The organism is Pseudomonas sp. NPDC089554, from assembly GCF_050280645.1.
Lineage (GTDB): Bacteria > Pseudomonadota > Gammaproteobacteria > Pseudomonadales > Pseudomonadaceae > Aquipseudomonas.
In genome coordinates, this window is the sequence record NZ_JBNNVR010000036.1 from 1 (window position 1) to 46,659 (window position 46,659).

General features: G+C 62.5%; 45 protein-coding genes, 8 tRNA genes and 2 pseudogenes. 11 read left to right on the top strand and 44 right to left on the bottom strand.

Annotated elements, in window-relative coordinates:
- Positions 1-89: 89 nt before the first annotated feature.
- From ACQKPE_RS12935 to uvrB, 4 genes are all read right to left on the bottom strand, one after another.
- Positions 90-165: transfer RNA gene (locus ACQKPE_RS12935), tRNA-Glu, on the bottom strand.
- 72 nt (positions 166-237) lie between these two features.
- Positions 238-313, bottom strand: a tRNA-Ala gene (locus ACQKPE_RS12940).
- A gap of 234 nt (positions 314-547) precedes the next feature.
- On the bottom strand, positions 548-2,029 hold the full coding sequence (gene gltX, locus ACQKPE_RS12945) for a glutamate--tRNA ligase (protein ID WP_427666355.1): 1,482 nt from the start codon (positions 2,027-2,029) through the stop codon (positions 548-550).
- Between the two features lie 97 nt (positions 2,030-2,126).
- Positions 2,127-4,142: an excinuclease ABC subunit UvrB gene (uvrB, locus tag ACQKPE_RS12950; RefSeq protein ID WP_427666356.1), complete on the bottom strand. Its 2,016-nt coding sequence runs from the start codon at positions 4,140-4,142 to the stop codon at positions 2,127-2,129.
- Between the two features lie 286 nt (positions 4,143-4,428).
- Between uvrB and ACQKPE_RS12955 the strand changes: the two genes are divergently transcribed.
- Together ACQKPE_RS12955 and ACQKPE_RS12960 are read left to right on the top strand one after the other, a co-directional pair.
- Positions 4,429-5,625, top strand: a complete 1,197-nt coding sequence (locus ACQKPE_RS12955) for an amino acid aminotransferase (RefSeq protein ID WP_427666358.1) — start codon at positions 4,429-4,431, stop codon at positions 5,623-5,625.
- Positions 5,626-5,686: 61 nt separating this feature from the next.
- Positions 5,687-5,762 (top strand) — tRNA-Asn (locus ACQKPE_RS12960).
- 54 nt (positions 5,763-5,816) lie between these two features.
- Here the strand turns inward: ACQKPE_RS12960 and ACQKPE_RS12965 are convergent.
- The 5 genes from ACQKPE_RS12965 to ACQKPE_RS12985 form a co-directional block, all read right to left on the bottom strand.
- On the bottom strand, positions 5,817-6,236 hold the full coding sequence (locus ACQKPE_RS12965; RefSeq protein WP_427666360.1) for a cupin domain-containing protein: 420 nt from the start codon (positions 6,234-6,236) through the stop codon (positions 5,817-5,819).
- Between the two features lie 92 nt (positions 6,237-6,328).
- On the bottom strand, positions 6,329-6,889 hold the full coding sequence (locus ACQKPE_RS12970; protein WP_427666362.1) for a DUF1285 domain-containing protein: 561 nt from the start codon (positions 6,887-6,889) through the stop codon (positions 6,329-6,331).
- A 10-nt stretch (positions 6,890-6,899) separates the two neighbouring features.
- On the bottom strand, positions 6,900-7,505 hold the full coding sequence (locus ACQKPE_RS12975) for a DUF4823 domain-containing protein (protein ID WP_427666363.1): 606 nt from the start codon (positions 7,503-7,505) through the stop codon (positions 6,900-6,902).
- Positions 7,506-7,570: 65 nt separating this feature from the next.
- A complete protein-coding gene (locus ACQKPE_RS12980) occupies positions 7,571-8,539 on the bottom strand; it encodes a GTP 3',8-cyclase MoaA (RefSeq protein WP_427666365.1) in 969 nt (322 codons plus the stop codon).
- 130 nt (positions 8,540-8,669) lie between these two features.
- The gene (locus ACQKPE_RS12985) at positions 8,670-9,305 is read right to left on the bottom strand and encodes a TetR/AcrR family transcriptional regulator (protein WP_427666367.1); all 636 of its coding nucleotides are present in this window, start codon (positions 9,303-9,305) and stop codon (positions 8,670-8,672) included.
- 72 nt (positions 9,306-9,377) lie between these two features.
- On the opposite strand from ACQKPE_RS12985, the gene ACQKPE_RS12990 reads away from it, so the two are divergent.
- Positions 9,378-10,511: an aminotransferase class V-fold PLP-dependent enzyme gene (locus ACQKPE_RS12990; RefSeq protein ID WP_427666368.1), complete on the top strand. Its 1,134-nt coding sequence runs from the start codon at positions 9,378-9,380 to the stop codon at positions 10,509-10,511.
- 225 nt (positions 10,512-10,736) lie between these two features.
- Here ACQKPE_RS12990 and ACQKPE_RS12995 read toward each other — a convergent pair whose 3' ends face one another.
- From ACQKPE_RS12995 to ACQKPE_RS13050, 12 genes are all read right to left on the bottom strand, one after another.
- On the bottom strand, positions 10,737-11,519 hold the full coding sequence (locus ACQKPE_RS12995) for a TatD family hydrolase (RefSeq protein ID WP_427666369.1): 783 nt from the start codon (positions 11,517-11,519) through the stop codon (positions 10,737-10,739).
- Positions 11,520-11,554: 35 nt separating this feature from the next.
- Positions 11,555-12,541: a DNA polymerase III subunit delta' gene (locus ACQKPE_RS13000; RefSeq protein ID WP_427666371.1), complete on the bottom strand. Its 987-nt coding sequence runs from the start codon at positions 12,539-12,541 to the stop codon at positions 11,555-11,557.
- Positions 12,534-13,166 (bottom strand): dTMP kinase, encoded by a 633-nt coding sequence (gene tmk, locus ACQKPE_RS13005; RefSeq protein WP_427666373.1) that lies wholly within the window; start codon positions 13,164-13,166, stop codon positions 12,534-12,536. The genes ACQKPE_RS13000 and tmk overlap by 8 nt, the downstream gene beginning before the upstream one ends.
- A gap of 9 nt (positions 13,167-13,175) precedes the next feature.
- Positions 13,176-14,321 (bottom strand): endolytic transglycosylase MltG, encoded by a 1,146-nt coding sequence (gene mltG / locus ACQKPE_RS13010; RefSeq protein ID WP_427666375.1) that lies wholly within the window; start codon positions 14,319-14,321, stop codon positions 13,176-13,178.
- 4 nt (positions 14,322-14,325) lie between these two features.
- Positions 14,326-15,147 (bottom strand): aminodeoxychorismate lyase, encoded by an 822-nt coding sequence (gene pabC, locus ACQKPE_RS13015; RefSeq protein ID WP_427666377.1) that lies wholly within the window; start codon positions 15,145-15,147, stop codon positions 14,326-14,328.
- Complete coding sequence (gene fabF / locus ACQKPE_RS13020) at positions 15,147-16,391, bottom strand: beta-ketoacyl-ACP synthase II (RefSeq protein ID WP_427666379.1); 1,245 nt, start codon at positions 16,389-16,391, stop codon at positions 15,147-15,149. Before fabF ends, pabC begins: the two co-directional genes overlap by 1 nt.
- Positions 16,392-16,542: 151 nt before the next feature.
- A complete protein-coding gene (gene acpP, locus ACQKPE_RS13025; RefSeq protein ID WP_008096410.1) occupies positions 16,543-16,779 on the bottom strand; it encodes an acyl carrier protein in 237 nt (78 codons plus the stop codon).
- Between the two features lie 203 nt (positions 16,780-16,982).
- Positions 16,983-17,723 carry a 3-oxoacyl-ACP reductase FabG gene (gene fabG, locus ACQKPE_RS13030; RefSeq protein ID WP_427666381.1) on the bottom strand — a complete coding sequence of 247 codons (741 nt, stop codon included), beginning with the start codon at positions 17,721-17,723 and terminating at the stop codon, positions 16,983-16,985.
- Positions 17,724-17,739: 16 nt separating this feature from the next.
- Positions 17,740-18,678, bottom strand: a complete 939-nt coding sequence (gene fabD, locus ACQKPE_RS13035; protein ID WP_427666383.1) for an ACP S-malonyltransferase — start codon at positions 18,676-18,678, stop codon at positions 17,740-17,742.
- A gap of 127 nt (positions 18,679-18,805) precedes the next feature.
- The gene (plsX, locus tag ACQKPE_RS13040; protein WP_427666385.1) at positions 18,806-19,816 is read right to left on the bottom strand and encodes a phosphate acyltransferase PlsX; all 1,011 of its coding nucleotides are present in this window, start codon (positions 19,814-19,816) and stop codon (positions 18,806-18,808) included.
- A gap of 3 nt (positions 19,817-19,819) precedes the next feature.
- Positions 19,820-20,002 carry a 50S ribosomal protein L32 gene (rpmF, locus tag ACQKPE_RS13045; protein WP_010223221.1) on the bottom strand — a complete coding sequence of 61 codons (183 nt, stop codon included), beginning with the start codon at positions 20,000-20,002 and terminating at the stop codon, positions 19,820-19,822.
- Between the two features lie 13 nt (positions 20,003-20,015).
- A complete protein-coding gene (locus ACQKPE_RS13050; RefSeq protein ID WP_375100346.1) occupies positions 20,016-20,543 on the bottom strand; it encodes a YceD family protein in 528 nt (175 codons plus the stop codon).
- 95 nt (positions 20,544-20,638) lie between these two features.
- Between ACQKPE_RS13050 and ACQKPE_RS13055 the strand changes: the two genes are divergently transcribed.
- Complete coding sequence (locus ACQKPE_RS13055; RefSeq protein WP_427666387.1) at positions 20,639-21,217, top strand: Maf family protein; 579 nt, start codon at positions 20,639-20,641, stop codon at positions 21,215-21,217.
- 18 nt (positions 21,218-21,235) lie between these two features.
- Here ACQKPE_RS13055 and ACQKPE_RS13060 read toward each other — a convergent pair whose 3' ends face one another.
- From ACQKPE_RS13060 to rluC, 3 genes are read right to left on the bottom strand one after another with little or no spacing between them, the layout of a single operon-like run.
- Positions 21,236-22,219, bottom strand: coding sequence for a S49 family peptidase (locus ACQKPE_RS13060; protein WP_427666389.1), 984 nt, complete (start codon positions 22,217-22,219; stop codon positions 21,236-21,238).
- A 6-nt stretch (positions 22,220-22,225) separates the two neighbouring features.
- Positions 22,226-22,891 (bottom strand): HAD family hydrolase, encoded by a 666-nt coding sequence (locus tag ACQKPE_RS13065; RefSeq protein ID WP_427666391.1) that lies wholly within the window; start codon positions 22,889-22,891, stop codon positions 22,226-22,228.
- 6 nt (positions 22,892-22,897) lie between these two features.
- Entirely contained in the window at positions 22,898-23,854 is a 957-nt protein-coding gene (gene rluC / locus ACQKPE_RS13070) for a 23S rRNA pseudouridine(955/2504/2580) synthase RluC (protein WP_427666393.1), read from the bottom strand.
- 748 nt (positions 23,855-24,602) lie between these two features.
- Between rluC and rne the strand changes: the two genes are divergently transcribed.
- Positions 24,603-27,833 (top strand): ribonuclease E, encoded by a 3,231-nt coding sequence (rne, locus tag ACQKPE_RS13075; RefSeq protein ID WP_427666395.1) that lies wholly within the window; start codon positions 24,603-24,605, stop codon positions 27,831-27,833.
- A 106-nt stretch (positions 27,834-27,939) separates the two neighbouring features.
- Here rne and murB read toward each other — a convergent pair whose 3' ends face one another.
- The 8 genes from murB to ACQKPE_RS13115 form a co-directional block, all read right to left on the bottom strand.
- Positions 27,940-28,959 carry a UDP-N-acetylmuramate dehydrogenase gene (murB, locus tag ACQKPE_RS13080; protein ID WP_427666397.1) on the bottom strand — a complete coding sequence of 340 codons (1,020 nt, stop codon included), beginning with the start codon at positions 28,957-28,959 and terminating at the stop codon, positions 27,940-27,942.
- On the bottom strand, positions 28,956-29,420 hold the full coding sequence (locus tag ACQKPE_RS13085) for a low molecular weight protein-tyrosine-phosphatase (RefSeq protein ID WP_427666399.1): 465 nt from the start codon (positions 29,418-29,420) through the stop codon (positions 28,956-28,958). Before ACQKPE_RS13085 ends, murB begins: the two co-directional genes overlap by 4 nt.
- Entirely contained in the window at positions 29,420-30,184 is a 765-nt protein-coding gene (gene kdsB / locus ACQKPE_RS13090) for a 3-deoxy-manno-octulosonate cytidylyltransferase (protein ID WP_427666400.1), read from the bottom strand. The genes ACQKPE_RS13085 and kdsB overlap by 1 nt, the downstream gene beginning before the upstream one ends.
- A complete protein-coding gene (locus tag ACQKPE_RS13095) occupies positions 30,181-30,366 on the bottom strand; it encodes a Trm112 family protein (RefSeq protein WP_217853569.1) in 186 nt (61 codons plus the stop codon). The genes kdsB and ACQKPE_RS13095 overlap by 4 nt, the downstream gene beginning before the upstream one ends.
- Positions 30,367-30,407: 41 nt before the next feature.
- Positions 30,408-31,418, bottom strand: a complete 1,011-nt coding sequence (gene lpxK, locus ACQKPE_RS13100; RefSeq protein ID WP_427666403.1) for a tetraacyldisaccharide 4'-kinase — start codon at positions 31,416-31,418, stop codon at positions 30,408-30,410.
- The gene (locus tag ACQKPE_RS13105) at positions 31,418-31,852 is read right to left on the bottom strand and encodes an ExbD/TolR family protein (RefSeq protein ID WP_427666405.1); all 435 of its coding nucleotides are present in this window, start codon (positions 31,850-31,852) and stop codon (positions 31,418-31,420) included. The genes lpxK and ACQKPE_RS13105 overlap by 1 nt, the downstream gene beginning before the upstream one ends.
- Positions 31,849-32,484 (bottom strand): MotA/TolQ/ExbB proton channel family protein, encoded by a 636-nt coding sequence (locus ACQKPE_RS13110; RefSeq protein WP_375100335.1) that lies wholly within the window; start codon positions 32,482-32,484, stop codon positions 31,849-31,851. The genes ACQKPE_RS13105 and ACQKPE_RS13110 overlap by 4 nt, the downstream gene beginning before the upstream one ends.
- Positions 32,485-32,564: 80 nt before the next feature.
- The gene (locus ACQKPE_RS13115; RefSeq protein WP_427666407.1) at positions 32,565-34,790 is read right to left on the bottom strand and encodes a DNA internalization-related competence protein ComEC/Rec2; all 2,226 of its coding nucleotides are present in this window, start codon (positions 34,788-34,790) and stop codon (positions 32,565-32,567) included.
- Positions 34,791-34,931: 141 nt separating this feature from the next.
- Here ACQKPE_RS13115 and ACQKPE_RS13120 point away from each other — a divergent pair.
- A pseudogene (locus ACQKPE_RS13120) lies at positions 34,932-35,429 on the top strand (DUF2062 domain-containing protein); the annotation flags it as partial.
- A 12-nt stretch (positions 35,430-35,441) separates the two neighbouring features.
- Here the strand turns inward: ACQKPE_RS13120 and ACQKPE_RS13125 are convergent.
- The 3 genes from ACQKPE_RS13125 to ACQKPE_RS13135 all read right to left on the bottom strand — a co-directional run bounded on the left by ACQKPE_RS13125 (position 35,442) and on the right by ACQKPE_RS13135 (position 37,917).
- A complete protein-coding gene (locus ACQKPE_RS13125; protein ID WP_427666409.1) occupies positions 35,442-36,221 on the bottom strand; it encodes an ABC transporter permease in 780 nt (259 codons plus the stop codon).
- Positions 36,218-37,150 carry an ABC transporter ATP-binding protein gene (locus ACQKPE_RS13130; RefSeq protein ID WP_427666411.1) on the bottom strand — a complete coding sequence of 311 codons (933 nt, stop codon included), beginning with the start codon at positions 37,148-37,150 and terminating at the stop codon, positions 36,218-36,220. The genes ACQKPE_RS13125 and ACQKPE_RS13130 overlap by 4 nt, the downstream gene beginning before the upstream one ends.
- 143 nt (positions 37,151-37,293) lie before the next feature.
- Positions 37,294-37,917: a glutathione S-transferase gene (locus tag ACQKPE_RS13135; RefSeq protein ID WP_427666413.1), complete on the bottom strand. Its 624-nt coding sequence runs from the start codon at positions 37,915-37,917 to the stop codon at positions 37,294-37,296.
- 195 nt (positions 37,918-38,112) lie between these two features.
- On the opposite strand from ACQKPE_RS13135, the gene ACQKPE_RS13140 reads away from it, so the two are divergent.
- A complete protein-coding gene (locus tag ACQKPE_RS13140; RefSeq protein ID WP_427666415.1) occupies positions 38,113-40,560 on the top strand; it encodes an acyl-CoA dehydrogenase in 2,448 nt (815 codons plus the stop codon).
- A 78-nt stretch (positions 40,561-40,638) separates the two neighbouring features.
- The gene (locus tag ACQKPE_RS13145; protein ID WP_427666417.1) at positions 40,639-41,049 is read left to right on the top strand and encodes a PA2817 family protein; all 411 of its coding nucleotides are present in this window, start codon (positions 40,639-40,641) and stop codon (positions 41,047-41,049) included.
- Positions 41,050-41,060: 11 nt separating this feature from the next.
- Here ACQKPE_RS13145 and ACQKPE_RS13150 read toward each other — a convergent pair whose 3' ends face one another.
- Both ACQKPE_RS13150 and ACQKPE_RS13155 read right to left on the bottom strand, forming a co-directional pair.
- Entirely contained in the window at positions 41,061-41,846 is a 786-nt protein-coding gene (locus tag ACQKPE_RS13150) for a hypothetical protein (protein ID WP_427666419.1), read from the bottom strand.
- Positions 41,847-41,881: 35 nt separating this feature from the next.
- Positions 41,882-42,328, bottom strand: a complete 447-nt coding sequence (locus ACQKPE_RS13155) for a hypothetical protein (RefSeq protein WP_427666420.1) — start codon at positions 42,326-42,328, stop codon at positions 41,882-41,884.
- A 55-nt stretch (positions 42,329-42,383) separates the two neighbouring features.
- On the opposite strand from ACQKPE_RS13155, the pseudogene ACQKPE_RS13160 reads away from it, so the two are divergent.
- Together ACQKPE_RS13160 and ACQKPE_RS13165 are read left to right on the top strand one after the other, a co-directional pair.
- Positions 42,384-42,752 (top strand): annotated as a pseudogene (locus ACQKPE_RS13160) (FimD/PapC N-terminal domain-containing protein); the annotation flags it as partial.
- A 97-nt stretch (positions 42,753-42,849) separates the two neighbouring features.
- Positions 42,850-43,209: a fimbrial protein gene (locus ACQKPE_RS13165; protein WP_427666422.1), complete on the top strand. Its 360-nt coding sequence runs from the start codon at positions 42,850-42,852 to the stop codon at positions 43,207-43,209.
- Positions 43,210-43,389: 180 nt separating this feature from the next.
- Here the strand turns inward: ACQKPE_RS13165 and ACQKPE_RS13170 are convergent.
- The 5 genes from ACQKPE_RS13170 to ACQKPE_RS13190 form a co-directional block, all read right to left on the bottom strand.
- Positions 43,390-43,465: transfer RNA gene (locus tag ACQKPE_RS13170), tRNA-Gly, on the bottom strand.
- A gap of 54 nt (positions 43,466-43,519) precedes the next feature.
- A tRNA-Gly gene (locus ACQKPE_RS13175) sits at positions 43,520-43,595 on the bottom strand.
- Positions 43,596-43,598: 3 nt separating this feature from the next.
- Positions 43,599-43,674: transfer RNA gene (locus tag ACQKPE_RS13180), tRNA-Glu, on the bottom strand.
- Between the two features lie 103 nt (positions 43,675-43,777).
- Positions 43,778-43,853, bottom strand: a tRNA-Gly gene (locus tag ACQKPE_RS13185).
- Between the two features lie 2 nt (positions 43,854-43,855).
- A tRNA-Glu gene (locus tag ACQKPE_RS13190) sits at positions 43,856-43,931 on the bottom strand.
- Positions 43,932-44,264: 333 nt separating this feature from the next.
- On the opposite strand from ACQKPE_RS13190, the gene ACQKPE_RS13195 reads away from it, so the two are divergent.
- Positions 44,265-45,032: a hypothetical protein gene (locus tag ACQKPE_RS13195; RefSeq protein WP_427666424.1), complete on the top strand. Its 768-nt coding sequence runs from the start codon at positions 44,265-44,267 to the stop codon at positions 45,030-45,032.
- A gap of 103 nt (positions 45,033-45,135) precedes the next feature.
- Here ACQKPE_RS13195 and ACQKPE_RS13200 read toward each other — a convergent pair whose 3' ends face one another.
- Complete coding sequence (locus ACQKPE_RS13200) at positions 45,136-45,618, bottom strand: GAF domain-containing protein (protein ID WP_427666426.1); 483 nt, start codon at positions 45,616-45,618, stop codon at positions 45,136-45,138.
- The gene (locus ACQKPE_RS13205) at positions 45,615-46,505 is read right to left on the bottom strand and encodes an ATP-binding protein (protein ID WP_427666428.1); all 891 of its coding nucleotides are present in this window, start codon (positions 46,503-46,505) and stop codon (positions 45,615-45,617) included. The genes ACQKPE_RS13200 and ACQKPE_RS13205 overlap by 4 nt, the downstream gene beginning before the upstream one ends.
- Between the last annotated feature and the right edge of the window lie 154 nt (positions 46,506-46,659).

The following is a 46,659-nucleotide window of genomic DNA, read 5'->3' on the forward strand; positions in this document are numbered from 1 at the left end:
GCCATGCAGGCGCTCTCCCAGCTGAGCTATAGCCCCGGATTTCTAGCCTCTCGGCCCAGCGACATTCTGAAACATCGCTTGTGCAAAACTGGCGTCCCCTAGGGGACTCGAACCCCTGTTACCGCCGTGAAAGGGCGGTGTCCTAGGCCACTAGACGAAGGGGACGAACCTTCTTACCTTCAAGACCCGGTTGCTGGACCCGGCCTTGCTTCAAGGCCTTGGCCTGGAAGCGGAATTTGGTGGAGCTAAGCGGGATCGAACCGCTGACCTCCTGCATGCCATGCAGGCGCTCTCCCAGCTGAGCTATAGCCCCACAATATCGCTTTGAACAGAAGCATCGGCTGGGTGCCTGATGTTTCATTTTCGTTCATCGCTGTGGACGGGGCGCATATTAAGATCGGATTGCAGGGCTGTCAAACGAATTTATGAAAAACCTCAAAGTTTTTTTCACAGATAACAATCACTTACCGCCCTGCCCCACTCCTCATGGGAGCGTTCCCCTTGCAGGGGCGGGTTGTACCCACTCCTGCAAGGGATAGCGCAGCCCTCAGGCGATCGTCGCCAGCTGCTTTTCCCATTCCTTGTTTTCTTTCTTCGATACACCACCGAGCAACTCCAGCGCCTGGCGCAGACGGTAGCGGGTCAGGTCAGGCCCAAGGATTTCCATGGCATCAAGCACCGACACCGAGCTGGCTTGGCCGGTGATGGCAGCGAACATCAGCGGCATGGCATCACGCAGCTTCAGCTCCAGCGCCTCAACCACGGCCTGGATGCAACCGGTAATGCGCTCTTTCTCCCAATGACGCAGGCTTTCGAGCTTCCACAGGATCAGTTGCATGACCTGGCGCACTTGATCGGCAGACAGCTTCTTGTGCTCGAACAGCTTGGCATCAAGCTTCAGGCCGCCCTCGAAGAAGAACCCGCCCAGTGGCGCGATCTGGCTGAAGGTTTCGACACGCCCTTGCACATGCGGGGCGATTTTCATCATGTAGTCGCTGTTGAATGCCCACTTCTGTACGCGAGCCGCGAACTCGTCCACCGGCAGGTCACGCAGCCACTGGCCGTTGAGCCAGGACAGCTTCTCGATGTCGAAGATCGGACCCCCCAGGGAAATGCGCGACAGGTCGAAATGCTCGACCATTTCATCCAGGGAGAACTTTTCACGCTCGTCCGGCATGGACCAGCCCATACGGCCGAGATAGTTGAGCATGGCCTCGGGCAGGAAGCCCATGCGCTCGTAGAAGGTCACCGAGGTCGGGTTCTTGCGCTTGGACAGCTTGCTCTTGTCGGGGTTACGCAGCAGCGGCATGTAGCACAGCTTGGGCTGCTCCCAACCGAAGTACTCGTAGAGTTTGATGAGCTTGGGCGCCGATGGCAGCCACTCTTCGCCACGCAGCACGTGGGTGATGCCCATCAGGTGGTCGTCGACCACGTTGGCCAGGAAGTAGGTCGGCAAGCCATCGTTCTTCATCAGAACCTGCATGTCCATGCGGTCCCACGGGATCTCTACGTCGCCACGCAGCATGTCCGGTACCACGCAGAGGCCTTCGCTCGGCACTTTCATGCGGATCACGTGAGGCTGGCCTGCGGCCAGGCGCTGCTGTACTTCCTCGGCGCTCATCTTCAGGGCGCGGCCGTCGTAGCGCGGGGTTTCGCCGCGAGCCATCTGCTCGGCGCGCATCTGCTCCAGCTCTTCAGCCGTGCAGAAGCAGTAGAAGGCATGGCCGGCATCGACCAGCTGCTTGGCGTACTTGGCGTAGATGTCGCCGCGTTCGCTCTGGCGGTATGGACCGTGAGGACCACCCACATCCGGCCCCTCGTTCCACTCGATGCCCAGCCAGCGCAGGGCATCGAAGATCTGCTGCTCGGATTCGCGGGTAGAACGCAGTTGATCGGTGTCTTCGATACGCAGGATGAACTCACCGCCGTGCTGCTTGGCGAAGCAGTAGTTGAACAGGGCGATATAGGCAGTGCCGACGTGGGGGTCGCCGGTAGGCGATGGCGCGATGCGCGTGCGAACGGTGGTCATGGACAGTCTCGGACGAAAGATGAAACAAAGGCGGAATGTTAGCAGGGTGCGGGCACCGGGCTCCAGCAATCAGGAGCACCCGCTATGCCCTCCCCCCTCAGCTGGCGATCAGCCGCTCGCGTAACTGGCCGATCTCGTCGCGCAATTGGGCTGCGGCCTCGAACTCCAGGTCGCGTGCGAACTGGAACATCTTGTCCTCCAACAGCTTGATGCGCTTGGTGATCTGCGCCGGGGTCTGCAATTCGGCTTCGTTACGCGTGGCCTCTTCGGCAGCCTTGGCCACGCCCTTGCGCTTCTTGCTGCGCCCACCGGGTACGCTGGCGCCCTCCATGATGTCGGCGATGTCCTTGACAACACCCTTGGGCACGATGCCGTTTGCCTCGTTGAACGCCACCTGTTTTTCCCGACGCCGCTCGGTTTCGTCGATGGCTCGCTGCATCGAGCCAGTAACCTGGTCGGCATACAGGATAGCCTTGCCGTTGAGGTTACGCGCTGCACGGCCAATGGTCTGGATCAGCGAGCGCTCCGAGCGCAGGAAACCTTCCTTGTCGGCGTCGAGGATGGCTACCAGCGAGACTTCGGGCATGTCCAGGCCCTCACGCAGCAGGTTGATACCGACCAGTACATCGAAGGTACCCAGGCGCAGGTCGCGGATGATTTCCACACGCTCGACCGTGTCGATGTCCGAGTGCAGGTAGCGCACCCGCACATCGTGGTCGGCCAGGTAGTCGGTGAGGTCCTCGGCCATGCGCTTGGTCAAGGTGGTGGCCAATACCCGCTCGCCCACCGCGACACGCTTGCCGATTTCCGACAGCAGGTCGTCTACCTGGGTCAGTGCCGGGCGCACTTCCACCTGGGGGTCGACCAGCCCCGTGGGCCGCACCACCTGCTCGACGACACGGCCGGCATGCTCGCCCTCGTAAGGGCCGGGCGTGGCCGAGACGAAGATGGTTTGCGGGCTGACCGACTCCCACTCGTCGAAGCGCATGGGCCGGTTGTCCAGTGCCGAAGGCAGGCGGAAGCCGTATTCCACCAGGGTTTCCTTGCGCGAGCGGTCGCCCTTGTACATGGCGCCGACCTGCGGAACGCTGACGTGAGACTCGTCGATCACCAGCAGCGCATCGGCCGGCAGGTAGTCGTAAAGCGTGGGCGGAGGCGCACCGGACGGACGCCCGGAGAGGTAGCGCGAGTAGTTTTCGATGCCATTGCAGTAGCCCAGCTCGAGGATCATTTCCAAATCGAAGCGTGTGCGCTGCTCCAGGCGCTGGGCCTCCACCAGCTTGTTGGCCTTGTTGAGGTACTCCAGGCGCTCCTTGAGCTCCTCCTTGATGCCCTCTACTGCCTCGAGCAAGGTTTCACGCGGGGTGACGTAGTGGCTCTTGGGGTAGAAGGTGAAGCGCGGCAGCTTGCGGGTCACTTCACCGGTCAGCGGGTCGAAGGCGGCGATGTTCTCGACCTCGTCGTCGAACAGCTCGATCCGGATGGCCTCGAGGTCCGATTCAGCCGGGAAGATGTCGATCACATCGCCCCGCACCCGGAAGGTGGCGCGGGCGAAATCCATTTCATTGCGGGTGTACTGAAGGTCGGCCAGGCGGCGCAGCAAGGCGCGCTGGTCGAGCTTGTCGCCACGGTCGACGTGCAGCACCATCTTCAGGTAGCTCTCGGGGCTGCCCAGGCCGTAGATGCAGGACACCGTGGTGACGATGATCGCGTCGCGCCGCTCCAACAGCGCCTTGGTCGCTGACAGGCGCATCTGCTCGATATGGTCGTTGATCGAGGCGTCCTTCTCGATGAAGGTATCCGACGACGGCACGTAGGCCTCGGGCTGGTAGTAGTCGTAGTAGGAAACGAAATACTCCACCGCATTGTTCGGGAAGAACGCCTTGAACTCGCCGTACAACTGGGCAGCCAGGGTCTTGTTGGGCGCCAGCACCATGGTCGGGCGCTGCACCTGCTGGATGACATTGGCAATGCTGAAGGTTTTGCCAGAGCCCGTCACCCCGAGCAAGGTCTGGTGCGACAACCCGGCCTCGATCCCCTCGACCATCAGGCGGATGGCCTCGGGCTGGTCGCCGGCCGGCTGGAATCGGGTGACGAGCTGGAACTCGGACATGACGGACCTCATGGTTGTCGCGGCAACTGTAAATTTAGCCAGTAGTCTATACCCAAATCCGCCGCGCGGGCGTGGCTTTCTCGCCGCGAGTACGACCGCTTGTTGCAGTGGACCTGGCAATGCGACCAATGGTTGAAAAATATTTGCGCAAACGGCCCGAAAACCTGCGCCAGACTGTCGCAGTGATTGCCGGGTATCACTATACTGACTCCCCGTTTGCACCGCTTCAGTGCACTGGGCTGGAGCGTGCGCGTCCTCTCACTCTCCATTCAGAGTCAAGGTAACAATGAGCCTGTTTTCCGCCATCGAGCTGGCACCCCGCGACCCCATCCTGGGCCTCAACGAAGCATTCAACGCCGATACCCGCACCGACAAGGTCAACCTGGGCGTTGGCGTGTACTGCAATGAGGAAGGCCGCATTCCACTCCTGCGCGCGGTGATCGAAGCCGAGACCCAGCGTGCCGCCCAGCATGCCTCCCGTGGCTACCTGCCGATCGACGGTATCGTCGCCTACGACCAGGCCGTGCAGAAGCTGTTGTTCGGTGCCGAGTCGCCGCTGCTGGCCGCAGGCCGCGTGGTGACCGTGCAGGCGGTGGGCGGTACCGGCGCGCTGAAGATCGGCGCCGACTTCCTCAAGCGGCTGAACCCCGATGCCGTGGTGGCCATCAGCGACCCGAGCTGGGAAAACCACCGCGCGTTGTTCGAAACCGCCGGTTTCCCGGTGCAGAACTATCGCTACTACGACGCCCCGAGCAATGGCGTGAACCGCGCCGGCATGCTCGAGGACCTGAACAACCTGCCATCCGGCTCGGTCATCGTCCTGCACGCCTGCTGCCACAACCCTACCGGGGTGGACCTGACCCTGGACGACTGGAAGAACGTTCTGGAAGTGGTCAAGGCCAAGGGCCACGTGCCATTCCTCGACATGGCCTACCAGGGCTTTGGCGACGGTATCGCCGAGGACGCCTTCGCCGTACGCCTGTTCGCCGAGTCGGGCCTCGAGTTCTTCGTCTCCAGCTCGTTCTCCAAGTCGTTCTCGCTGTATGGCGAGCGCGTCGGCGCGCTGTCGATCGTCACCGGCTCCAAGGATGAAAGCACCCGCGTGCTGTCGCAGGTCAAGCGGGTCATCCGCACCACCTACTCCAACCCGCCAACCCACGGCGCCAGCATCGTTGCCGCAGTGCTCAACAACGACGAACTGCGCCAGATGTGGGAAACCGAGCTGGGCGAGATGCGCACGCGCATCCACGGCATGCGCAAGCAGATGGTCGAGTTGCTGGCGCAATACGGCGCCAAGCGCGACTTCAGCTTCGTCGGCCGGCAGCGCGGCATGTTCTCGTACTCGGGTCTGAGCGCCGAGCAGGTTGCACGCCTGAAGAACGAGTTCGGCATCTATGCCCTGGACACCGGCCGCATCTGCGTAGCTGCGCTAAACCAGAGCAATATCCATGTCGTGACCAAGGCTATCGTCGAGGTTCTGTAAGCGCCAGCTGGCCTGGGGGAAGCTTGACTTCCCCTTGGCAATCAGTAAGATACGTGCAGATTCCGCGATAGCTCAGTCGGTAGAGCAAATGACTGTTAATCATTGGGTCCCTGGTTCGAGTCCAGGTCGCGGAGCCAAATATTGAAAACCTCCAGATGCGCAAGCACTGGAGGTTTTTCTTTTGTGCGGCGTTATTTCAGCGGCGTGGTAACCGGGCTGTCCTGGTCCACCAGGCTCCAGACCAGCAACTTGGCCGACTGGGTCTTGCTGGCGTTGCGCGAGACCTTGTGCTGGGTACCCGGCGCTTCGTACCAGTACTCACCCGCCTTGAAGGTGTGCTCGGCCTCGTCATTGAGCTGGGATACCACCGCCCCCTCCAATACGTAGGCCATGACCGCGCCCGGATGCTGGTGCGCTGGCGACGACTGCCCAGGCTGGTAATTGACGGTCAACATCACGATCTTCTTGCCTGGTGCGATATCCGGTCGCTGCTCCTGCAGCACCTTGACCTGATCGAGCACCAGCTCTTCGCCATGAGCCCAGGCAGGCGCCTTGACCGTGACCAGGCCCACGGCCATCAGCAGGGAAAGGGACAGGTGGGAAATCTTCATCTCGATGCGTCTCCTGTAGGGGGTTGCCCACAGGTTAGGCAAGGCGCGCAGCAGGTAAAACGACCAATCCGGGGAAAAAGCAGGAGGCCGATTCAGGCAGCCCGGCCTATGGGGTAGAACTGCCCGCGGCTCCAGACGCCCAGCCACTGCTGGCCGTCCAGCTCGCGCGGTACTGCCAGTTCGACCAATTGGTAGAACACATTGCGATGGACCAGCGCCTCGAGGTTGCTGCGCATGAGGATATAGGGCGATGGCTCCTGGGTCTCGGGATCGGTCTCGACCCGCAGCGGGTGCTCAGGCCCCACCTCGACCTGATCTTCGACATTGCTGGTGAAGCGCAGTACCTGCTGCTCACCGCTACCTTCGACATCCAAGGTCACGGCAACGAACGGGGCATCGTCGACCCGGATACCGACCTTCTCGACTGGCGTGACCAGGAAATAATCCTCGCCGTCGCGACGAATGATCGTGGAAAACAGCCGCACCATCGGCTTGCGACCGATCGGCGTGCCCAGGTAGTACCAAGTGCCGTCGCGGGCGATACGCATGTCGATATCGCCGCAGAAATCCGGGTTCCACAGGTGCACCGGTGGCAAGCCCTTCTCCTTGGGAATTTGCGCCAGAAGATCGTTGGCCTTACCGGAACCTGCCATCACCCTCACCTCAACGACTCATGCCCAGAAGGCTACGAGCGTACTCGCGCATGGGCGCGGCAAGCAAATCCTGGGGCGTGTTGTCGTGGAACGTCAACAAACCGCCACGGCTCTTGATGCGCGCGGTGTCGATCAGGTAACGGGTGTTGGTTTCGATCAGCATCATCTGCACGACGCCGGTATCCCAACCCAGGCGGTCGACCGCCTGTTCGTCGTACCATTCATCGCCATTGCCGATGCGGTCGTCGGTACGGGCGAAACGGGTATACAACACATAGTGGGCACCCACCGAGCGAGCCTCGGCCAGCGCGTCTTCAAGACCCAGCGGCCCCTGGGCGCGGCGCACCAGTGGGAAGTACTCGACAAAGCTCTTGAAGGCCTCCTCGGCCACCGCATTGGGCTTGGGCACCGGGCCCTTGCCTGGCGGCATGAAGGCGCCTTGGCCGATGTAGATGAACGAGTCCGGCTGCAAACGCACCGACAGGCTGCGGGTAGTATCGCTGTGGTCGAGCAAGCCCGCGTCGCTCATGTGATAACGCACGCCCTCGCCCATATCGCTGACTTTCATGCAGCCGCCCAGCACCATCAGCGCCAGCAGCAAGACCAGGCTTCGCATCTTTCCTCCAGTGGCCGGTGACGAAAAACCGGCGAATAGCCGCCAGATGCAGCTTTTGCGCCAGCTCAGCCGCCGATCACCTTCATCACCATCACATCGCCAGCGAATGCCTGCTCCTGCTTGTCCGCAAGGGCCTTGACCAGCAAGCGCTGCAAGGCCGGTAACGCCTGATGACGCGGTTTATCCAGCAGCTCGCCGATGTAGTGACGGTTGCTCGACGACAGGCAGCCATGCAGCCAGCCGGTCGACGACAACCGCAAGCGCGAGCAGGTACGGCAGAACGGCACGCTTTCGTTGGCGATGACGCCAAAATAGCCTTTGCCGGGAATGTGGTAGCGCAACGCCGTGGCGTCCTGGGGCGCAGCGGCTTGCACATAGCCATGGGCGAGGCCGATTCGCGTGAGCAACTGCTCCAGCCCGACGAACTGCTGCCGGAAAGCATTGGCATCACGTGCCAGGTGGCCCATGCGCATCAACTCGATGAAGCGCAGCTCGTAGCCCCGCTCCAGGCAGTAGTCCAGCAGTGGCAGCACCTGGTCGAAGTTCTGCCCACGCATTGGCACCATGTTCACTTTGATGCGCATGCCCGCAGCGCTGGCTTGGGCCATGCCTTCCAAGACGCAGGCCAGATCGCCACCCCGGGCGATGCGGCGAAACGCGTTGGGGTCGAGGGTATCGAGGGAAACATTCAGACGCCGGATGCCCGCAGCCTGCAACAAGGGCAGCTTGCGCGCCAGCAATTGGCCATTGGTCGTAAGGCTGGTGTCTTTCAAGCCAAGCGTGGCGACTGCTGCCAGGAATGCTTCCAGGCGAGGGCTGATCAGGGGCTCGCCGCCCGTGATACGCAGCTGGTCGATGCCTGCCGCTTCTACCAGATAGGCCACCCCACGCGCCAAGGCCTCGGCAGGCAATTCATCCTGCGCCGCCACCAGGCGCTTGCCGTTTGGCACGCAGTAGGTACAGGCATAGTTGCAGGCAGCCGTCAGGCTGACGCGCAGGTTGCGAAAACGCCTGCCTTGACGATCGACGATCATGGATGACTCCGACATGGAAGAAAGCGAGCCGGAAAAACCTGACCTAAAAATCAGGTTTTTGCAAGTTTCACTGTCGAAGTCATATTGCGTCGGTGACTTGCCCGATTCGGGCAAACCACCTGGAATGTGCTTAGCTCGCCGGTTCCGGGTCGCGTTTACGCTTGTTGCCCATGCGCACGCCAATATCCATCAGGAACTGGAAGAAACCTTCCTGATCCTCGAGCACATTGCTCCAGAACGGCGAGTGATACAGCGCCACGGCACCGTGCACCAAAGCCCAGGCTGCACAGTAGTGGAAATAGGGAGGGACGTCTTCGAGCTTGCCTTCGCTGATGCGGCCCTTGATCAATTGGGTGAGGCGGTCGAAGTTCGAGGCGCGAATGCGGTGCAGTTCCTCGACCATTTCCGGCACCTGGTTGCCCTTGACGACCTTTTCTTCCAGGCGATCGAACAGACGATAGCGTTGCGGATCGCGCATGCGGAATTCGAAGTAGGCGCGCGACAAGGCTTCCTTGTCACGATCGACATCGGCCGAGTGCAGCAATTCGTTCAGGTCGCGCTCGTAGTCGAGCATCAGGCGCAGGTAGATCTCCGCCTTGGACTTGAAATGCTTGTAGATCGTGCCTTTGCCGATACCGACGGCGTCGGCGATCATTTCGACGGTGACGCTGTCTTCCCCCTGATCGAGGAAGAGCTTGAGTGCGGTGTCGAGGATCTCTTGTTCGCGGCGGCGAAACTCACGGACCTTACGAGGTTCTTTCTGCATGGGAAGGACTGGATGACAATCGAAGCGGGTTATTATGCCTAACTTGCGGCAAATTGCACGGATCATCCAAGCATGTCTATGTTTCACGATGAGTTCGACCAGGCACCCGGCCTGTGCTACCTGAACCACGCAGCCGTCGCGCCCTGGCCCAGGCGGGCCGCCGAGGCCGTGGCACGCTTCGCCCGCGACAACGTTTGCGCAGGTGCTCGTGAGTACCCGGCCTGGTTGGCCACCGAGCGACGCCTGCGCGAACGCCTGGCGCGCTTGGTGAATGCCCCCTCACATGGCGACATCGCACTGGTCAAGAACACCTCCGAAGCCTTGTCCCTGGTCGCCTTTGGCTTGACCTGGCAAGCCGGTGACCAAGTGGTTATCAGCGACGAGGAATTTCCCTCCAACCGCGTGGCATGGGAGGCGCTGGCCGATCAAGGGGTCGAGGTGATCCAGGTCCACTTGGCCAGTGAAGACCCGGAGGGCGCATTGCTGGCCGCCTGCGGCCAACGTACACGCCTGCTGTCGGTCAGCGCGGTGCAGTTCGGCAGCGGCCTGCGCCTGGACCTGGAACGCCTCGGAAAAGGCTGCCGCGAGCGTGGCGTGCTGTTTTGCGTGGATGCGATCCAGCAGGTCGGCGCCCTGCCCTTCGACGTGCAGCGCTATGACTGCGATTTCGCCATGGCCGATGGGCACAAGTGGATGCTCGGCCCTGAGGGCCTTGGTTTTTTCTACTGCCGCTCAGCCCTGCGTCCGCAGCTCAAGCTGCACGCCTACGGCTGGCATATGCTCGATCAACTGGGCGATTTCGAACGCCGGCAGTGGCAGCCGGCGCGCAGTGCCAGGCGCTTTGAATGCGGCAGCCCGAACATGCTCGGGGCCTGTGCGCTGGAGGCCAGCCTGTCGCTTCTGGAGGACGTGGGCATGGAGACGGTCGCGCAACAGCTTCAGTTGCGCGTAGAGCAATTACTGCAAGGGCTCGCAGGCATTAATGGCGTGCATGTGCTCAGCCCGAGACAAACCCAGCGCCGCGCCGGCATCGTGACATTCACGGTTGAGGGTCACGACCCGGAGTCAATCTACCGCACACTCACCGACGCGCAGGTGATTTGCGCCAAGCGCGGGGGTGGAATACGTTTTTCACCGCATTTCTATACGGATCAGCGCTTGATCGACGAGGCTTTACAAAAAGTTCGGCGCATTACCATGCATTGAGTCTCAACGGATCGCGCCTGTATTCCAAATCTGTTTAAAAAACGACCAACTGTCGCTGGCAGTGCGCGAAACCTGACCAATACTTGAAGTGTTGGCGCGGCGCATCCCCCCTAGTGGCGCGCCAATAAAGGTGCCCAGGGACCGCGTACCTTTGTTTTACTCCTAATGGTCTTAACCCGGATTCCTCCCCCAGAACCCGGGTTTTTTTTGCCTAGCTGCCTTACGTCAGAGCACACGCGCCAAGGGGAACAGGCGCTTGAAGTTGGCGGTGGTTTGCTCGGCCAGTTGCTGGTAACTGACTGCGCGCAGCGAGGCAATGTACTCGGCCACTTCACGCACGTACTGCGGCAAATTCGGCTTACCGCGATAAGGGATAGGCGCCAGGTACGGGGAATCGGTTTCCACCAACAGGCGATCGGCCGGCACCTGGCGGGCCACCTCGCGCAAGGCGTCGGCATTGCGGAAGGTGACGATCCCGGAAAGCGAGATGTAGTAGCCCAGGTCGAGCGCGGCCTTGGCCATGTCCCAGTCCTCGGTAAAGCAGTGCAGCACCCCGGCCTGCGGCAGGCTGGCTTCACGCAGCAGGGCCAGGGTATCGGCCCGCGCTGCCCGAGTATGGACGATCACCGGCTTGCCGGTCTGGCGCGAGGCCTCCAGGTGCAGACGAAAAGACGCTTGCTGCAGCTCGGCGGCCTCCGGCTCGTAGTGGTAGTCCAGCCCAGTCTCGCCGATGGCCACGACATGGGGGTGCGCCAGCTCGCGCAGCAACCACTCCAGTGCCGGTGTTTCACCGGGTGCCAGGTCGAGGGGGTGGACACCGACAGAGCAGTCTACATCTGCGTACTGGTCACTGAGCGCCTTTACCGCGCCGGCGTTTTCGGCGCTTACGCCGATGCACAGGAAGTGCCCGACCCCACGCTCGCGCGCGGCTTGCAGGGCAGCATCCAGGGAGCCGCCGTGGGCGCTCAGGTCAAGACGATCAAGGTGGCAATGGGAATCTACGAGCATGGGATGACGGCACACAGGCAATAAACGTTGGAGAACTAGCGCGTACCAGGCAATTGTACCCAGTGCGCCAAAAGCGCTTCGAGTAGCAGCACGCGGTTGAGGTTGGCCTTGCCCAGCACCTTCTGACGCTGCTCAAGGACCCAGGCCTGGACTTCCAGCACCTTGGACTGACGGCTTTTCTGCGCGAGGTATTGCAGCACCTTGCGCATGTCGCCCAAGCCTAACCCCTCCTCGTCCTGCGTCAACTGATAGCGCAGGATCAGGTGCGACCAGTCGCAGAACCAGTCGAACAGCAGCAGCAGCGGAACAGTGTTCCAGGCTTCGGCCAGCTGGCTCGGGGACTGTTGCTGCTTGAGCAGCTTCTTCACCCCCTCGGTGATCAGGGCGCGCTGTTCGCGCACGCCTTGGGTATGCAGGTTGACCGCCATCAGCGGCGAGCCCATGGCCAAGGCCAGCAACTCATCGCGCTCGGCGCCATCACACTCCGGCAGCGCCGCCGCCAACCAGGCCTGGCTTTGCGCCAGGGTGGGCTGTGGACATGCCACCTGCTGGCAGCGGCTCTTGATCGTAGGCAGCAGGCGACTGGGCTGGTGGCTGACCAACAGCAGCACGGTGTTGCCGGAGGGCTCCTCAAGGCTCTTGAGCAAGGCGTTGGAGGCATTGATGTTCATCGCCTCCGCTGGCTCGATCAGTACCACCTTGCGGCCACCCAGTTGTGCGGTCTGTACCACGAAGGCCACGAGGTCGCGAACCTGGTCGACCTTGATCGGCTTGTCGGCCTCCTCCGGTTCCAGCACGAAGTTGTCCGGGTGGCTGCCCGCCTTGAGCAACAGGCACGACTTGCATTGGCCGCAGGCCTCCAGCCCATCGGGGCGCTGGCACAGCAACCGGGCCATGAGGCGTTCGGCCAGGGCGCGCTTGCCGGTGCCCTGGGGGCCGTGCAACAGGTAGGCATGGGCATGCTGGGTGCGGCCAGCCAGTTGCTGCCAGAGCCCCTGCTGCCAGGGGAACCCCTCAGCCACGGCAACGCCCCAGGATGCCTGGCAACAGGCCGTCGATGGAACGCTGAACCGCCTCCAGCGACTGTGCGGCATCCAGCAAGCTGTAGCGCGCAGGCTCATGCGCGGCGCGCTGCAGGTAGGCCTGGCGCACCGCCTCGAAGAATGCCTGGCCTTCCTGCTCGAAACGATCCAGGCGACCACGGGCCGCAGCACGGGCCAGGCCCACCTCCACCGGCAGGTCGAAGACCAGGGTCAGGTCGGGGCGCAGATCGCCCTGGACGAAGCCTTCCAGCTGGGCGATACGCTCCACCGACAAACCGCGCCCACCGCCCTGGTAGGCGTAGGTGGCATCGGTGAAGCGATCGCATAGCACCACTGCCCCCCGTGCCAGTGCCGGCCGGATGACCCCTGCCAGGTGCTGGGCACGCGCGGCGAATACCAGCAGCAATTCGGTGTCGGCCGCCATGCTTTCGTCGCTGGGGGCCAGCAACAGTTCACGGATACGCTCAGCCAACGGCGTACCGCCCGGCTCGCGGGTCAGGACCACATCCAGGCCGCGTTCGCGCAAGCGCTCGGCCAGGTACTCGCGGTTGGTACTCTTGCCCGCGCCTTCGGGGCCTTCCAGGGTGATGAACAAGCCGCTCACGGGCATTCCTTACTGAGGTTCGCTGGGCGTCGGCGCATTGGCCGGTGCAGCTTCATTATTGGCGGGTGCGGCCGGCTCTACGGCCTCGGGCGCAGCTTCAACAGGGGCCTCGACCGGTGCCTGCGGTGCGGGGCTGGAGCGGTAGTCGGCACGCCGCTTGAGCTGGTACTCGCGCACCGCACTGTTGTGATCGTCCAAATCGTCGGAAAACACATGGCTGCCGTCGCCACGGGCAACGAAATACAGGCTGGTGCCATCGGAAGGGTTGAGCGCCGCATGAATGGCTTCGCGGCCAACCATGGCGATCGGCGTCGGCGGCAGGCCGCTAATGGTGTAGGTGTTGTAGGGTGTCGGCTCGCGCAGGTCGGCGCGGGTAATGCGGCCATTGTAGCGCTCGCCCATGCCGTAGATCACCGTCGGGTCGGTCTGCAGCATCATGCCCAGGCGCAGGCGGCGCACGAAGACGCCGGCGATCTGCCCGCGCTCCTGTGGAATACCGGTTTCCTTCTCTACCAGCGAAGCCATGATCAGAGCCTGGTAGGGGTCGCGGTAAGGCAGGTCGGTGACGCGCTCGGCCCATTCCTTGGCCAGCACCTCTTCAAGACGCATATAAGCCTGCTGCAGCAGCTCGACATCGCTCATGCCGCGCACGAAGCGGTAGGTATCGGGGAAGAAGCGGCCTTCGGGAAACACACCGGTGTGGCCGAGCTTGTCCATCACCTGCGCGTCGGACAAGCCTTCAAGGGTAGCTTTGAGTTTTTCATGCTTGGCCACGGCGGCCCGCACCTGGCGGAACGTCCAGCCCTCGACGATGGTGATGTTGTATTGCACCACATCGCCACGGCGCCAGGCGTCGAACAGCGCCTCTACGGTCATGCCTGGGGTCAGACGGTATTCGCCGGTATGCAGCGCAGTGCCGGCCATATTGAAACGCCAGTAAAGGCGCAGCCAGAAGGCGTCATCCAGCAGCCCCTCATTTTGCATGCGGTAGAACATGCGGTTGGGGTTGGTGCCGCTGGGCACATCGAGCAGGCGTTCCTGCGTCACTTGCAGCGGCTGCTCGAGCACCGAGTTGAGCTTCCATGCCGACCAGCCAAGGGCCAGGCCGGCCAGAATCAACCCCATTTCCAGCAGCAGCAGGAATTTGCGTCTCACGAATTCAGGTATCCAGTAACGTACGGGCAACGGCCTGCAGTTTACGGGTGAGCGGGCCTGGCGACCAGTTCAGGTTCAGCTCGGCGAACAGGCGTACTGGCCAGATACCATAGACGCTGTTGCACAGGAACACCTCATCAGCCTGCTCCAGGTCAGCCTGCTCCAGGTCCCGTACCTGCGGGTTGAGACCCAAGGACGGGGCATGCTCGAGCAATGCCGCACGCATCACACCCGCCACGCCGCAACGGCTCAGGTCGGCTGTCAGTAACATATCGTCACGAATCAGGAACAGGTTGCTGTATACCCCTTCGATCAACCGCCCCTGCGTGTCGCGCATCAAGCCTTCGGCGAACTCGGCACCTTGCCATTCGGCTCGGGCGAGTACCTGCTCCAGGCGATTGAGATGTTTGAGCCCGGCCAGCAGCGGTTGTTCCGCAAGGCGGGTCTTGCAAGCGTAAAGACTGACGCCTTGATCGGCGTTGACGACAGGGTATGCAGGCAGCGGCGCGCCCTGGAGTATACGCCTGGCCATCGCGCCAGGCGCAGGTGCATAGCCTCGCGGGCTGTCGCCACGGGTGACGACCAGCTTGGCCACGCCCTCGCCCAACTGGCTGGAAAAACGCAGCAGCTCGTCACGAATCAGGGGGATATCCGCCTCGATTGCCAGACGCTGGCAACCCAGCGCCAGGCGATCGAGATGGTACTGCAGCAGGCTGGGCTTGCCAGCGCGCACGGCGATGGTCTCGAACAGGCCATCGCCGTAGGCCAGGCCACGATTCTGCAAGTTGACCGCAGTACCGGGCTGGCCGTCGATCCAGCTGTGCATCAGCCGGCGAACCGGCGGAACACCAGCGAACCGTTGGTGCCGCCGAAGCCGAACGAGTTGGACAGCACCACGTCGATCGACATCTCGCGCGCCTTGTGAGGCACGAAGTCGAGGTCACAACCTTCATCAGGCTCATCGAGGTTGATGGTCGGCGGCGCGATCTGGCTGTTGATGGCCAATACGCTGAAAATCGCCTCCACTGCCCCCGCAGCCCCCAGCAAATGGCCAGTCATCGACTTGGTCGAGCTGACTGCCAGCGTGTAGGCATGCTCGCCGAACACCTGCTTGACGGCCGCTGCCTCGGCAATGTCGCCTGCAGGGGTCGACGTGCCGTGGGCATTGATGTAGCTGACCTGGTCGGCGTTCAGTTGCGCATCCCGCAGGGCATTGGCCATGCAGCGCGCGGCGCCGGCACCGTCCTCGGGTGGCGAGGTCATGTGGAACGCATCGCCGCTCATGCCGAAACCGACCAGCTCCGCATAGATGGTCGCACCACGGGCCTTGGCATGTTCGAGTTCTTCGAGCACCAGGGCACCGGCGCCATCGGCCAGTACGAAGCCATCACGCCCCTTGTCCCACGGACGGCTGGCGCGAGCTGGCTCGTCATTGCGGGTGGACAGCGCGCGCGAAGCGCCGAAGCCCCCCATACCCAGGCCACAGGCCGCCATTTCAGCGCCGCCGGCGATCATCACGTCGGCTTCGCCGTAGGCGATGTTGCGCGCGGCCATGCCGATGCAGTGGGTGCCGGTGGTGCACGCGGTAGCAATGGCGTAGTTCGGCCCCTGCACGCCCAAATGGATCGACAGGAAGCCTGAGATCATGTTGATGATCGAACCAGGCACGAAGAACGGCGAGATACGACGCGGCCCTTTCTCGTGCAGGATCTTGCTGGTTTCTTCGATATTGGTCAGGCCACCGATGCCGGAGCCCATGGCCACGCCAATGCGCTCCCGGTTGGCGTCGGTCACTTCAAGGCCGGCGTTACGCACGGCCTGAAAACCCGCCGCCAGGCCGTATTGGATGAACAAATCCAACTTGCGCGCTTCCTTCTGATCGAGATACTGCTCGACCTGGAAGCCCTTTACCGAGCCGCCAAAACGGGTGGAGTAGGCAGACAGGTCCGTATGTTCGATCAGACCAATGCCACTGCGACCAGCCAGAATGCCCTGCCAGCTGCTCGGTACGTCCGTACCCAGTGGCGACAGCATGCCCATACCTGTGACCACGACGCGTCTACGCGACACAGTACTCTCCTCTTCTGATAACAGGGTTTCTTGCCATGGCATTCACGATGGCGAATGAAATCGCAACAAGCCCCGGCCCTCGTAAAGAAAAAACCGCACGCCGGCAAAGGCAGTGCGGTTTTTCTCGACAAGAAGCGTCGACTACTGCGTCTTAGGCCTTGTGGCTGTTGACGTAGTCGATAGCGGCTTGAACGGTAGTGATCTTCTCGGCTTCTTCGTCAGGGATTTCGGTCTCGAATTCCTCTTCCAGAGCCATCACCAGCTCAACGGTGTCAAGCGAATCGGCACCCAGGTCATCGACGAAGGACTTCTCGTTGGTCACTTCCTCTTCCTTGACGCCCAGTTGCTCGGCGACGATTTTCTTGACGCGTTCTTCGATGGTGCTCATACCTTGTTTTCACTCCTAATGGACATATGTCAGGCAGCTGGCCGGTGACCAAGTTTATAGGAAGACGCTTGCTTTTCAAGCGTAACGCGCCGTACCCAAAACCAACCGACCTGCTGCCCGGAATCTGGTTGCAGCTTTATAACGGATTTTAGGCTCGCAGTATGACTGTTTTTTTAAGCAATCCGTCACATTGAGTTGCGGTATTACATGTACATCCCGCCGTTCACCGGCACGGTAGCGCCAGTGACATAGGCCGCGCCGTCGGAAGCCAGGAAGGAAACCACTTTCGCGATTTCCTCGGCCTGGCCCAGGCGGCCCAGCGGAATCTGGGTCAGCAGCGCTTCGCGCTGGGCGTCAGGCAGCTCACGGGTCATGTCGGTATCGATGAAGCCTGGGGTGACCGAGTTGACGGTGATGCTGCGCGAGCCAACTTCACGCGCCATGGCGCGGCTGAAGCCTTCGAGACCAGCCTTGGCGGCAGCGTAGTTGACCTGGCCGACGTTACCCATGGCACCGACCACCGAGCCGATGCTGATGATACGACCCCAACGCGCCTTGGTCATGCCACGCAGCACGCCCTTGGACAGGCGGTAAAGGCTGTTGAGGTTGGTGTCGATCACATCGAACCACTCCTCGTCCTTCATGCGCAGCATCAGGTTGTCGCGGGTGATACCGGCATTGTTGACCAGGATGGTCGGCGCGCCGAACTGCTCCTGGATGGCACCGAGCACGGCAGCAACCGACTCGTCGCTGGTCACGTTCAGCTCCATGCCAGTACCGGCGACACCATGCTCCTTCAGGGTCTCGGCAATGCGCGCGGCACCGGAAGCAGAGGTGGCAGTACCGATCACGGTCGCACCCTGGCGACCCAGCTCGAGGGCGATGGCCTGGCCGATACCACGGCTGGCGCCGGTAACCAGTGCAACTTTACCTTGCAGGCTCATGCAAGCGTCTCCTAAATCAGGCCAGCGCCGCGCGGGTGGCGGCGACGGCATCTGGGGTATTGAGGTTGTAGGTGGTCACGCCGTCGGCGCAACGCTTGTTCAGGCCAGCCAGGACCTTACCTGGACCACACTCGACCAGGTTTACCGCACCATTGGCCGCCAGGGCCTGCACGCACTCCACCCAACGGACCGGCTGGTACAGCTGGGCCAGCAGGTCTTGCTTGAGTGCATCGAGGTTGCTGGCGACAGCGGCAGTGACGTTCTGCACTACCGGAATTTGCGGGGCCTTCCAGTCGATGGCGTTGACCGCTTCGGCGAAGCGCTCGGCAGCCGGCTTCATCAGTGCGCAGTGCGACGGCACGCTTACCGCCAGCGGCAGCGCACGCTTGGCCCCCTTGGCCTTGCACAGCTCGATGGCGCGTTCCACCGCTGCCTTGTTGCCCGCGATGACCACTTGGCCAGGCGAGTTGAAGTTGACCGCGCTTACGACCTCGTCTTCAGCCGCCTCGGCGCAGATTTCGACCACGACGGCGTCATCCAGGCCAAGGATCGCAGCCATTGCACCATGCCCGGCAGGTACGGCCTCTTGCATCAGTTGGCCACGGCGCTCTACCAGGCGCACAGCGTCCTTGAGGCTCAGGCTGCCAGCAGCGACCAGCGCGCTGTACTCGCCCAGGCTATGGCCGGAAACGAAGGCCGGTTGCGCACCGCCCTCGGCCAGCCACAAGCGCCACAAGGCAATGGAGGCGGTGAGAATGGCCGGCTGGGTCTTGTCGGTTTGGTTGAGTTGTTCTTCCGGGCCTTCCTGGACCAGCTTCCACAGGTCGTAGCCCAGAGCCTCGGAAGCTTCCTTGAAGGTCTCGATGATCAGCGGCTTCTCGGCGCCGAGCTCGGCGAGCATGCCCAGCGACTGGGAGCCTTGGCCAGGAAAGACGAATGCGAGGGATGCAGACATTGAACAAGCCCTTATGATCTTGTCGTCGGAAAGTGCGCGCAGGGCTTAGGCCTGGGCACGGAAACTGAAGACTTGGATGGAGATGCAGACCAAGCGGTCACATTTAACCACTTCATGGCGAATATGCCTAAAGCAACAGATCCTCCAGGCGACCGTGCAGGCGCTGCGGCAGGTTCTCCTGGATTTCGATGAGCGCGCGCTGGATCGCGCTCTGCAAGCCCTGCACACCGGCCGAACCATGGCTCTTGATGACGATGCCCTGCAGACCGAGGAGGCTCGCGCCATTATGGCGCGCAGGCGCAAGATCAGCCTGCAGGCGCTTGAGCAACGGCATCGCCACGACCCCCGCAGCCCGGGAAAACACCCCACCCTTGAACAAGGCCTCGATACGCGCGGCGATCATGGTCGCCAAGCCCTCGCTCGACTTGAGCAGGATATTGCCGACGAAGCCATCACACACCACCACATCAGCCTCGCCACGGTACAAGCCATCACCCTCGACGAAACCGATGTAGTTAAGGCCCCGGGCGCCCTGCAGCAAGCTGGCGGCCAGCTTGACCTGCTGGTTGCCCTTGATGTCTTCGGTACCGACATTGAGCAGCGCTACCCGCGGCCGAGGGATACCCAGCGCCTGGGCGGCCACCGAGCCCATCACCGCAAACTGGTAGAGGTTCTCGGCACTGCAATCGACATTGGCGCCGAGGTCCAGCAACTGGCAGTACCCCGCCCGGGTCGGGATGGCGGCGACCATGGCCGGCCGATCGATACCCGGCAAGGTCTTGAGCACGAAACGCGACAACGCCATCAGCGCCCCCGTGTTGCCCGCGCTCACGCAGGCCTGCGCCTTGCCATCGCGCACCATCTCCAGGGCGACGCGCATCGACGAATCCGGCTTGCCACGCAACGCCTGCGAAGGCCGCTCATCCATGCCGACCACCTCACTGGCACCAACGATTTGCAGGCGCGCGCGATCGGCAACCGAAAGGCCGCTGACGAGTTCTTCAAGGAGGGAGGGTTGACCGACGAGGGCCAGGTGAAGCGAGGGCGTAGCGGACAGGCAAGCAATACTAGCCTGGACAATGCTGCGGGGACCGAAGTCCCCGCCCATTGCGTCGATCGCGATGATCTGAGCGGACAAGGATTACTCGTCAGCGCCCTTGTCGATCACTTTGCGACCACGGTATACGCCTTCTGGCGAAACGTGGTGGCGCAGGTGGACTTCACCGGTGGTTTTTTCTACCGACAGTGCGTTTTCCGACAGGGCGTCGTGCGAACGGCGCATGTCACGGGCAGAGCGGGATTTTTTGTTCTGCTGAACAGCCATAATTGATTAACTCCTAAACGTTTGGGTCACGCTTTAACTGCGCCAAGACACTGAACGGGTTGGACCGCGATACCTCGTCCTTGCTCGATTCGGGCTCGTCTGCGCCCGCCGGCTGCTGGCATTCTTCCGGATGATGAGCAGGCACGATGGGCAAGGCGAGCAACAGCTCCTCCTCGATCAACGCCTGCAGATCCAATGGATCTTCGCCCAGTTCCAGCACGTCATAGCCTTTCGGCAACGACTGGGTATTCGCACCCTCCTTCACCACAGCGTACGTACATTCGCTGTGAATCGGCAGGGTGACCAGCTCAAGACAACGCTGGCAAACCATCTTGACTTCGACATCGAGTTCGCTGTGGACAACCACAACGCCTTGCTCGTCTCGCTCAAAATCGAACTTCGCCTGCACCGTACCGACATCATCGGACAGCGGGTCGCAGAGTCTTTCCAAATCAGCGAGTTGCAGCGAACCTTGGAGGGTTACGCCACGATCGGCCAATTTGCGCGGGTCAACGTGAGGTGGAATCGGGTCATTCAACATAGGCGCAGCATTCTAGGGATGCCCCCCGACTCTGTCAAAGGAAATTAGGTGACATTCAACATGTTAAAGTGGGCGCAATTGACGAGGAGTCTACCATGCTGCCCCTGTTGCTCGCCTCCAGCTCACCCTACCGCCGCGAACTACTGCAGCGCCTGCGCCTGCCCTTTACCTGGGCCAGCCCCGATATAGACGAACAGCGCCTGAAAGACGAGCCTGCCACCGAGCTGGTGCGCCGCCTGGCCAAGGAGAAAGCCGAGGCCCTCGCCGCCAGCCACCCCGGGCACCTGATAATCGGCTCCGACCAGGTCGCCGTGCTCGGCGAGCAGATCCTCGGCAAACCGCACACCTTCGAACGCGCCTGCGAACAATTGCTCGCCGCCAGCGGCCAGCAGGTAACCTTTCTGACCGGCCTGACCCTGCTCAACAGCGCCACCGGGCAATACCAGGTCGATTGCGTGCCATTCACCGTCACCCTGCGCGAGCTGGACCGCGAACGCGTAGAGCGCTACGTGAACGCCGAGCAACCGCTGGATTGCGCGGGAAGCTTCAAGGCAGAAGGACTGGGGGTCAGCCTGTTCCAGCAGACCCACGGCAGCGATGCCACCAGCCTGGTGGGGCTACCACTGATTCGACTGGTGGACATGCTGATAAAGGAAGGCGTGCAGGTGCCCTAAGGCACCCGCACCTACAGCTCAACGCAAGGTCGGGCCCTGGAAACCCATCCACATCGCCAAGTGCTCGGCCACGCTGGCACCCAAGCGTTTGGAGAAACGATCGAATGGCGACTCCTGGACAGTGAAATCCACCAACTCCTGCTCGCCAACGACTTCTCGCGCCACATAGCTGGCACTGCCCAGGCCATCTACCAGCCCCAGCGCCTTGGCCTGCTCGCCAGACCAGATCAGACCACTGAACAGCTCAGGGTGCTCTTGATCCTTCAGGCGATCACCCCTTCCCTGCTTGACCATTGCGATGAACTGACGATGGGTGGTATTCAGCACACCTTGCCAGAACGCCGTCTCTTCAGGCTTCTGCGGCGAGAACGGATCGAGGAACGCCTTGTGCTCACCTGCGGTATAGGTACGCCGCTCGACACCGAGCTTGTCCATGGCCCCGACGAAGCCATAACCGGCCGCCGTTACGCCGATCGAGCCGACCAGACTGGCCTTGTCGGCATAGATTTCGTCGGCCGCACTGGCAATGTAGTACGCCCCGGACGCCCCCAGGTCGGTAATGACGGCATACAGCTTGATGGCCGGGTACTCGGCGCGCAGGCGACGAATCTCGTCATACACGTAGCCAGCCTGCACCGGACTGCCGCCTGGGCTGTTGATGCGCATGACCACAGCCTTGGTCTTGGGGTCCTTGAATGCCTCGCGCAGGCTCTTGATCAGGTTGTCGGCGCTGGCCGCCTCCTGATCGGCGATCACCCCGCGCAGCTCGACCAACGCGGTATGGTTGGTGCTGCGCGTGGCAGTGGTTTCCATGTCCATCAGCGGCGTGAACAGGAACAGGATGCCGAACAGGTAAAGGAAGGTCAGCAGCTTGAAGAAGATTCCCCAGCGCCGCGCCCGGCGCTGCTCCTGGACACCCGCCAGCAGGGTCTTCTCCAGCAGCTTCCAGCTTTTGCGCTCCTCGCCGTCCTGCGGCTCGGGCGCCTTCCATTCGTCAGTCATGCCTACCTACCCTGGAATTGGAGTGGCCAGCCACTCACGCAATTGCGAAAAATGATCGATGCACACCTGCGGCCCGAATTCGCTCAAGGCCTGTAGCGACATGGCACCATAACCCACCGCGACCGAATGCATGCCGGCATTGCTGGCCATTTGCAAATCGAACGCCGAATCTCCGACCATCAGCGCACGCTCAGGTTCTACCCGGCAGTGGGCGAGGATCTGCTCGAGCATCAGCGGGTGCGGCTTGCCCAGGGTCTCATCGGCAGCACGGGTAATATCGAAGTAGTTCTCCCAGCCATTGGACCGAAGCACGCGATCCAAACCTCGACGTGCCTTGCCGGTAGCCACCGCCAGACGATACCCCTCGGCACGAAACGCTTCCAGCGACTCCACCACCCCATCGAACAGCGGCGAGGGCTGCTGGTCCAGCGCCATGTAGATATCAGCGTAATGCTGACGGAAGACCTCGACCTGATGGGCATCAAGGCGCGGGTAGAGCGTCGAGATGGCCTCGGCCAGCGCCAACCCGATGATGCCCTTGATGGCAGCCTCATCACTAGGCGCCTCCCCCGCACGCTCGGCAGCGGCATTCATCGCCTGGACGATACGCCCGATGGAGTCGGCCAACGTGCCGTCCCAATCGAAAATCAACAACTCATAGCGCTTGCTCATGAACGATCAGGTCGCACTCAGGCGCTCCACGGTCTTGGCCCAAACTTCATCCACCGGCGCCTCGAGCTTGAGCTCGCCGCCGTCAGGCAACGGTACGGTCAGGGCATAGGCATGCAGGAACAGGCGCTTGCCACCCAGTTCGCGAATCTCGCGGCTGAAATCCTCGTCGCCATACTTGCTGTCACCGGCAATCATGTGCCCGGCATGCAGGGTGTGCACGCGAATCTGGTGGGTACGCCCAGTGATCGGACGCGCCTCGACGATGGTGGCGAACTCGCCGAAGCGACGCAGCACCCGGAACATCGTCAGCGCCTCCTTGCCCTCGTCATTGACCTCGACCATGCGCTCGCCAGAACGCAGGTTGCTCTTCTGCAATGGCGCGCTGACCTGCTTCTTCGACGTCGGCCAGTGACCCCGCACCAGCGCCATGTAGCGTTTGTCGACGCCATCGCCGCGCAGCGCGGCGTGCAGATGGCGCAGCATGCTGCGCTTCTTGGCGATCATCAGAAGGCCCGAGGTGTCGCGATCAAGGCGATGGACCAGCTCCAGCTCCTTGGCATCCGGACGCAACTGGCGCAAAGCCTCGATCACCCCGAAGCTCAGGCCGCTGCCGCCGTGCACCGCAATACCGGCCGGCTTGTTCATCACGATCAGCGCCTTGTCTTCGTAGACGATGGCCGCTTCCAGGCGCTGCAACAAGCTTTGCGCAACCGGCGCAGGCTCGTCGCGCTCAGGCAGGCGCACCGGCGGAACCCGCACGATGTCGCCAGCCTGCAACTTGTATTCAGGTTTGATACGCCCCTTGTTCACCCGCACCTCACCCTTGCGCAGGATGCGGTAGACCAGGGTCTTGGGCACGCCCTTGAGCGCGGTGATGAGGAAGTTATCGATACGTTGGCCGGCAAGTTCCGGCGCGACTTCGATCAGCTGAACGCCGGAAGTCGGGGGATTATTGGTCGTCATTGCGGGATCATAACAATTTTTTATGGAATTGAAGCACTTAATGATTGCTGCTATAGTCGCGAACGCCGCCAAAAGCGGCAGGCCAGCGGCATCAGGCTCCAAGCCGACCCCTGACCAACGCAATTCTCCAGGACGCGAGGCCGTCCGACGGGGTTTTCGCCAGTTTACCGAAATGCCTGGAATCGCCACCAGCGCCGAGCAGAGAAGAACGAAAAAAAACGACAAGTGCGGTGTTTCACCTGCTTACCCGATTCTTTTCGCCGTACCTCTGCCCGCCACAGGCGCTTTTGTGCAGCGCTTGGCGAATGCTTCGGAAATACCTGCCTTGGACATGAATGGCGCCAGCTCATCAAACGAGCTTGCGAAAAATGCAACCCGTTGCGGATTCAGCGCGCGGCAGCACCCGAATTATCAGGGATACGTGCAGGGTGGAGATGTACAGCCCGGACCGTGTAAGCACGAAGTCCGGCCAAACGGCCCACTGTAATGGCCTGGCGAGCGGAACCGGTGTTTACAGATGCCCCAGAGGCGTCCACGGCCCTCGGCTGATTCCTCCTCCTGACTGAGTGCACTAGGCACCGCAGCAAACAGGACGCGTCGTCGCGACCACGGCAGGCTGGGCAACCGGCTGGTGCCGAATGTCGCCAGACACAGGGTGGCCCGCCACCCTTGCGCACCTTGGCACCGACCATGAGAAGTCGTGTGTGCCGAACGCCGTTTCCGGCAGCCCGGAAACCGACGGTACAACATGAAAAGAATGCTGATTAACGCAACTCAACCCGAAGAGTTGCGTGTAGCCCTGGTGGATGGCCAGCGCCTCTACGACCTGGATATCGAATCCGGTGCCCGCGAGCAGAAGAAGGCCAACATCTACAAAGGCAAGATCACCCGCATCGAGCCTAGCCTCGAAGCCGCCTTCGTCGACTTCGGCTCTGAACGCCACGGCTTCCTGCCGCTGAAGGAAATTTCCCGCGAGTACTTCAAGAAGGCCCCTGAAGGCCGTGTCAACATCAAGGAAGTACTGAGCGAAGGCCAGGAAGTCATCGTCCAGGTCGAGAAAGAAGAGCGTGGCAACAAGGGCGCGGCCCTGACCACCTTCATCAGCCTCGCCGGCCGCTACCTGGTGCTGATGCCCAACAACCCACGTGCAGGCGGCATCTCCCGCCGCATCGAAGGCGAAGAGCGCAACGAGCTGCGCGAAGCCCTGAACGGCCTGACCGTTCCCGGCGACATGGGCCTGATCGTGCGCACTGCCGGCCTTGGCCGCAGCAGCGAAGAAATGCAGTGGGACCTCGACTACCTGCTGCAACTGTGGACCGCCATCAAGGAAGCCTCCCAGGACCGCGTCGCGCCCTTCCTGATCTACCAGGAAAGCAACGTCATCATCCGCGCCATCCGCGACTACCTGCGCCAGGATATCGGCGAGGTTCTGATCGACAGCATCGACGCCCAGGAAGAAGCCCTCACCTTCATCCGCCAGGTCATGCCGCAGTACGCCAGCAAGGTGAAGCTGTACGAAGACAGCGTGCCGCTGTTCAACCGTTTCCAGATCGAAAGCCAGATCGAAACCGCCTTCCAGCGCGTGGTCGACCTGCCGTCCGGCGGCTCGATCGTCATAGACCCGACCGAAGCCCTGGTGTCCATCGACATCAACTCGGCGCGCGCCACCAAAGGCAGCGACATCGAGGAAACCGCCCTGCAGACTAACCTGGAAGCGGCCGAGGAAATCGCCCGCCAGCTGCGTCTGCGTGACATCGGCGGCCTGATCGTCATCGACTTCATCGACATGACCCCGGCCAAGAACCAGCGCGCCGTGGAAGAGCGCGTGCGTGAGTGCCTCGAGGCCGACCGCGCCCGCGTACAGGTTGGCCGCATCTCGCGCTTCGGCCTGCTGGAGATGTCCCGCCAGCGCCTGCGTCCGTCTCTGGGCGAAAGCAGCGGCATCGTTTGCCCACGCTGCTCCGGCACCGGCATCATCCGTGACGTCGAGTCGCTCTCGCTGGCGATCCTGCGCCTGATCGAAGAAGAAGCCCTGAAAGACCGTACCGCCGAGGTACGCGCCCAGGTGCCGATCCCGGTTGCAGCGTTCCTGCTCAACGAAAAACGCAACTCGATCACCAAGATCGAACTGCGTACCCGTGCACGCATCATCATCCTGCCGAACGATCACCTGGAAACCCCGCACTTCGAAGTCCAGCGCCTGCGCGACGACAACCCGGAAGTGCTGAACAACCAGTCCAGCTACGAAATTGCCGCTGCTGAAACCGAAGAAGCACCACAGCCGACCGCCACCCGCACCCTGGTTCGCCAGGAAGCTGCGGTCAAGACCGCGCCAGCTCGTGCCAACGCACCCGTGCCAAGTGCCCAGGAAGAGCAACCCGCTGCTGCCGCGCCAGCCCCAATTGCCCCCGAGCCGAGCCTGTTCAAGGGTCTGGTGAAGTCGCTGGTCAGCCTGTTCGCCGGCAAGGACGAACCTGCCCCAGCGCCGGTGGCGAGCACCGAGAAACCCGCTACCGAGCGCCCACAGCGCAACGACGAACGCCGTAACGGCCGTCAACAGAGCCGCAACCGCAACGGCCGCCGCGAAGATGATCGCAAGCCCCGCGAAGAGCGTGCCGAGCGTGCTCCGCGTGAAGAGCGTGCCCCTCGCGAAGAACGTGCCCCCCGTGAAGAGCGCGCCCCGCGTGAGGAACGTGCACCACGCGAAGAACGTGCCCCGCGTCAGCCACGCGAAGACCGCCGCGGCAACCGTGAGGAACGTGTGCGTGAGCTGCGTGAACCACTGGATGCAGCACCGGCCACCCGCGAGGAACGCCAGCCGCGCGAGGAGCGTGCACCACGCGAAGAGCGCGTAGCCCGCGAGGAACGTGCACCACGTGAAGCTCGTGAAGAACGCGCTCCACGTGAAGAGCGTGCACCGCGCGAAGAACGTGCCCCACGTGAAGAACGCCCAGCCCGTGAAGAACGCGCACCTCGCGAGGAGCGCGAAGAGCGCGCACCACGCGAAGAACGTCAGCCACGCCCACCTCGCGAGGAGCGCCAACCGCGCGCCGCCGAGCAGGAAGCCGAGGTCGCCGAGGAACAACTGCCGAGCGACGAACTGCTGCAGGACGAGCAGGAAGGTGCCGATGGTGAGCGTCCACGTCGCCGCTCCCGTGGCCAACGTCGCCGCAGCAACCGCCGTGAGCGCCAGCGCAATGCCAATGGCGAGCTGATCGATGGCGAAGAAGAATCCAGCGAAGAGCAGCAACCGCAGCAGCACAAGGCGACCGAGCTGGGCGCCGAACTGGCTGCCGGCCTTGCCGTCACTGCCGCCGTTGCTACCAGCAACATCAGCGCCCAAGCCGAAGCCCAAGCCAATGAGCAGGCCGAGCGCGCCACCGCTGAAGTCGTAGAACCCCAGGCGCTGGAAGTTGCCCAGCCGACCGAGCCTGTGGCATCCGCCACCCCGGCCGAGGAAGCGGCTATCGCCCCTGTGGTCGAGCAACCGGTCAGCGAGCCAGTGGCTGTGGTCGAGCCAAGCTTCGCACCAGTGGTCGAAGTGGCTCCGCAGCCTGCTGCTGAAGTCGCTGCCAGTGAGCCTGTTGCAGAAGTTGTCGAGGCGCCCATCGCCCAGGCAGCTACAGAAGAGGCACCAGCGGTGCAAACAGCCGTGGTCGAGCAAGCGCCGGTTGTCGAAGCCGCGCCGGTTGTCGAGGCCCAGGTTGAAGTGGTCGAGCCAGTCATCGTTGAAGACGCCCCGGCCGCCGCCGAGCCCGCCCCGCTCGAACCTGCCACTGTGATGCTGAGCAATGGCCGCGCGCCGAACGACCCACGTGAAGTGCGTCGCCGCAAGCGTGAAGCCGAAGCGGCAGCAGCTGCGGCCGCCGCAGCTGCCGAAGCAGCCACCCAGGCTAGCCCTGCAGTGGAAGCCGAAGTCGCCGAGCAGCAGCCCCTGCCACTGGAAACCTCCGAAGAGCACAAGCCTCATCACGGTTGATTCCAATGGCTGAATGAAAAAGCCCCGCCAGTGCGAACTGGCGGGGCTTTTTCTTGCAGGGCATTTTGTGTTCCAGGCCAGGCATCGCGCCCTTTCGGGGCTTGGCTCAGTACAGGTTCGGCTCCATCTCCAGCGCTACGCCGAAGCGCTCGAGCACATCCGCCTGGATCTTGCGCGCCAAGGCATGCAGCTGCTCCCCCGTGGCCTGGCCATAATTCACCAGCACCAGCGACTGCAGGCGGTGCACCCCGGCATCACCTTCCCGATACCCTTTCCAGCCAGCCTGCTCGATCAGCCAGCCAGCGGCCAGTTTCACCTGGCCATCCGCCTGCGGGTAAGCCACCACGCACGGATGGTTGTCGCGGATACGCTGTGCCAATACCGCCGGCACCACAGGGTTCTTGAAGAAGCTACCGGCATTGCCCAACTCGGCGGGGTCTGGCAGCTTTTCGCGACGGATACTACAGATTGCATCGCTGATGGCCCGTGCACTGGGCTGTACCACACCTTGCTCGGCCAGGCGCTGGCGAACCGGGCCGTAGTCCAGATGCGCAAGCAATGTGCGGCTCAGCGCAAAACGTACCCGCAGGATCAACCACCGCCCCGGGTGGCGCTTGAACACACTGTCGCGATAACCGAAGGCACAGTCGTCCAGACTGAAGTCCTGCAGCTCGCCCGTGTCACGATTCAACGCGGTGAGGCCAACGAACACGTCCTTGACCTCTACCCCATAGGCGCCGACGTTCTGCATGGGCGCGGCGCCTACGGTGCCGGGAATCAGGCTGAGGTTCTCCAACCCGCACAAGCCCTGCTCGATGCTCCATTGCACGAACGGGTGCCAAGGCTCACCAGCCTCGGCCTCCACTACCACCCGCTGACCATCGTCACTGAGCACGCGCAGACCGCGGCTGGCCATGTGCAGCACCAGGGCATCGACATCGCGAGTCAACAGCAGGTTGCTGCCGCCGCCGATGACCATCACGTCCAACCCGCGCTGTGCAGCTTCAGCCAATGACTGACGGGCCTGCTCATCGTCATGGGCCTGGGTGAAGTAACGCGCACGCACATCAATGCCGAAGGTGTTGTAGGGCTTGAGCGATACCTGCTCCTGCCAATGCTGCGTCATAACCGCCCCTTGATTTCCACCACCAGCTCGCGGCAAGCGCCCTCGATCAGGTCCAGCACCTGCTCGAAGCCTTCGGCGCCGCCATAGTAAGGGTCTGGCACCTCGTCCAGGGCCGCGCCATAGCGGCGCAGGAACAGGTCGAGCTCAGCGTGGGCGTTGTGTGGGCGCAACGCCTTGAGGTTGTTCAGGTTGCTCTTGTCCATGGCCAGGACCAGGTCGTACTCGGCGAAGTGGGCGGCCTTGACCTGCTGTGCACGCTGGTGCGACAGGTCGTAGCCACGCGCCAACGCGGCCTGGCAGGTACGGCTGTCGGGCGCGCTGCCCACGTGCCAGTCACCCGTGCCAGCGGAGGCCACATGGACCACCTCGCCCAGCCCCGCTGCCTCGAGCTGGTGTCGCAAGACGCCCTCGGCGGTAGGCGAGCGGCAGATGTTGCCGAGGCAGACGAACAGGACGCGCATCAGGCCTCCAGCAAGCGCTTTACGCGCTCCAGGTCTTCAGGGGTGTCCACGCCCACCGCCGGCGCCTCGATGGCATCGGCGACATGAATGCGTACCCCGTGCCACAGGGCACGCAGTTGCTCAAGCGCCTCGGTCTGCTCGAGCCAGCATGGGCCCCAAGCGACGAAGTCCTGGAGAAAGCCTACTCGGTAGGCGTACATGCCGATATGGCGGCGGTACGGCACCTCTGATGGCAGCTGCTCGCGGCTCAACGCGAAGGCATCGCGGGCCCAGGGCAGCGGCGCACGACTGAAGGTCAGCGCCAGGCCATGCTTGTCGCTGACGACCTTGACGGCATTAGGGTTGAATACGGTTTCCGGCGCATGGATCGGCTCGGCCAGGGTGGCGATGCCGGCTTCCGGATGCGCGGCAAGGTTGGCAGCGACCTGGTCGATGATGACCGGTGGAATCAACGGCTCATCACCCTGCACGTTGACCACGATGGCATCGACCGGCAACCCCAGGTGCGCGGCGACTTCCGCCAGGCGGTCGGTGCCGGACTCATGGTCGGCACGGGTCAGCAGCACCTCGGCGCCAAAGGCCTGGCACGCCTCGACGATGCTAGCGTCATCAGTGGCGATGACCACACGGCTGGCGCCGCTCTTGCGGGCCTGCTCCCAAACGTGCTGGACCATCGGCTTGCCGGCAATCGGCAGCAACGGCTTGCCCGGCAGGCGCGTGGAGCGCAGGCGGGCAGGAATCACCACGGTGAAGTGCTGGCTCATTTGTCCAGACGCTCGTCGTCGGTCAGGGTGCGCGCTTCGCTTTCCAGCATCACCGGGATACCGTCGCGAATCGGGTATGCCAGGCCTGCGCCCTTGCTGATGAGTTCGCTCTTGTCGGCACTGAGCTTGAGCGGCCCCTTGGTGATCGGGCAGGCCAGGATATCGAGCAATTTGGTGTCCATGAGTGCGTCCTTGAGGCCGAAGGCCGGAAAATTGAAAGGAGTCAGGGCTGCTGGCGAGCCGGCAGCAGGTGTGCGAGCTGTGCGTCGAACCAGGCGACGAAAGCCGGCGATGGCAGTGCATCGACGGCCAGGTACCACCAGTCGGCGGCGGCGAAAGCGCGGCATTTCACCGCGTCCTTTTCAGTCATCACCAGCGGTAGTGGCGGCTCGAAGGCCAGGTTCTCGGCACTGAACTGCGCATGGTCGGCGAATGGGTGCGGCACAGGCTGCCAGTTTAGCGCCAGCAGGGTATTGAAGAAACGCTGTGGGTTACCAATGCCGGCCACCGCATGCAGCGCTTGGCCTGGCGGGAAATAGTCGAGCGTACGGTGCTCGCCGCTGCGCAGGTTGACCAGGGCACTGGGCTGCAAACGGAAGGCAAAGCCATCGGCAGGGTCGCTCACCGCGCCGTTGTGCAACACCGCGTCGACCTCGGCCAGGCGCTCGACCGGCTCGCGCAGCGGGCCGGCTGGCAGGCAGCGGCGGTTGCCCAAGCCACGGGCAGCATCGATAAGCACCAACTCCAGATCGCGGGCCAGGCGGTAATGCTGCATGCCGTCATCGCAAAGGATCAGGTCCAGCGACTCACTGGCCAGCAGAGCCCGCACGGCGCGGGAGCGATCAGGGTCGATCATCAAAGGCACACCCGTGCGCTGGACGATCAGCAGAGGCTCGTCACCGGCCTGCTCGGCCGCGTGCTGCGCCTCGACCCGCCACGGCAGGCTGGGCGGCGTGGCGCCATAGCCACGGCTGACCACGCCGACTTTCAGGCCCTGGCGTCGGCAGTGCTCGATCAGCCAGAGGATCATCGGTGTCTTGCCGGTGCCCCCCACGGTGATGTTGCCGACCACGATCACCGGCACAGGCGCGCGGTAGCTGGGGCTTTCACCACTGAGAAACCGAGCGCGCTTGCGGGCTACTACGCGTCGGTACAGGGTCTCCAGCGGGCGCAACAGGGCCAGGGCGGGGTGCCCGCTGTACCAGGCAGCGAGCAATCGGTCGGCAAGCGCCATCAGGGCGTCCCCTGGGCAGCCTCGACGGTGGTCATGCGCAACTGGCTGAAGCCGAGCTTGCCGGCAGCGTCCATTGCGGTGATCACGGCCTGGTGCGGCGTCTTGCCATCAGCACTGATCGAGAGTGGCAGTTGGTTGTCGCCGCCAGACTCGCGCTGCAACGCCTCGGTCAGCGTGGCCAGGTCGTTCTTGGGCAGCAAGTGGTTGTTCAGCGAATAGACGCCCTCGGCGCTGATGGTGAGTTCGATACGCTTGCCCTCTTGCGCTGGCGCCGGTGCACCCGTGGCAGCCTCCGGCAACTCCACACGCAACTGAGTCTCGCGGGTGAAGGTGGTGGTCACCACGAAGAACAGCAACAAGACGAACACCACGTCGATCAACGACGCCAGGTTGATGTCCACGCTCTCGCGCTGACGGTTGCGCCGGAACTTCACGCCTTGCCTCCGGCCACCTCGACCTCGCGGTCGCCTTGCAGCACCTCGACCAGCTTGATCGCCTCCTGCTCCATGCCCACCACCAGCTCATCGATGCGGCGCAGCAGGAAACGGTGGAAGAACACCGCCGGGATACCCACCATCAGGCCCGCGGCGGTCGTCACCAGGGCCTTGGAGATACCGCCGGCGAGCACCGAGGCATTGGCGGTCATCTGCGAGCCCATGAAGGCGCTGAAGATATCGATCATGCCCAGCACAGTGCCCAGCAGGCCGAGCAGCGGCGCCATGGCAGCGATGGTACCGAGGGTGCTGATGTAGCGCTCGAGCTCGTGGATAACCCGGGAAGCGGCCTCCTCGATGCATTCCTTCATGATCTCGCGGCCATGGCGGGAGTTGGCCAGGCCTGCCGCGAGAATTTCGCCCAGCGGCGAGTCGGCACGCAGGGCCTTGAGCTTGTCACTGGTCAGTTGCTTGTCCTTGATCCACATCCACACCTGGCCCAGCAGGTGCGGCGGGGTCACGCGGCTGGCGCGCAGGGTCCATAGGCGTTCGATGACGATCGCCATGGCAGCGATGGAGCTCAGAATGATCGGCAGCATCATCCAACCACCGGACTTGACCAATTCCCACACAGTGCGCATCCCCCTGGAAAAAGGCCGCCACTCTACCATAGGCGCGCGGGGCGCTCATCTGCCGGAGGTCAGCCCGTCGTTCAGCCGTCGCTCGGCTCGCGCCAGAAGCGCCGCTGCCCGCGTATGCTCCAGACTTCGCGATGGGCACCTAGCTGCAGGCGCAACGCGCCCTCGATTGCCGTGTCATGGATCGCCAGGCCATGGCGCTGGTAACGTGCCACGACCTGCAGGTGCGGATGGCCGAAGCTGTTGTGGCGGCCACGGGAAATCAACACCCCGCGCGGTGACGTGGCACGAATGAAAGGCTCGGTGGATGAACTGCGACTCCCGTGGTGCGGCGACTGCAACCAGTCCAGGCGCGGATCCTCAGTGGCAGCCAACCAGGCTCGCTCGGCACCCGCCTCCATGTCCCCGGCAAGCAACAACCGCTCACCATTGGCCTCCACCAGCAGTACACAGGAGCGATCGTTACTGGTTCGCGCACCGGGCCATTGCCACACCGAAAAGTTGACACCATCCCACTGCCAACGCTCGCCCGTGGGGCAGGCCTGGGCATCCAGCGCCTCCGGCAGCGCACCCGCCTCCCCCGCCAGCACCCAGGCTACCGGCATTCCACGATGGATCGCCGCCGCGCCACCGGCGTGATCGGCATGGGCGTGGCTTACCAGCAGCAGGTCCAGCTGTCGCACGCCGAGCTTGCGCAACGTGGGCAGCACCACGCTTTCTCCCAGGTCGTGGACGCCGCTGGCTGGGCCCGCGTCATACAACACGGTGTGATTACGCGTACGCAGCAGTACTGCCAGGCCCTGGCCGACATCCAGTTGCCAGACCTGCACCTGCCCCTCGGGCACTGACTGCCTGGGCACCCATAGCGCCAGCAGCATGACAGCGCCCAGGCCACGCAATGGCACACCCCGTGGCAACAGCACCAGCAGCGCCCCGAGGCACACCAGTAGCCAGGCCCACATCGGCACGGGCGGTGGGAGCCAGGCAGGCTGCCAAGCTGCCACCCACGCCAGCAGGCGAAACAACACATCGAGCGCCCCACCGGCCAGCCACAACAAGGCTTCGCCCACCCCCGCCAATGGCAGCAGCAAGGTACCGAGCAATGCCAACGGCAGTATCACCAGGCTGACCCACGGCACTGCCACTAGATTGACCAAAGGCCCACTGAGGCTGACCGGCAGACCCAGCGCAAGCAACGCCGGCAAAAGGCCCAGGGCGATTACCCATTGGGCGCGGCTCCAGGCTTGCCAGGGGCGCCAGCCTCCCAGGCGACCACTGAAGCAGTAGATCAGCACCGCCACCGCGCTGAACGACAGCCAGAACCCCGGCAACAAGCTGGCCAGTGGCTCGACCAGCAGTACGCACACCAATGCCAGCAACAGCGGCACGAAGGCGCCCAGGTGGCGGAACCGCAAACGCCAGAGCAACACCACCGCCAGCATCAGGCACGCGCGCTGCACCGGCACCTGGCACCCCGCCAACGCGCCATAGGCCAGCGCCGCCGCCATCGACAAGCCACAGGCCCACGGCAACCAAGGCACGCTTCGCGGCCAGGCTCCCAGCCGCGCCAAACCAGCCACCAGCCCGTAGACCAGCCCAGCCAGCAAGCCTATGTGTTGCCCGGAAATCACCAATAGATGCACCGTGCCGGTGGCCTGCAAGGTTTGCCACAATGCCCTGGAAAGCCCGCCACCATCGCCCAGCACCAACGCTGCCAGAGCCGCTTCCCGGCCATTGCCATCGACCGCCAGCAAGCGTTGGCGAAGCACATCGCGCCAGCCCCCACTGGCAGGGGCCAGCAACTGCCCGGCCTTGACCGTACCGGTGGCGCCTACCCGACGCGCCAGCAAGGTGGCTTCCCGGTCAGGGCCGTGCGGGTTGAGCAAACCATGGGGCCGCCGCAGGTTGACCGCCAGGCGCCAGCGCTCTCCAGCCCGGAGCTGGGGGCCGTCGAACCAGCTCAGTTGCAGGCGTTGCGGAAGGTCGGCGCGGCGCGAGGCGGCATCCTTGAGTTCGAAGCGCACGCTACGCTCGGTGTGCGTTGGCAGCCCCACCACCCGGCCCTCCAGCCACAGCGTGCGTCCGTCCAGTTCGGCAGGCAGGCGGTCGTCGAGCGCCTGCTGCGCCGACCCGCAGGCCCACACCAGCCCCAACGCCATGCAGCCGAACGGCCAGAGGCGTGTGCGTAGGCATGCAATACCCAGCAAAGCAATGAGGAAAAGCCATCCGACAGACGGCAAGGCAGGTAGAAACCTCAGGCCAAGCAACCCGAGTGCCAGCGCGATCATCCCTGTGCGCATGAAATAGAGCTCCGAAAACACCACGGCCCCATGAGGCTAGGTGCAATCGGCCCTCGGCTCGCTCAACAATTGTCACAAACTCTGAACAAGGCTGAGGTGGAATCAAGGCATACTGCCCGCATTCGAGCCCCGGGAGCCTACATGCCGCGCCGACTCTTCAAACGCTACATGCCGGACCCGACCAGCATTCGGGAACACAAGTCCTTACGCTTTTTCGGCAGATTGCTACACGACCCCAACCTCTGGCACCTGAATCGCCATTCAGTGGCGCGAGCCATGGGCGTTGGCCTGTTCGCGGCGCTCATCCCCATTCCCATGCAGATGCTGCTGGCTGCCGCCCTGGCCATTCCAGTGCGCGGCAACCTGCCCATTGCCGTCAGCCTGGTCTGGTTGACCAACCCGCTGACCATGCCACCGGTGTTCATCGTCACCTACATGACCGGCGCCTGGCTGATGCAGGTTCCCCCGCGCACCTTGCCGGAGGAGCTGACCTTCGAATGGATCACCGACCAGCTTTCGACCGTCTGGCAACCCTTCCTGCTCGGTTCAGTGGTGTGCGGCGTGGTGCTGGGCGCCCTCGCCTACTGCCTGACCATGCTCTACTGGCGTTGGTGGGTCGGCCGGCAGTGGCGGCGGCGCAAGCTCAGGGCGTCATGCGCGCATGCCGCGACCGCTGACGAGCAGGCGCACGCAAATGCCATAAAGCACGGCGGTGGCCACCAGCATGAAGGTGATCGCCGAACCAATGCTGATGTCCGAAACCCCTAGGATGCCGTAGCGGAACGAGTTCACCATGTGCAGCACCGGGTTGGCCAGCGACACGGTCTGCCAGAACGGCGGCAGCAGGTTGATCGAATAGAACACCCCGCCCAGGTAGGTCAGCGGCGTCAGCACGAAGGTCGGGATGATCGAAATATCGTCGAAGTTGCGCGCGAACACCGCGTTGACGAAGCCCAGCAGCGAGAAGATGGTCGCGGTCAACACCACCACGATCACGGTCACACCCAGGTGATGCACCTGCAGGTGGGTGAAGAACATCGACAGCAACGTGACGATAACGCCCACCGCCAACCCACGCAACACCCCACCGAGCACATAGCCCACCAGAATGGTGTGGGGTGACACTGGCGACACCATCAGCTCCTCGATCGAACGCTGGAACTTGCTGCCGAAGAAGCTCGATACCACGTTGCCGTAGGAGTTGGTGATCACCGACATCATGATCAGGCCTGGCACGATGTACTCCATGTAGGTGAAGCCACCCATGTCGCCAATCTGCCGACCAATCAGGTTACCGAAGATGACGAAGTACAACACCATGGTGATCGCTGGCGGCAGCAGGGTCTGCGGCCAGATCCGCAGGAAGCGCCGCACTTCACGGTAGACGATGGTGTTCAGGGCGACCCAGTTGGTGCGCAGGTCCAGGTTCATACCGCCACCTTGTTCAGGTTCTTTTCCACCAGGGACACGAACAGCTCCTCGAGTCGATTGGTCTTGTTGCGCAGGCTCAGCACTTCGATGTTCTGCAGCGCCAGCTGGCCGAACAGCGCGGTGACGCCTATATCCTTGTCCACCTGCACCTCGAGGCTGTGCGGGGTGAGCAACCGGCACGGGTAGCCCTGCAGCAGCGGAGCGCTGGCCAGTTCCTGCTTGAGGTCGAGGACGAAGGTCTCGACATGCAGCTTGCCCAGCAACTTGCGCATGCTGGTGTTCTCGACGATGGTGCCGTGGTCGATGATGCCGATATGACGGCACAACTGCTCGGCTTCTTCGAGATAGTGGGTGGTGAGGATGATGGTGATGCCCTTCTCGTTCAGCTCACTGAGGAAGGTCCACATCGAGCGACGCAGCTCGATGTCCACCCCGGCAGTCGGCTCATCGAGAATCAGCAGGCGCGGTTCGTGAATCAACGCACGGGCGATCATCAGGCGGCGCTTCATGCCGCCGGACAGCGCGCGCGACTGCACGTCGCGCTTGTCCCACAGGCCGAGCTGGGTGAGGTACTGCTCGGCGCGCTCCTTGGCCAACTTGGGCGGGATGCCATAGTAGCCGGCCTGGGTCACGACGATGTCGAAGGTCTTCTCGAACTGGTTGAAGTTGAACTCCTGGGGCACCACGCCGAGGTTGCGCTTGAGCGCAGCGGGCTCGCGGTCCAGGTCATGGCCGAACACATTGACGGTGCCGCTGGTCTTGTTCACCAGGGTCGAGAGAATGCCGATGGTAGTGGACTTGCCGGCGCCGTTGGGGCCGAGCAAAGCGAAGAAATCGCCTTCGGCAACATCAAGGTCGATGCCCTTAAGGGCTTGGAAGCCGTTGCCGTAGGTTTTGGTCAGCTGTCTTATGGACAGGGCGGAACTCATAGCGGGTCAGGTACCGAGAAATAGGTTCAGTACACGCCAGGTGCATTCACTGGCGCAGTGAGTGCGGCCATGGTGCAAGGCCAGGCCGCGCAAGTACAGTCATGCGTATCGATAGTCACTATCGAAACTGCGGGGGTATTCGATCAGGTCAACGCGGTCATCACGGCAGCCTGATAGGCCGGACGGGCCTTGAGGCGCTCATACCAGGCACGCAGGTGGTGCATGTCTGGACGCTCGATCGGCATTTCGTACCAGGCGTAGACGAAGCTGCCGAGCGGGATGTCACCCATGCCGATGTGCTCGCCGGAAAGATAAGGCTGGTGCGCCAGCGCCTGGTCGGCAAGCGACAGCAACTCTGCGCAGGCCTTGTGTGCCGCATTGATCGCCACCCAGTCGCGCTGCTCCTCGGGCGTGCGCAGCAGCCCCCAGAACAATGGGCGGAACGGCGTGGCAAAGGAGGAGGTGGTCCAGTCCATCCACTTGTCGGCCTGGGCACGCTGGCGAGGATCCTCCAGGTACCAGCCCTGCTCGCTGCCGTATTCGGCGCAGAGATAACGCACGATGGCGTTGGACTCCCACAGCACCAAGTCGCCATCCTCGAGCATCGGCACCAGGCCGTTGGGGTTGCGCTCACGGTAATGCGGCTCGTTGACCACGCCAAAGGCGCCACCGGCGTCGATCGACTCGAAATCCAGGCCCAACTCATGGGCGATCCACAGTGCCTTGCGCACATTGCTCGAGTTCTTCCGGCCCCAGATCTTCAGCATGGCAACGTCCTGATTGAGTGAAGGCCGACCAGTCTACTCCAAGAATCCCCCAGCGTTGATGAATAGAACGCCCCGCCTGAAACGCCTGCGAACTCCTGCCGCCACACCCTGTCACTGTTCAGAGCGGGCCATATCCGATGGGCGGTCTAAGCTCTCTGGGTTGGCTTCGAGCCCCTGTGCCATGGAGGAAGGTCTATGTTGCTGTTGTGGTTGGTGGTACTGGTGATCGGCGCGGCGTATCTCACGCACCGGCGCCTGGCGCCCCTGCAAATTCTCGGAATCATCGCCGCCTATGTGCTGGCGATGGGTATCTTCAGTTCCGCACCCGGTTGGTTGCTGGCGTTGATCTGGCTGGTGCTGGCGTTGAAAGCCGCACTTCTACTGTTGCCGCAATGGCGGCGCAAGGTGCTGACCGGCCCGGTCTTCAACTGGTTCAAGCGCACTCTGCCGCCGATGTCGCAGACCGAACGCGAGGCGATCGACGCCGGTACCGTGTGGTGGGACGGCGAACTGTTCAGCGGCCGACCGGCCTGGAACACCCTGCTCGACTACCCTACCCCGAAGCTCACCGAAGAAGAACAGGCGTTCATCAACGGCCCCACCGAAGAACTCTGTGCCATGGTCAGCGACTGGCAGATCGGCCAGGACCTCGACCTGCCGCCCGAAGCCTGGGCACATATAAAGCAGCATGGCTTCTTCGCACTGATCATTCCCAAGGAATATGGCGGCAAAGGCTTCAGCGCCTATGCCCACTCTCAGGTCGCGATGAAACTGGCCACCCGCAGCGGCGACCTGGCCTCGACGGTGATGGTGCCCAACTCCCTCGGCCCGGCTGAATTGTTGCTGCACTACGGCACCGACGAACAACGCAACCACTACCTGCCGCGCCTGGCACGTGGCGAGGATATCCCCTGCTTCGCCCTCACCGGTCCACTGGCAGGCTCCGATGCGGGGGCCATGCCCGATACCGGCATCATCTGCAAAGGCCAATGGAACGGCGAAGAAGTGCTCGGCCTGCGCCTGAACTGGGAGAAGCGCTACATTACCCTGGGCCCGGTCGCCACCCTGCTGGGCCTGGCATTCAAGGCCTACGACCCCGACCACTTGCTGGGGGATACGGAAGAACTGGGCATCAGCCTGGCCTTGATTCCCACTGACACACCCGGCGTGGAAATCGGCAAACGCCACCTGCCACTCGGTGCTGCGTTCATGAATGGCCCCAACAGCGGCAAGGACGTGTTCGTGCCGCTGAGTTTCCTCATCGGCGGCCAGGGCATGCTCGGCAAGGGCTGGATGATGCTGATGAACTGTCTGTCGGTGGGCCGCTCCATCTCCCTGCCTGCGGTCGGCACCGGCGCGGCCAAGTACACCAGCCTGGTCACCGGCCAGTACGCCAGCATCCGCGAGCAGTTCAACGTGCCGCTGGCGGCCTTCGAAGGTATCCAGGAATCGCTGGCACGCATCGGCGGCAACGCGTGGCTGATGGACAGCGCCCGCCTGCTCACCGCCAAGGCGGTGGACTTGGGTGAAAAGCCGTCGGTGTTGTCGGCGATCCTCAAGTACCACCTTACCGAACGAGGCCGCGAGTGCATCCAGCACGCCATGGACGTGCATGGTGGCAAGGGCATCATCATGGGCCCGAATAACTACCTGGGGCGCAACTGGCAAGGGGCGCCGATCTTCATCACGGTCGAGGGCGCCAACATTCTCTCGCGCAACCTGATGATCTTTGGCCAGGGGGCCATACGCTGCCACCCGTTCGTGCTCAAGGAAATGGCACTGGCCAGTCGTGAGGACCACGAGCAGGCACTGGGCGAGTTCGACGAACTGCTGATGAAGCATGTCATGTTCGCTGTGGGCAACGCTGCCAGTACGCTGGTATTGGGGCTGGGCCTGGGACGCTTCGAGCAGATGCCCGGCGATGCCCTGAGCCAAGGCTATTTCCGCTCCCTCAACCGTCAAGCAGCGGCATTCGCCCTGCTGGCCGACCTCTCGATGATGCTGCTCGGTGGCGCGCTCAAGCGCCGTGAGCGCCTGAGCGCACGCTTGGGCGATGTGCTGAGCTACCTTTACCTCTCCTCGGCAGCGCTCAAGCGCTACCACGACCTGGGCTCCCCCGAGCACATGCAACCGCTGCTGCGTTGGGCCATGGAGGAAAGTCTGGGCAAGGCCGAACAGGCATTGGACCGCTTACTCGACAACTTCCCCAACCGCTTCATCGGTTGTGCTCTGCGGGCACTGGTATTCCCCTTCGGCCGTCGTCATACCGGGCCGAGCGACGAACTGGATGCAGAAGTAGCCGAATTGATTGGCCGCAAGAAAGGCGACCCGGCATTGGAGGAGTTGCTGACAGGCTGTTTCAGACCGCAAGCCGAGGGAGATCCGGTAGCCGCACTGCAACGAGCCTACGACTTGCTTGATGAAGTGGCGCCACTGCGTAAGGTACTGAATCAAGCGACTAAAGAGGGAAAGGTGCAGCCAAAACCTGGGCAGTCGACAATCGATGCGGCTATCGAAAACGGTACCTTGCAATCAATTGAAGGACAACAGATCGAGGAAGCTGAGAAAGCACGACGAACCGTGATCGACGTGGACGACTTCGACAAGGAACAGCTGCTGCCCGAAAAAGGCAAGATACGCTGAACCAAGGGGCCGCTTTTGCGGCTCCTTCTGCAACCAGCGTATACTCCGCCCCCGTTTTAACCACTCGAGGACCGCCTTATGGCCAACCCCCATCTGGAATACCATCTGCAACTGCTGAACCACCTGCGCACCATCCTGGTGGCGCTGGGCGAAGCCGAGCAGGTACCGGAGGAAAGCCACACACTGTTCCTCGAGCGCTTCGACGAGTTGCTTATCCTATTGCCACAAGATCCGCTGCAAAGCCAATACCTGGGCCAGGACCTGACCTGCCAGGTGATTCAACGCTACCCGCAGGTCGCTCACCTGGTGCCCCGCGACCTGTTGTGGTTCTTCGGCGGCGACTGCCTGCATTTCATGCCTGACGAAGAGCTGGACCTGTACCAGCAACTGGAGGAACGTCGCTACGAGGCCGAGCGAAACGACGAACCTTTCGATTGGCACCAGGAAAAGCAGGTGCTGGCTCAAGTACCTCCAGCGACTCGGCACTGACCTGGCTTTGCTCAACGCGAGTAGTAATCCACCAGCGTATCGATATCGAGCATCGGCATGGCAATGATCGTCAGCCCCCAGCGCCACTCATCCTGGCTGAGCGTATCCACCCCCATGATGACGGAGTAAGGGCTTGGGTTGTTCGCGGCCGGCTTGAACACACCGGAAGTGACCGAGCCGTTGCCCGCGACCACTTGCCAGGATGCTCGCGAATCCGGGACCGCTGTTTCCTCTTGGTCGGCGTTGAAGTAAAACAGTGAAAGCTTGAGCGCATCGGCTTGCTTGGCAACCCTGATGAAATGCGTCGGGTGTACCCAGCGGGTCACGAATGTAGCGTAGGCTGACTTCCCGCCTGCAACCGCCCGAATGACATCGGTGGCGGTCGGCGTAGCCAGGGTGCTGCGGTAGGCTGCTGGTATGAGCGTATCGCCGTCATGATTGAACTGCACTGCAGGCGTCATTGATTGCGGCGGTTTGTAATAGTACTTGCCGTTCTGCGGCAGCAACTCTCCACGCAATGTGCCCTCTGCTCCCCACGCGGCCTGGGTCCCTGCTGGCATGAGTGTAATCTCTTCCAAATCGCCACCACGATCGCAGAAGGTGATCAGCGGAGAAAGCATCAGGTCCTGTGCATGAGTAGTTGCCTCGACTTGTGCTTGCGCAGGGTCAGAAAATTTGTACTCCGCGAGGTAATACTCGAAGGGCGGGTGGTAATCCCCCTTAAGCCAGTTGATTGACTCACTGGGTGCGAACAGGCCGGTGACCCAGTTCTTGTCTGATGGAGGCTGTTGGGTCATGACGATCGGGAAAGTGTCGACGTGAAAGCCGAATGCTACTGGGGAATCTGAAGCCCTGAGCTGGCCTGACCGGCTAATACCTGGTCCTTGCCATCGGCGCCTTTGCCCCACTGATGAGCCGTACTGCCATACAGGTAGGTGGAGCGGGCGCGGTACAGGTTATCTTCGCCATCGTCACGCCAGCTGACACCGCTGCCGTTACCTACGAAGTTGTGCGGCGCCAAAACATTGTCTTGCAAAATGGTATAGGTGTAGCTGGTTTTCATCGACGCCTGGCCGGCACCAGGGTTGACCGTATGGGAGGTCACCCGCGGTATCGCCGCACGCGTTCCGCCGTTCGGCAGCAGATGACCTGTATCGCCATTCTCCCCGTAGCGGATATCTTCCACGCTACCGTAGGGTGTGGACACCTTGGCCAGGCAAGTCAGGCCAAAGGCGGTGGTGTATTCGAAACGCCAGTTGCCACTCGTTTCGCCAGGCAAGTCAATTTGACTCAACTGGTCATTACGCAGGATGAGCTTGTATTGCGCCAGCGGCTTGGTACCCGATGCCACCTACGAGCTGGACCCTGGCCAGTTGCAACTGGCACTTTCCATCCCACAGGTGGCCCTGCGTCGCGATGTCGCTGGCAGCGTCGCGCCAGAACGTTGGGATAACGGCATCAATGCCGCCTTCGTCAGTTACCAGGCCTCCGCGCAACATTTCAGCGGCAGACCCGGCACATCCAACAGCAGCCAAGACCTGCGCCTCAACGGCGGCCTCAACCTGGGCGGATGGCGCCTGCGTAGTAGCCAGAGCTGGCGCGACGACGGCAAGCGTCAGGATTGGGTGCGCTTCAATACGTACGCCCAGCACGACCTGCCTGGGCAGTGGGGCACGCTGACCCTGGGCGAAACCTTCAGCAGTGATCAAGACCTGCACCATCCCAGTTGCCGTCAGCTCATTCAATCAGGAGATCATCAGGGGGGTAGTCAGCGATGTGGGCGATGCCGTAAGGCTGACATTGGCCGGACAGGTCCAGCAGGCCCAGTGCGCGCTCAAGCAAGACGCCGTCAGTGCCAACCCGGTGCAACTTGGCAAACACGACATCGCCGGTTTCACAGGCCAAGGCAGCACAACCAACCCAGTTGACTTCTTCATCACCCTCAGCGACTGCGAAGACGACCCGGCAGGCAGCGTTGCCCGTGCATTCATACGTCTGGACGGCGTCGACGGGTCGGTGCCGGTAGACCGGGACCTGGGCCTGTTCACCCTGACCACGGACTCGAGTGCCAAAGGCATCGGCATTCAGGTACTGCACAGCGACAACACACCACTGAAACTAGAGGAGTTCGTGGGCATGGTGAGCCTTACCCCCGCTTGACGCGCCTTGATCTTCGCGCACGGTATTTCCAAACCGAAGCGACGGTTACGCCCGGTGAGGCCAAAGGCGCACTGAACCTCACCCTCGAATACCGCTAAGGAGCCCGGCTATGGCCGGGCTGTTTCGCAGGCAAAAAAAACGCACCAGAGGAACTTTAGAATTCCTTGGTGCGTTTTGTATTGGAGCGGGAAACGAGACTCGAACTCGCGACCCCGACCTTGGCAAGGTCGTGCTCTACCAACTGAGCTATTCCCGCAGATGAAACCTTTACAACCTACTACACCGTCATGAACGCCATAGTTTTAGAAACTGGAGCGGGAAACGAGACTCGAACTCGCGACCCCGACCTTGGCAAGGTCGTGCTCTACCAACTGAGCTATTCCCGCAAATGGCGTCCCCTAGGGGACTCGAACCCCTGTTACCGCCGTGAAAGGGCGGTGTCCTAGGCCACTAGACGAAGGGGACACACGACACTGTCAGCCTAGCGCTTCCAATGCACCAGCACATGAACCTCACGGTTCAGACTGGATTTTCTTTTCCTGCCCCGCCTGAGCGTTGCCGGAGAAACTGGAGCGGGAAACGAGACTCGAACTCGCGACCCCGACCTTGGCAAGGTCGTGCTCTACCAACTGAGCTATTCCCGCAATGGCGTCCCCTAGGGGACTCGAACCCCTGTTACCGCCGTGAAAGGGCGGTGTCCTAGGCCACTAGACGAAGGGGACACGCTACATCTTTTCACTCCCTGCAACGCTTGGCGATGTGCTTTACGCTGCAAGTGGCGCGCATTCTAGGGACGGCTCGAATAGTCGTCAACCCCTTTGTGGAAATTTATCTAAATCAATGACTTCCATAACACCTGGGAGACCTTTTGCTGGCCGCCCAGGGATTGGCGTTGATTTTCTGACGCACCTCGCATCAAAATGCCAGCACTGTAGATTCGCCACGGCGCGCCGACATATAAGGTGTGCCGCGCGTTCTCCGCCGGGCTGCACTGTTCGCCTACAGGCGAACTTACTACACTCAAGCTGTAAAACTTCTTTTCAGAGGCGTTAACGGTGACCCCACTTCTGATCACCCTGCTCATCGTGGCGGGTATCGCGTTGCTGATCGTGATCGGCTACCTCAACAATGTCGTGGAGAACGCCAAGCTCGAGCGCGCGCGCCTTAAAGTAGAACTTGCCGAACGCCTGCGTCGCTGTGGCGAAATCACCGAGACCTTCCCCGGTCAGCTGATGACCCCTGCCCTCAAGCTGCTGCTGACGCGCATGGAATTGAACCTGAACCAGCGCCAACTGGCCCTGGACAAGCACAGTGCCCAGCTCAAGAACCGCATCGCCGAGCTCGAGGGCCTGATCGCCCAGGGTGACAAGATTCCGGTCAGCAACCCACCGAGCCCGATCCAGACCGAGGTCAAGGCCAAGGACGTACGCTTTTTGCTCGAATCGCTGCACAACCAGATCGTGCGCGCGACCCAGGAGAACTTCCTGCAAGCCAACGAGGGCAAGTACTGGGTACGGGAAATCCGCCATATCCTGGTGCTGCTGCACATCGAGTTCTTCAATAATCTCGGCCAGCATGCCTTGCAACAGGGCCAGCCCGGCCAGGCGCGACTGGCCTTCGAGCGCGGCGTGCAGTACCTGCGCAAGCAGCCTGAGCCCAAGCAGTACGAAGAACAGCTCACCTACCTGGAAAAACTCCTGGCCCGGGCCAACGCCCAGGTGCTGGACCAGATGGAGCCGGCCGAGGACGACCAGAACGCCCTGACCGAAGGCCTGAAGACCGACGAGGACGAAACCTGGAAGAAGCGGGTCATCTACGACTGATCCGTGACGCCCTCTTCGCGGGCAAGCCCGCTCCTACAAGCCTAGCGGTGAGCCCTGTAGGAGCGGGCTTGCCCGCGAAGAGGTCCTTACAGTCGACTACCCATCAGCAATCGGTCAACGCCAGGAAGATCGCCGCCAACCGCTCCAACCCCACCTGGTCCGCCTCACTGAAACGCGCAAGCTTCGGGCTGTCGAGGTCCAGCACGCCAATCAGCCTGCCCTCCTTCACCAGCGGAATCACCAGCTCGCTGTTCGACGCACTGTCACAGGCGATATGCCCCGGGAAGGCGTGCACATCTTCTACCCGCTGGGTTTGCCGGCTGGCCGCCGCCGCACCGCACACACCCTTGCTGAACGGAATGCGCACACAAGCCACCTGCCCCTGGAACGGGCCCAGCACCAGTTGCTCGTCGCGGTTCAGATAAAAGCCCGCCCAGTTCAGGTCCTCCACATGGTGATAGAGAAACGCCGAGAACTGCGCGGCGTTGGCAATGAAGTCACGCTCGTCGGCAAACAGCGCCTGCACTTGCGCGGCCAGCAGGTCGTAGCCATCGAGGCCGCGGCCACTGGCATTGAGGTCGATCATCGGTTTTGCTCCAGCAATTGCAGCCCGACCCAATAGCGGGCGAACTGGTAGGCACAACGGCCATTTCGGTTACCGCGGCCGGTGGCCCAGCGCACGGCGAGAATATCGAGCGCTTCGTCACGCTGCCAGCTCAGCCCGGCATTACCTGCCAGCTGGCCGATCCAGTGCTCGACCACATTAAGGAAATGTTCCTGGGTGAAGGGGTAGAACGACAGCCACAGGCCGAAGCGGTCGGACAACGCGATCTTGTCCTCCACCGCTTCGCTGGGGTGCAGCTCGCCGTCGACACGCTTCCAGTTTTCGTTGTCGCTTTCTTTTTCCGGCACCAAGTGGCGGCGGTTCGAGGTGGCGTACAGCAGCACGTTGTCGGGGGCCTGCTCGAGCGAGCCGTCGAGCACGCTCTTGAGCACCCGGTAGTCGCCCTCCCCGGCTTCGAACGACAGGTCGTCGCAGAACAGGATGAAGCGCTGTTCACGTTTTTGCAGTTGCTCGACCACCCGCGGCAGGTCGGCCAGGTGGTCGCGTTCGATCTCGATCAGGCGCAGGCCGGCGCCGGCGTGTTCGGCCAGCAGTGCACGTATCAGCGATGACTTGCCAGTGCCGCGCGAGCCCCAGAGCAGCGCGTGGTTGGCTGGCAGGCCGCTGATGAACTGGTGGGTGTTGCGGCCCAACTGGTCACGTTGCTGGTCGACGCCGATCAGGTCGGACAGGCGAATGTCCAGGCTGACCTCGAGCGGCATCAGGTAGCCGCTACGGCCATCGCGTTGCCAGCGCGCAGCCAGGGTGGTGCTCCAGTCGATATCCGGACGCGATGCGGGCAACAGGGGCTCGAGGCGCGCCAGCACGGACTCGGCACGTTCGAGAAAAGCGGTGAGGCGGGGGTCCATGGCGGCTCCATAAATCACGATCGGTTCAAGGACCGGGCGCGCCCATCGCGGGGCAAGCCCGCTAGCCCGGATTGCTGGGCGGAATAGTTCGGCTCGTGGTGCATGTAGGGCGAGGGGTCCCAGGGGGAGGGACGGCGGACGGCCCCGAAAAGGT

Excerpts from the sequence above, each read along its gene's own strand:
- rpmF (WP_010223221.1), bottom strand. The coding sequence starts at position 20,002 with ATGGCTGTTCAGCAGAACAAAAAATCCCGCTCTGCCCGTGACATGCGC.
- ACQKPE_RS13095 (WP_217853569.1), bottom strand. The coding sequence starts at position 30,366 with ATGGACACCAAATTGCTCGATATCCTGGCCTGCCCGATCACCAAGGGG.
- ACQKPE_RS13125 (WP_427666409.1), bottom strand. The coding sequence starts at position 36,221 with ATGAACCTGGACCTGCGCACCAACTGGGTCGCCCTGAACACCATCGTC.
- ACQKPE_RS12985 (WP_427666367.1), bottom strand. The coding sequence starts at position 9,305 with ATGCAGAAAGAACCTCGTAAGGTCCGTGAGTTTCGCCGCCGCGAACAA.
- ACQKPE_RS12980 (WP_427666365.1), bottom strand. The coding sequence starts at position 8,539 with ATGATCGTCGATCGTCAAGGCAGGCGTTTTCGCAACCTGCGCGTCAGC.
- fabG (WP_427666381.1), bottom strand. The coding sequence starts at position 17,723 with ATGAGCCTGCAAGGTAAAGTTGCACTGGTTACCGGCGCCAGCCGTGGT.
- ACQKPE_RS13205 (WP_427666428.1), bottom strand. The coding sequence starts at position 46,505 with ATGGACCCCCGCCTCACCGCTTTTCTCGAACGTGCCGAGTCCGTGCTG.
- ACQKPE_RS13050 (WP_375100346.1), bottom strand. The coding sequence starts at position 20,543 with ATGTTGAATGACCCGATTCCACCTCACGTTGACCCGCGCAAATTGGCC.
- ACQKPE_RS13150 (WP_427666419.1), bottom strand. The coding sequence starts at position 41,846 with ATGACCCAACAGCCTCCATCAGACAAGAACTGGGTCACCGGCCTGTTC.
- ACQKPE_RS12995 (WP_427666369.1), bottom strand. The coding sequence starts at position 11,519 with ATGCTCGTAGATTCCCATTGCCACCTTGATCGTCTTGACCTGAGCGCC.
- ACQKPE_RS12990 (WP_427666368.1), top strand. The coding sequence starts at position 9,378 with ATGTCTATGTTTCACGATGAGTTCGACCAGGCACCCGGCCTGTGCTAC.
- lpxK (WP_427666403.1), bottom strand. The coding sequence starts at position 31,418 with ATGGCGCTTGCCGACCGATTGCTCGCTGCCTGGTACAGCGGGCACCCC.
- fabD (WP_427666383.1), bottom strand. The coding sequence starts at position 18,678 with ATGTCTGCATCCCTCGCATTCGTCTTTCCTGGCCAAGGCTCCCAGTCG.
- ACQKPE_RS12955 (WP_427666358.1), top strand. The coding sequence starts at position 4,429 with ATGAGCCTGTTTTCCGCCATCGAGCTGGCACCCCGCGACCCCATCCTG.
- ACQKPE_RS13140 (WP_427666415.1), top strand. The coding sequence starts at position 38,113 with ATGTTGCTGTTGTGGTTGGTGGTACTGGTGATCGGCGCGGCGTATCTC.
- ACQKPE_RS13115 (WP_427666407.1), bottom strand. The coding sequence starts at position 34,790 with ATGCGCACAGGGATGATCGCGCTGGCACTCGGGTTGCTTGGCCTGAGG.
- rluC (WP_427666393.1), bottom strand. The coding sequence starts at position 23,854 with ATGACGACCAATAATCCCCCGACTTCCGGCGTTCAGCTGATCGAAGTC.
- ACQKPE_RS12965 (WP_427666360.1), bottom strand. The coding sequence starts at position 6,236 with ATGAAGATTTCCCACCTGTCCCTTTCCCTGCTGATGGCCGTGGGCCTG.
- ACQKPE_RS13200 (WP_427666426.1), bottom strand. The coding sequence starts at position 45,618 with ATGATCGACCTCAATGCCAGTGGCCGCGGCCTCGATGGCTACGACCTG.
- ACQKPE_RS13145 (WP_427666417.1), top strand. The coding sequence starts at position 40,639 with ATGGCCAACCCCCATCTGGAATACCATCTGCAACTGCTGAACCACCTG.
- ACQKPE_RS13130 (WP_427666411.1), bottom strand. The coding sequence starts at position 37,150 with ATGAGTTCCGCCCTGTCCATAAGACAGCTGACCAAAACCTACGGCAAC.
- ACQKPE_RS13135 (WP_427666413.1), bottom strand. The coding sequence starts at position 37,917 with ATGCTGAAGATCTGGGGCCGGAAGAACTCGAGCAATGTGCGCAAGGCA.
- rne (WP_427666395.1), top strand. The coding sequence starts at position 24,603 with ATGAAAAGAATGCTGATTAACGCAACTCAACCCGAAGAGTTGCGTGTA.
- ACQKPE_RS12970 (WP_427666362.1), bottom strand. The coding sequence starts at position 6,889 with ATGGCAGGTTCCGGTAAGGCCAACGATCTTCTGGCGCAAATTCCCAAG.
- acpP (WP_008096410.1), bottom strand. The coding sequence starts at position 16,779 with ATGAGCACCATCGAAGAACGCGTCAAGAAAATCGTCGCCGAGCAACTG.
- pabC (WP_427666377.1), bottom strand. The coding sequence starts at position 15,147 with ATGCACAGCTGGATCGACGGCCAGCCCGGTACTGCGGTCAACTTGCAG.
- ACQKPE_RS13065 (WP_427666391.1), bottom strand. The coding sequence starts at position 22,891 with ATGAGCAAGCGCTATGAGTTGTTGATTTTCGATTGGGACGGCACGTTG.
- murB (WP_427666397.1), bottom strand. The coding sequence starts at position 28,959 with ATGACGCAGCATTGGCAGGAGCAGGTATCGCTCAAGCCCTACAACACC.
- gltX (WP_427666355.1), bottom strand. The coding sequence starts at position 2,029 with ATGACCACCGTTCGCACGCGCATCGCGCCATCGCCTACCGGCGACCCC.
- ACQKPE_RS13085 (WP_427666399.1), bottom strand. The coding sequence starts at position 29,420 with ATGCGCGTCCTGTTCGTCTGCCTCGGCAACATCTGCCGCTCGCCTACC.
- kdsB (WP_427666400.1), bottom strand. The coding sequence starts at position 30,184 with ATGAGCCAGCACTTCACCGTGGTGATTCCTGCCCGCCTGCGCTCCACG.
- uvrB (WP_427666356.1), bottom strand. The coding sequence starts at position 4,142 with ATGTCCGAGTTCCAGCTCGTCACCCGATTCCAGCCGGCCGGCGACCAG.
- ACQKPE_RS12975 (WP_427666363.1), bottom strand. The coding sequence starts at position 7,505 with ATGCGAAGCCTGGTCTTGCTGCTGGCGCTGATGGTGCTGGGCGGCTGC.
- ACQKPE_RS13060 (WP_427666389.1), bottom strand. The coding sequence starts at position 22,219 with ATGACTGACGAATGGAAGGCGCCCGAGCCGCAGGACGGCGAGGAGCGC.
- ACQKPE_RS13055 (WP_427666387.1), top strand. The coding sequence starts at position 20,639 with ATGCTGCCCCTGTTGCTCGCCTCCAGCTCACCCTACCGCCGCGAACTA.